Annotated in this window: 57 protein-coding genes and 1 riboswitch (1 of these 58 running past the window's edge); of the genes, 37 read left to right on the forward strand and 20 right to left on the reverse strand. The window is 61.6% G+C overall.

The window, feature by feature from the left end:
* Nucleotides 1–70 precede the first annotated feature (70 nt).
* The 6 genes from ABT23_RS05685 to ABT23_RS05710 all read right to left on the reverse strand — a co-directional run bounded on the left by ABT23_RS05685 (nt 71) and on the right by ABT23_RS05710 (nt 4,469).
* Nucleotides 71–982, reverse strand: coding sequence for a bacteriophage abortive infection AbiH family protein (locus ABT23_RS05685; RefSeq protein ID WP_296632411.1), 912 nt, complete (start codon nt 980–982; stop codon nt 71–73).
* The gene (locus tag ABT23_RS05690) at nt 979–1,794 is read right to left on the reverse strand and encodes a TIGR02391 family protein (protein ID WP_296632413.1); all 816 of its coding nucleotides are present in this window, start codon (nt 1,792–1,794) and stop codon (nt 979–981) included. Before ABT23_RS05690 ends, ABT23_RS05685 begins: the two co-directional genes overlap by 4 nt.
* Before the next feature lie 19 nt (nt 1,795–1,813).
* Nucleotides 1,814–2,563: a DCL family protein gene (locus ABT23_RS05695; RefSeq protein ID WP_296632417.1), complete on the reverse strand. Its 750-nt coding sequence runs from the start codon at nt 2,561–2,563 to the stop codon at nt 1,814–1,816.
* A gap of 13 nt (nt 2,564–2,576) precedes the next feature.
* Nucleotides 2,577–2,909: an XRE family transcriptional regulator gene (locus ABT23_RS05700; protein WP_296632420.1), complete on the reverse strand. Its 333-nt coding sequence runs from the start codon at nt 2,907–2,909 to the stop codon at nt 2,577–2,579.
* Nucleotides 2,906–3,250, reverse strand: coding sequence for a type II toxin-antitoxin system RelE/ParE family toxin (locus tag ABT23_RS05705; RefSeq protein WP_296632422.1), 345 nt, complete (start codon nt 3,248–3,250; stop codon nt 2,906–2,908). Before ABT23_RS05705 ends, ABT23_RS05700 begins: the two co-directional genes overlap by 4 nt.
* Nucleotides 3,251–3,662: 412 nt before the next feature.
* Nucleotides 3,663–4,469, reverse strand: coding sequence for an inositol monophosphatase family protein (locus ABT23_RS05710; protein ID WP_296632425.1), 807 nt, complete (start codon nt 4,467–4,469; stop codon nt 3,663–3,665).
* A 45-nt stretch (nt 4,470–4,514) separates the two neighbouring features.
* On the opposite strand from ABT23_RS05710, the gene ABT23_RS05715 reads away from it, so the two are divergent.
* From ABT23_RS05715 to iscX, 11 genes are all read left to right on the forward strand, one after another.
* Nucleotides 4,515–5,282: an RNA methyltransferase gene (locus ABT23_RS05715; RefSeq protein ID WP_296632772.1), complete on the forward strand. Its 768-nt coding sequence runs from the start codon at nt 4,515–4,517 to the stop codon at nt 5,280–5,282.
* Nucleotides 5,283–5,318: 36 nt separating this feature from the next.
* On the forward strand, nt 5,319–6,077 hold the full coding sequence (gene cysE, locus ABT23_RS05720; protein ID WP_296632427.1) for a serine O-acetyltransferase: 759 nt from the start codon (nt 5,319–5,321) through the stop codon (nt 6,075–6,077).
* Nucleotides 6,078–6,153: 76 nt separating this feature from the next.
* Entirely contained in the window at nt 6,154–6,615 is a 462-nt protein-coding gene (iscR, locus tag ABT23_RS05725) for a Fe-S cluster assembly transcriptional regulator IscR (protein ID WP_296632429.1), read from the forward strand.
* Nucleotides 6,616–6,637: 22 nt separating this feature from the next.
* Complete coding sequence (locus ABT23_RS05730; RefSeq protein ID WP_296632432.1) at nt 6,638–7,846, forward strand: IscS subfamily cysteine desulfurase; 1,209 nt, start codon at nt 6,638–6,640, stop codon at nt 7,844–7,846.
* A 22-nt stretch (nt 7,847–7,868) separates the two neighbouring features.
* Nucleotides 7,869–8,255 (forward strand): Fe-S cluster assembly scaffold IscU, encoded by a 387-nt coding sequence (gene iscU / locus ABT23_RS05735; protein ID WP_018508342.1) that lies wholly within the window; start codon nt 7,869–7,871, stop codon nt 8,253–8,255.
* Between the two features lie 3 nt (nt 8,256–8,258).
* A complete protein-coding gene (iscA, locus tag ABT23_RS05740; RefSeq protein WP_296632435.1) occupies nt 8,259–8,582 on the forward strand; it encodes an iron-sulfur cluster assembly protein IscA in 324 nt (107 codons plus the stop codon).
* Between the two features lie 33 nt (nt 8,583–8,615).
* Nucleotides 8,616–9,194 (forward strand): Fe-S protein assembly co-chaperone HscB, encoded by a 579-nt coding sequence (gene hscB, locus ABT23_RS05745; RefSeq protein ID WP_296632441.1) that lies wholly within the window; start codon nt 8,616–8,618, stop codon nt 9,192–9,194.
* Between the two features lie 3 nt (nt 9,195–9,197).
* Nucleotides 9,198–11,060, forward strand: coding sequence for a Fe-S protein assembly chaperone HscA (gene hscA / locus ABT23_RS05750; RefSeq protein WP_296632456.1), 1,863 nt, complete (start codon nt 9,198–9,200; stop codon nt 11,058–11,060).
* Nucleotides 11,061–11,073: 13 nt separating this feature from the next.
* Nucleotides 11,074–11,847 (forward strand): DUF3050 domain-containing protein, encoded by a 774-nt coding sequence (locus ABT23_RS05755; RefSeq protein WP_296632458.1) that lies wholly within the window; start codon nt 11,074–11,076, stop codon nt 11,845–11,847.
* A 20-nt stretch (nt 11,848–11,867) separates the two neighbouring features.
* On the forward strand, nt 11,868–12,206 hold the full coding sequence (gene fdx / locus ABT23_RS05760; RefSeq protein ID WP_296632460.1) for an ISC system 2Fe-2S type ferredoxin: 339 nt from the start codon (nt 11,868–11,870) through the stop codon (nt 12,204–12,206).
* Nucleotides 12,202–12,402 (forward strand): Fe-S cluster assembly protein IscX, encoded by a 201-nt coding sequence (iscX, locus tag ABT23_RS05765; protein WP_026240815.1) that lies wholly within the window; start codon nt 12,202–12,204, stop codon nt 12,400–12,402. The genes fdx and iscX overlap by 5 nt, the downstream gene beginning before the upstream one ends.
* Nucleotides 12,403–12,519: 117 nt before the next feature.
* On the opposite strand, the gene ABT23_RS05770 is transcribed toward iscX, so the two are convergent.
* The 4 genes from ABT23_RS05770 to ABT23_RS05785 form a co-directional block, all read right to left on the reverse strand.
* Nucleotides 12,520–12,996 (reverse strand): outer membrane beta-barrel protein, encoded by a 477-nt coding sequence (locus tag ABT23_RS05770; RefSeq protein WP_296632462.1) that lies wholly within the window; start codon nt 12,994–12,996, stop codon nt 12,520–12,522.
* 29 nt (nt 12,997–13,025) lie between these two features.
* Entirely contained in the window at nt 13,026–13,529 is a 504-nt protein-coding gene (locus tag ABT23_RS05775) for a hypothetical protein (RefSeq protein WP_296632463.1), read from the reverse strand.
* Nucleotides 13,530–13,802: 273 nt separating this feature from the next.
* The gene (locus ABT23_RS05780) at nt 13,803–14,327 is read right to left on the reverse strand and encodes a DsrE family protein (RefSeq protein WP_296632465.1); all 525 of its coding nucleotides are present in this window, start codon (nt 14,325–14,327) and stop codon (nt 13,803–13,805) included.
* Nucleotides 14,328–14,377: 50 nt separating this feature from the next.
* On the reverse strand, nt 14,378–14,980 hold the full coding sequence (locus tag ABT23_RS05785) for a TetR/AcrR family transcriptional regulator (RefSeq protein ID WP_296632467.1): 603 nt from the start codon (nt 14,978–14,980) through the stop codon (nt 14,378–14,380).
* 318 nt (nt 14,981–15,298) lie between these two features.
* Here ABT23_RS05785 and ABT23_RS05790 point away from each other — a divergent pair, with 318 nt between their 5' ends.
* From ABT23_RS05790 to ABT23_RS05870, 17 genes are all read left to right on the forward strand, one after another.
* Nucleotides 15,299–16,063 (forward strand): EscU/YscU/HrcU family type III secretion system export apparatus switch protein, encoded by a 765-nt coding sequence (locus ABT23_RS05790; RefSeq protein ID WP_296632469.1) that lies wholly within the window; start codon nt 15,299–15,301, stop codon nt 16,061–16,063.
* A 20-nt stretch (nt 16,064–16,083) separates the two neighbouring features.
* On the forward strand, nt 16,084–18,138 hold the full coding sequence (gene flhA / locus ABT23_RS05795) for a flagellar biosynthesis protein FlhA (protein ID WP_296632777.1): 2,055 nt from the start codon (nt 16,084–16,086) through the stop codon (nt 18,136–18,138).
* Nucleotides 18,135–19,289, forward strand: coding sequence for a flagellar biosynthesis protein FlhF (gene flhF / locus ABT23_RS05800; RefSeq protein WP_296632471.1), 1,155 nt, complete (start codon nt 18,135–18,137; stop codon nt 19,287–19,289). The genes flhA and flhF overlap by 4 nt, the downstream gene beginning before the upstream one ends.
* 229 nt (nt 19,290–19,518) lie before the next feature.
* Complete coding sequence (locus ABT23_RS05805; protein ID WP_296632473.1) at nt 19,519–19,929, forward strand: hypothetical protein; 411 nt, start codon at nt 19,519–19,521, stop codon at nt 19,927–19,929.
* 36 nt (nt 19,930–19,965) lie between these two features.
* Complete coding sequence (locus ABT23_RS05810) at nt 19,966–20,676, forward strand: RNA polymerase sigma factor FliA (RefSeq protein WP_296632476.1); 711 nt, start codon at nt 19,966–19,968, stop codon at nt 20,674–20,676.
* A 71-nt stretch (nt 20,677–20,747) separates the two neighbouring features.
* The gene (locus ABT23_RS05815) at nt 20,748–21,971 is read left to right on the forward strand and encodes a malic enzyme-like NAD(P)-binding protein (RefSeq protein ID WP_296632477.1); all 1,224 of its coding nucleotides are present in this window, start codon (nt 20,748–20,750) and stop codon (nt 21,969–21,971) included.
* A gap of 64 nt (nt 21,972–22,035) precedes the next feature.
* A complete protein-coding gene (gene sdhC, locus ABT23_RS05820; RefSeq protein ID WP_296632479.1) occupies nt 22,036–22,350 on the forward strand; it encodes a succinate dehydrogenase, cytochrome b556 subunit in 315 nt (104 codons plus the stop codon).
* Nucleotides 22,347–22,691, forward strand: coding sequence for a succinate dehydrogenase, hydrophobic membrane anchor protein (sdhD, locus tag ABT23_RS05825; protein WP_296632481.1), 345 nt, complete (start codon nt 22,347–22,349; stop codon nt 22,689–22,691). Before sdhC ends, sdhD begins: the two co-directional genes overlap by 4 nt.
* Nucleotides 22,688–24,442 carry a succinate dehydrogenase flavoprotein subunit gene (sdhA, locus tag ABT23_RS05830; protein WP_296632482.1) on the forward strand — a complete coding sequence of 585 codons (1,755 nt, stop codon included), beginning with the start codon at nt 22,688–22,690 and terminating at the stop codon, nt 24,440–24,442. Before sdhD ends, sdhA begins: the two co-directional genes overlap by 4 nt.
* Nucleotides 24,442–25,137 (forward strand): succinate dehydrogenase iron-sulfur subunit, encoded by a 696-nt coding sequence (locus ABT23_RS05835; protein ID WP_296632485.1) that lies wholly within the window; start codon nt 24,442–24,444, stop codon nt 25,135–25,137. The genes sdhA and ABT23_RS05835 overlap by 1 nt, the downstream gene beginning before the upstream one ends.
* A 1-nt stretch (nt 25,138) precedes the next feature.
* Nucleotides 25,139–25,384 carry a succinate dehydrogenase assembly factor 2 gene (locus ABT23_RS05840; protein ID WP_296632780.1) on the forward strand — a complete coding sequence of 82 codons (246 nt, stop codon included), beginning with the start codon at nt 25,139–25,141 and terminating at the stop codon, nt 25,382–25,384.
* Nucleotides 25,381–26,676 carry a citrate synthase gene (gltA, locus tag ABT23_RS05845; RefSeq protein WP_296632488.1) on the forward strand — a complete coding sequence of 432 codons (1,296 nt, stop codon included), beginning with the start codon at nt 25,381–25,383 and terminating at the stop codon, nt 26,674–26,676. The genes ABT23_RS05840 and gltA overlap by 4 nt, the downstream gene beginning before the upstream one ends.
* A 24-nt stretch (nt 26,677–26,700) precedes the next feature.
* A complete protein-coding gene (locus tag ABT23_RS05850; RefSeq protein WP_296632493.1) occupies nt 26,701–29,397 on the forward strand; it encodes a 2-oxoglutarate dehydrogenase E1 component in 2,697 nt (898 codons plus the stop codon).
* Nucleotides 29,387–30,448, forward strand: coding sequence for a dihydrolipoyllysine-residue succinyltransferase (sucB, locus tag ABT23_RS05855; protein WP_296632495.1), 1,062 nt, complete (start codon nt 29,387–29,389; stop codon nt 30,446–30,448). Before ABT23_RS05850 ends, sucB begins: the two co-directional genes overlap by 11 nt.
* 24 nt (nt 30,449–30,472) lie before the next feature.
* Complete coding sequence (locus tag ABT23_RS05860) at nt 30,473–31,336, forward strand: ABC transporter ATP-binding protein (protein WP_296632499.1); 864 nt, start codon at nt 30,473–30,475, stop codon at nt 31,334–31,336.
* Nucleotides 31,337–31,456: 120 nt separating this feature from the next.
* Entirely contained in the window at nt 31,457–33,121 is a 1,665-nt protein-coding gene (locus ABT23_RS05865; protein ID WP_296632500.1) for a tetratricopeptide repeat-containing response regulator, read from the forward strand.
* Nucleotides 33,118–33,771, forward strand: a complete 654-nt coding sequence (locus ABT23_RS05870; protein WP_296632502.1) for an ATP-binding protein — start codon at nt 33,118–33,120, stop codon at nt 33,769–33,771. Before ABT23_RS05865 ends, ABT23_RS05870 begins: the two co-directional genes overlap by 4 nt.
* Before the next feature lie 29 nt (nt 33,772–33,800).
* On the opposite strand, the gene ABT23_RS05875 is transcribed toward ABT23_RS05870, so the two are convergent.
* The 9 genes from ABT23_RS05875 to ABT23_RS05915 all read right to left on the reverse strand — a co-directional run bounded on the left by ABT23_RS05875 (nt 33,801) and on the right by ABT23_RS05915 (nt 43,468).
* Nucleotides 33,801–34,145, reverse strand: a complete 345-nt coding sequence (locus ABT23_RS05875; RefSeq protein ID WP_296632505.1) for a hypothetical protein — start codon at nt 34,143–34,145, stop codon at nt 33,801–33,803.
* Nucleotides 34,146–34,269: 124 nt separating this feature from the next.
* Nucleotides 34,270–36,741: an EAL domain-containing protein gene (locus ABT23_RS05880; RefSeq protein WP_296632507.1), complete on the reverse strand. Its 2,472-nt coding sequence runs from the start codon at nt 36,739–36,741 to the stop codon at nt 34,270–34,272.
* A gap of 50 nt (nt 36,742–36,791) precedes the next feature.
* Nucleotides 36,792–37,238 (reverse strand): response regulator, encoded by a 447-nt coding sequence (locus ABT23_RS05885; protein ID WP_296632782.1) that lies wholly within the window; start codon nt 37,236–37,238, stop codon nt 36,792–36,794.
* A complete protein-coding gene (locus tag ABT23_RS05890) occupies nt 37,232–39,715 on the reverse strand; it encodes a PAS domain S-box protein (protein ID WP_296632784.1) in 2,484 nt (827 codons plus the stop codon). Before ABT23_RS05890 ends, ABT23_RS05885 begins: the two co-directional genes overlap by 7 nt.
* 436 nt (nt 39,716–40,151) lie before the next feature.
* Entirely contained in the window at nt 40,152–40,784 is a 633-nt protein-coding gene (locus ABT23_RS05895; RefSeq protein ID WP_296632511.1) for an alpha/beta hydrolase, read from the reverse strand.
* A 59-nt stretch (nt 40,785–40,843) separates the two neighbouring features.
* Nucleotides 40,844–42,013: an FUSC family protein gene (locus ABT23_RS05900; RefSeq protein WP_296632513.1), complete on the reverse strand. Its 1,170-nt coding sequence runs from the start codon at nt 42,011–42,013 to the stop codon at nt 40,844–40,846.
* A complete protein-coding gene (locus ABT23_RS05905; protein ID WP_296632518.1) occupies nt 41,976–42,500 on the reverse strand; it encodes an O-acetyl-ADP-ribose deacetylase in 525 nt (174 codons plus the stop codon). Before ABT23_RS05905 ends, ABT23_RS05900 begins: the two co-directional genes overlap by 38 nt.
* Before the next feature lie 10 nt (nt 42,501–42,510).
* Complete coding sequence (locus ABT23_RS05910) at nt 42,511–43,041, reverse strand: lipocalin family protein (RefSeq protein ID WP_296632520.1); 531 nt, start codon at nt 43,039–43,041, stop codon at nt 42,511–42,513.
* 187 nt (nt 43,042–43,228) lie between these two features.
* Nucleotides 43,229–43,468, reverse strand: coding sequence for a hypothetical protein (locus ABT23_RS05915; protein ID WP_296632523.1), 240 nt, complete (start codon nt 43,466–43,468; stop codon nt 43,229–43,231).
* Between the two features lie 220 nt (nt 43,469–43,688).
* Here ABT23_RS05915 and ABT23_RS05920 point away from each other — a divergent pair, with 220 nt between their 5' ends.
* Nucleotides 43,689–44,240 (forward strand): FxDxF family PEP-CTERM protein, encoded by a 552-nt coding sequence (locus ABT23_RS05920; protein ID WP_296632526.1) that lies wholly within the window; start codon nt 43,689–43,691, stop codon nt 44,238–44,240.
* A 124-nt stretch (nt 44,241–44,364) separates the two neighbouring features.
* Here the strand turns inward: ABT23_RS05920 and ABT23_RS05925 are convergent, their stop codons facing one another.
* A complete protein-coding gene (locus tag ABT23_RS05925; protein ID WP_296632528.1) occupies nt 44,365–46,206 on the reverse strand; it encodes a GGDEF domain-containing protein in 1,842 nt (613 codons plus the stop codon).
* A 194-nt stretch (nt 46,207–46,400) separates the two neighbouring features.
* Here ABT23_RS05925 and epsA point away from each other — a divergent pair, with 194 nt between their 5' ends.
* From epsA to ABT23_RS05965, 8 genes are all read left to right on the forward strand, one after another.
* Nucleotides 46,401–47,180 carry an XrtB/PEP-CTERM-associated transcriptional regulator EpsA gene (gene epsA, locus ABT23_RS05930; RefSeq protein ID WP_296632533.1) on the forward strand — a complete coding sequence of 260 codons (780 nt, stop codon included), beginning with the start codon at nt 46,401–46,403 and terminating at the stop codon, nt 47,178–47,180.
* 225 nt (nt 47,181–47,405) lie between these two features.
* A complete protein-coding gene (locus tag ABT23_RS05935; RefSeq protein WP_296632536.1) occupies nt 47,406–47,975 on the forward strand; it encodes a YkgJ family cysteine cluster protein in 570 nt (189 codons plus the stop codon).
* A gap of 254 nt (nt 47,976–48,229) precedes the next feature.
* Nucleotides 48,230–48,312: riboswitch (cyclic di-GMP riboswitch) on the forward strand.
* Between the two features lie 79 nt (nt 48,313–48,391).
* Entirely contained in the window at nt 48,392–49,177 is a 786-nt protein-coding gene (locus tag ABT23_RS05940) for a PEP-CTERM sorting domain-containing protein (protein WP_296632539.1), read from the forward strand.
* Nucleotides 49,178–49,237: 60 nt separating this feature from the next.
* Nucleotides 49,238–50,692, forward strand: a complete 1,455-nt coding sequence (locus tag ABT23_RS05945; protein ID WP_296632541.1) for a hypothetical protein — start codon at nt 49,238–49,240, stop codon at nt 50,690–50,692.
* A gap of 262 nt (nt 50,693–50,954) precedes the next feature.
* Entirely contained in the window at nt 50,955–52,253 is a 1,299-nt protein-coding gene (locus ABT23_RS05950; RefSeq protein ID WP_296632544.1) for a POTRA domain-containing protein, read from the forward strand.
* The gene (locus ABT23_RS05955) at nt 52,247–52,513 is read left to right on the forward strand and encodes a hypothetical protein (protein ID WP_296632546.1); all 267 of its coding nucleotides are present in this window, start codon (nt 52,247–52,249) and stop codon (nt 52,511–52,513) included. Before ABT23_RS05950 ends, ABT23_RS05955 begins: the two co-directional genes overlap by 7 nt.
* A gap of 48 nt (nt 52,514–52,561) precedes the next feature.
* On the forward strand, nt 52,562–54,508 hold the full coding sequence (locus ABT23_RS05960) for a filamentous hemagglutinin N-terminal domain-containing protein (protein ID WP_296632549.1): 1,947 nt from the start codon (nt 52,562–52,564) through the stop codon (nt 54,506–54,508).
* A protein-coding gene (locus ABT23_RS05965) for a filamentous haemagglutinin family protein (protein ID WP_296632552.1) crosses the window boundary here: on the forward strand, nt 54,396–57,278 show its 5' end (the start). It continues 6,123 nt past the right edge of the window; only the first 2,883 of its 9,006 coding nucleotides appear in the window; the start codon lies at nt 54,396–54,398; its stop codon lies beyond the right edge, outside the window. The genes ABT23_RS05960 and ABT23_RS05965 overlap by 113 nt, the downstream gene beginning before the upstream one ends.

Below are 57,278 nucleotides of genomic sequence, written 5' to 3' on the forward strand. Positions count from 1 at the left end.
AGGGCGGACCGGTCGCTGCGATGGTGCCTGCAACAGCGGCCACACCATAGGCTGGGCTGGCGTGCACTACCTACATCTCATCCCATGAGGGCGGAACAATGCGTGAGGCATCTACGCCCTGCGCCTGCAGGCGCTCCTGTTTGTCTGATTGGTCCGAATCGGAACGACACGCGATGCTCCAGCGCGCGCTCGAAACGCTGGGTACAGCGAGAAGCGCTTTGAAATACGGCGTGTCGACATCGGACAGCGAGTGCCCCAGTACACACACCTCCTGAATATTGCGCAGGCGATCAAAGAACTGGTGGTTCCTTTGGATTAACTGCTCGGAGGGTTTGAACGTGGCAGAGAAATAGCCATCGAGGATGCGGTTCGCTTCCATCAACCTCGTGTCGATTTCTTCGATGTCCTCTCGATCATTCAACGATCTTCTAGTCTGAGGATTCCATGCATGTCCCAAGATGAGATCACTATCTTCCTGGTCAGCGTGGATGTGCAGTACGTTTGTGTTTGGCACGCCGTATCGCTCACGGAGAGTGGCGGTGTAATTGAACGTCAAGAAGAGGCCGTTGGTGTTGATCGACCGCAATCGCTTCCCTGCACTGAAACGATTCGGAATCGCGAGCTGCCGTATCCATTTGGCAAACAGGCTTCTGAGCGTCGCCGATAGTCGCTGTACGACTCCTTCGACTTCGTACTGGAAGTCGTGGTGGTACGCATCGCTCCAGTCATCGGCGGCATATGAGACCATGAAGTGATCCATGTCCTCAATGACGCTGTCCACATCAATCGAAGCAAGCGCAGATTCCAGATCGCTCCAGTCCTCATCGGCACCCAGATAGGTTTCCACCGCATCGAACAAATCGTGGTCATGCTCTCGCACGAACGATTTGAATTCTCTATAGCTGGACGGGATGCCGTGCCACAGGTCGAACCCGTTCCCGATCACGTACAGCTTTTTCAGCTTGCTGCTGGTATTGGTCATGCGATGGTGCCAGTCGCTTTCTCGGTGCGGTCGAGCTTTCGGTGAATGAGTGACACTAGCGTCAGGATGTCGAGCGCATCCTGTTCGGACATCGGCCAGTTGGTCTTGGGGGCGTGGGCGAGCGGGTTGCGTATGGCGCCGAATAGGCCGACGAGCAGATTGGCAAAGCCTTTCTGTTCGCTTTTCTCCGACTCGGTGGCGAGCGGCCCGAGAACAAGGACTGGGCTCTGGATAGAAAACGCCTTGTTCACCAACTCGGCACCGTCGGCAGTGAGGCCAGACAGCAAGCGGATGCGCTCGGCAACGCCTTTGGTGGACTCGAACACGGCATGGAAGTAGTTTTCGTCGAGCAGTTCGGCGCGGCAATAGTTGAGTACTTCGGCATGCACGCCGCGGCTTTCCAGCGCTGACTTGAGACGCCCGGCACGGGCGCGTGCGGCGTCCAGCGTCGTGGCTTTGTCGGCATGTGCAACTTTGCCGTCCTCGCGTACGTAGAAGCCAGAGAAGGCGAGCACCACGTTCAATTCGTCGCGCCGCCAGGTGAAGGCTCCGGGATCGCGTGTGTAGTTGACCGGGTCCATCGCGCGGTTGATCAGCATGATCAGGTGGTTACCAATTTGGTGTCTGTTCTGCGCTTTTGCCAGTGCATTGAACAAGCGCTTCCACTTGGTCATTCCCGGTGAGGTATCGGCAATCTTGATTTCCTGCAGAAGCCGCTCGATCTGCGTGCCAGTCAGACCGCGCTCGGTATCGGCCAGTACACGGCAGGCCGCTTCCAGATGCTGCGAGTTGAAAGGCACAATGTGCGTCATGCTTAAAGGCTTGGCGTCGTCACAATGTGCTCAACCGAAGCGGCCGTTGCACCGTGGGTCGACGCTGACCGGTAGCCATCGCCAGGTTGATCTTGCGCTGAACAATACGTAGCACTGCCAGATCGTGATGAAACGCCTTGAAGGCATCGGCGACAACCATATCCTGGAACACGCTCTGCGTCTGCGCGTCGGCAGGCAGCGTGACGATTCCGACAGGAATCTCGCGGGTCCAAGTGCGTGCCGCACGGAATGCCGCCACGATCTGGCCGAAGGTTGGCCAGGCGTGATCGAGATGGGCGTTCTCGAAGTCAATGCGAGCGCCGGTGATCTCGCAGGGCACGCTACCTTGCTCGTCACTGTGCTCATCGAAGAAACGACGCTTGGCAGTTATTAGGTCATCCTGCACAGCAGCGCGGCAGGCATCGTAAAACTCACACGAAAGTCCCTTGGGCTGGCCGTTCACCCCTGAGATATAGCTGAAGTCGGTGGCGGTGCCGTCCGTGCGATGGACCCAGAATGAAGGTGTCGAATACCCGTTGAAGTTGTTGCGCGTGCGAGTGAAGTGATCGATACCCACTCCTGTCTTACTCGGCCCATCGGTGATGGCTTCGTCGTAGCGTTCGAGCAGCGCCACGAGGTCGTCATGGTCGCAGCGATCCTCGACTACTGCGCCATCGGCGTAACGGGCCAGCATGGCCTTGTAGTGAGTTAGCGCGGCTGCTTTCGTTTTCCAGATGCGACCGTTGGATAGAGCAATTGCTATCGCCATGCACGGCGCGGCCTCAGCCGATGGCTAGCTTGACTGGCTTGCCAACGCGGCTGAGCATTTCCACCAGCGTGTCGATGGTGAACTTGGCCGTCTTCTTGTTCACTACATCGGACACGCGCGGACGCGAAACCATCAGAATCTCGGCCGCTTCGGCTTGCTTCAGGTGATGCTCGGCAATCCAGGTCGACAGCTCTTCCATCAGTTGTTGCTTCAGCAATTGGGTGTCGTTGATCTGTTTGCGAGAGGCTGCCTGCAACCGCTTGGCTTCAGCGGGCGCGAAGCCAAGCTCTAGGAAGATATTCGCTCCCGATTTCGTTACATGGCGGATTTCGGTGTCGATCTTCATTTCTGTGCCTTTCTCGCGTTGACCACGGCACGGTATCGCGCCTCGGCAATGCCCTTGTCCTGCTTGCTGGTCGCCTGAGTCTTCTTCTGGAAGCAGTGCAGGATATACACGGCTTCCTCGAACTTGGCGACGTACATCACCCGGTAGATGCCGCTGGTTTCCCGAATGCGGATTTCCTTGGTGCCCGCCCCGACATCATCGAACGGCTTCCAGTCGTCCGGGTCCAAACCAACTTGAACCTTGCCCAACTGGAACCCGGCAGAGCGACGTGGCTCGTCCGGGAATGCCAACAAGTCGTCATAGGTGGAGCCTACCCAGCGAATCTCTTTTTCGTCACTCATCACTCCACCATGTACAAAATTTTATACGCATCAAGGGCACAAGTCAAGCTCTTCAAGAGGGGCGTGCGTTGAGCCGGTGCTCCCGCCGAGTGAATCAATTGCGCAGTCCGTCGGGCACCGTCATGGTCCAGCGCAGTGTCGCGCGGCCTCCTGAAAACGACGTTCGCACACGACTGGCTATGCCCCAGTATGCGGTCCGATTTCGTGGGGCAAATTTGGGGCAATTTGAGCGCCAAACCATGCCCATCTATGCCAATTCGACCTCTGCGATGCGATGGCCGTCCTCCGCCTAACTTGTTGCTGGGAAAGAGAAAAGTCGATCTCTGGCAGCGCATTGAGTCAGTGTCCCAACACAATCGGCGTGTGGGCAGAAGGCTCCTTGGCGATGGACATGGACGGACTGGTGCGTGGATCAGGCCTTGAGTTCGGGCGGCAGGTGCGGGGCGATGACCTGCAGCATCTGGCCGAAGACTTTCGGACTGGCGGCGACGATGTTGCCGGATTCCAGAAAGCCTTCGTTACCCATGAAATTGCCGACCAGTGCCCCGGCTTCCTGTGCGATCAGGCTGCCGGCGGCCAGGTCCCAGGGTTTCAGGTGCATTTCCCAGAAGCCGTCGTAGCGGCCGCATGCCACGTAGGCGAGATCGAGTGCGGCGGAGCCGGGACGGCGCAGGCCGGATGTGGCACGCATCATGTCGCGAAACATGTTGATGTAGGCTTCGGCGAAACTGAAGTCGCGGAAGGGGAAACCGGTACCGATCAGGCATTCGGAGAGTTTGCTGCGCTTGCTGGCGCGAATGCGGCGGTCGTTGAGCATGGCGCCGCGACCACGGGTGGCGGTGAAGAGCTCGTTGCGTGCAGGGTCGTAGACCACGGCCTGGGTGATCTGGCCTTTGTGTCTGAGGGCAATCGAGACGGAATATTGCTGCAGGCCGTGCAGGAAGTTGGTGGTGCCGTCCAGCGGATCGATGATCCACTCGTAGTCCTCGCCATTCTTGGCTTCGGCGGCGCCGGACTCCTCTGCTAAAATTCCATGATTTGGGTAGGCGTCGAGCAGCGTTTCGATGATGGCGCGCTCGGCCATCTGGTCGACCTCGCTGACGTAATCGCGGTCCTGTTTGCTCCGTACGGTGAGCTGGTCGAGGTCGAGTGAGGCGCGATTGATGATCGCCCCGGCTTTGCGAGCGGCTTTCACCGCCGTATTGAGCATGGGATGCATGATGTCTGGCTAGGGATTCAAAGAACGAGCCGCTTATTTTACTTGATGACCACAGCCGATCCTCAACTTCTCGCCAATATTCGTATCGTGCTGACGCGTACCAGCCATCCCGGCAATATCGGCGCGGCAGCCCGGGCGATGAAGACGATGGGCTTGTCCCGGCTGGTGCTGGTCGATCCTGCCGTTTTCCCCAATAGCCAGGCCGATGCCATGGCGTCTGGCGCGGCCGACCTGCTGACACAGGCAAGGGTATGCGCCACGCTGGCCGAAGCACTCGCCGATACCACGCTGGCACTGGGTGTGTCGGCCCGCCGTCGCGACATCGTGTCCGAGGTGTTGACCCCGCCTGAAGCCTCGATTCGCCTGTTGACCGAAGCGCAGGCCGGCCCGGTGGCACTGGTATTCGGCAACGAAACCAGCGGGCTGTCGAACGAGGAGTTGAGCCTGTGCCAAGGACTGGTCACTATCGCGGCCAACCCGGAATACAGCTCGCTCAACCTGGCGGCGGCGGTTCAGGTGCTGAGTTATGAAATCCGTCAGGCCTGGCTGGCGCATGCGAGCTGGCCCCAGCCGGAGTTGGATGCAGCGACGGGCGACGAAATGGAACGTTTCTATGGGCATCTGGAGACCGCATTGGCTGAACTGGCGTTCCTCAATCCCGGTTCGCCCGGCAAGCTGATGTTGAAACTGCGGCGGTTGTTTGCACGGACCCGGCTGGCGAAGGAGGAGGTGAACATCCTGCGCGGCATCCTGACGGCGGCGCAGGAAGCCAAGCAGGGAACAAACGGCGCGCGGAACCACGGCGCTGAATAGTTGACTAAATTACTAGGATAAAGCATTCTCAAGCGCATGAACCTGTTCAGCCAATTCAAGGAAGACATCGCCGTCGTGTTCGACCGGGACCCGGCGGCGCGCACGACCTTCGAAGTCGTCACCACCTACCCGGGTTTCCATGCCATGGTGATCCATCGCCTGGCGAACAAGCTGTGGCGCATGGAGTGGAAATGGCTGGCGCGCTTCACCTCGCACATCGGCCGCTGGCTCACCGGGATCGAGATCCACCCCGGCGCCACCATCGGCCGTCGCGTCTTCATCGACCACGGCATGGGCGTGGTGGTGGGGGAGACGGCGGAAATCGGCGACGACTGCACCCTTTATCACGGTGTGACGCTTGGCGGCACCTCATGGAACAAGGGCAAGCGCCATCCCACCCTGATGCCCGGCGTGGTGGTGGGGGCGGGGGCCAAGATTCTCGGCCCGATCACCATCGGCGCCGGGGCGCGGGTCGGTTCCAACGCCGTGGTGGTGAAAGATGTGCCGGACAATGCGACGGCGGTGGGCATCCCCGCGCGCATTCTGGACAGCGCGGCGGAGAAGCAGCGCAACCAGCAGGCGGAAAAACTCGGGTTTTCCGCCTACGCCATCTCGGCCGACATGAACGACCCGGTGGTGAAGGCGATCCATGGACTGATCGACCATTCGGCCCATATCGATCACCGGCTCGAGCTCATTCTGACGCAGTTGCAGAAGCTCGGCGCCGAAATGCCGCTGGGGCAGGACAAGCCCGACGATTTCGATCCGAATTATTTGAATAAAATAGTTGACTAAATTGCTAAGGTAAGGAATAGTTGACTGAAATGCTCGGGAATTTTATAGTTCGGGCGAAATTTCAGGAGAACGAGTCATGAGATTGACCACCAAGGGCCGTTTCGCCGTCACCGCCATGCTGGATCTGGCCTTGCGCGGCGGCAAGAATCCGGTGACGCTGGCCGGCATCAGCGAACGCCAGGACATATCCCTGTCGTATCTGGAACAGCTTTTCAGCCGTCTGCGCCGGCACGAACTGGTCGAAAGCGTACGTGGCCCAGGCGGAGGCTATTATCTTGCCCGCGCACTCGACGACGTCAGCGTGGCCGACATTATTCGCGCGGTGGATGAACCCATCGACGCGACCCAATGCGGTGGCAAGGAAAACTGCCACGACGAGCACCGCTGTCTGACGCACGACTTGTGGACCGGGCTCAACGCCCATATCTACGATTACCTGGACAACGTGACACTGGCCACGCTGGTGGCCAAGCAGGACGAATGCAAGGACAAGGTCTTGCAGGACCGCCGCACATCGAAGATGACGCTGGCAGCTTGAACGATTCAATCAGGGCAAAACGATGAAGACACTGTATTTCGATTACTCCGCCACCACCCCGGTCGATCCTCGTGTGGCTGAAAAAATGATCCCCTATCTGACCGAACATTTCGGCAATCCGGCATCGCGCTCCCATCCGTTTGGCTGGGAGGCCGAGAAGGCGGTGGAAGACGCGCGTGGACACATCGCCGCGCTGGTGGGTGCCGACCCCAAGGAAATCGTTTTCACATCTGGCGCTACCGAATCGAACAACCTCGCGATCAAGGGTGCCGGCCACTTTTACTCGGCCACCAAGGGCAAGCACATCATTACTGTGCGTACCGAGCACAAGGCCGTGCTCGATACCGTGCGTGAGATGGAACGCCAAGGCTTCGAGGCGACCTACCTGAACGTGAAGGAAAATGGCCTGCTCGATCTGGACGAATTCCGCGCCGCAATCCGCCCGGATACCGTGCTGGCTTCAGTGATGGCGGTCAACAACGAAATCGGTGTAATCCAGGACATCGAAGCGCTCGGCAAGATCTGCCGCGAGAAAGGTGTGGTCTTCCACGTCGATGCCGCACAGGCCACCGGCAAGATGCCGATCGATCTCAGCAAGTTGCCGGTCGACCTGATGTCGTTTTCGGCTCACAAGACCTACGGTCCCAAGGGCATCGGCGCACTATACGTACGTCGCAAGCCGCGGATCCGCCTGGAAGCGCAGATGCATGGCGGCGGCCACGAGCGCGGCATGCGTTCTGGCACGCTGGCGACACACCAGATCGTCGGCATGGGCGAAGCCTTCCGCATCGCTCGCGAAGAGATGGCGACCGAGAACGAGCGCATCCGCATGCTGCGCGACCGCCTGTATGCGGGTCTGAAGGACATCGAGGAAGTGCACCTCAACGGCGACATGGACCAGCGCGTGCCGCACAACCTCAACGTCAGCTTCAACTTCGTCGAAGGCGAGTCGCTGATCATGGCGATCAAGGATCTGGCGGTGTCGTCCGGTTCCGCCTGCACCTCGGCCAGCCTCGAGCCGTCCTATGTGCTGCGCGCCCTGGGCCGCAGCGACGAACTGGCGCACAGCTCGATCCGTTTCTCGATCGGCCGTTTCACCACCGAGGAAGAAGTCGACTACGCCATCAAGCTTCTGCATGAAAAAATCGGCAAGCTGCGCGAACTTTCCCCGCTGTGGGAGATGTTCAAGGAAGGCGTCGATTTGAATTCCGTGCAGTGGGCTGCACATTGATTTGAAGTAAAGGAGAACTACCATGTCCTACAGCGATAAAGTACTCGACCACTATGAAAATCCCCGTAATGTCGGCTCCTTCGGCAAGGAAGACGACGGTGTCGGTACCGGCATGGTCGGCGCGCCCGCCTGCGGCGACGTGATGAAGCTGCAGATCAAGGTCGGCGCCGATGGCCGTATCGAAGACGCCAAGTTCAAGACCTATGGCTGCGGTTCGGCGATCGCCTCATCCTCACTGGTGACCGAGTGGGTCAAGGGCAAGACGCTCGACCAGGCGATGGAAATCAAGAACACGGCCATCGCCGAGGAACTCGCATTGCCGCCAGTCAAGATCCACTGCTCGATCCTGGCCGAGGATGCGATCAAGGCCGCCGTGGCCGACTACAAGCAGAAAAAAGGTCTGGAGTAAGCCATGGCGGTGACCTTGTCCGAGCGCGCAGCGCAACACGTCACCAGTTATCTTGCCAAGCGTGGCAAAGGCGTCGGCATCCGCCTCGGCGTGCGCACCACCGGCTGTTCCGGTATGGCCTACAAGCTGGAATTCGCCGATGAGGTGCCGGAAGGCGACGAGGTGTTCACCAGCCATGGTGTGACCGTGTTCGTCGACCCCAAGAGTCTGGCCTACATCGACGGTACCGAGCTCGACTATGCCCGTGAAGGCCTCAACGAAGGCTTCAAGTTCAACAACCCGAACGTGAAGAACGAGTGCGGCTGCGGCGAATCGTTTAACGTTTGACGTGTAGGTGAGGGGTAAAGGGTGAAGGGTGAGATGGAACGTCAACCCTGCGTCTCACCCCTCACGCCTAACGCCTCGCCTGTCATGGATTTCACCCAGACCCATTTCGAACTGTTCGGCCTGCCAGCGACATATATGCTGGATCGCGCGAAACTTGATGCGGCTTACCGCGAGCTGCAGAACACGGTTCACCCGGACCGGTTCGCCTCACAGCCGGAAGCCGAACAACGGGTGGCGATGCAGTGGGCGACGCAAGTGAACGAGGCGTATCAGACCCTTCGGCACCCAGTGAATCGCGGCGTGTACCTGCTGAAATTACAGGGGATTGATGCGCTCGACGCCAACAACACCAAAATGGCGCCGGCTTTCCTGATGCAGCAGATGGAATGGCGCGAAGCGATCGATGATGTACGTGCCGGGAAAAGCATGGACGTGCTGGATGCCCTGTCAGACGACCTGCATGCAGCGCATCGCCGCATCGAAGCGCAACTGGTCGAATTGATCGACACTGCACACGATTACGCCGGCGCTTCCGAAGCCGTGCGCCAGTTGCGCTTCATGGACAAGCTCATCGCCGAAGTCGGCGACGTGTACGAAGAACTCGAAAGTTAAGACATGGCCCTTTTACAGATTTCCGAACCCGGCATGTCCACCGCCCCACATCAGCACCGGCTGGCGGTCGGTATCGACCTGGGCACGACCAATTCGCTGGTGGCTACGGTGCGTTCGGGGCTGTCTGTCGTGCTGGACGATGAAGCCGGGCATTCGCTGTTGCCTTCGGTTGTGCGCTACCACGCCGATTGCAGCGTGGATGTGGGATATGCCGCTTTGTCCGCGCAGAACCTCGACCCCCACAATACGATCGTGTCGGTCAAGCGCTTCATGGGGCGCGGCCTCGTCGACATCGAGGACATCTCCAGCCTGCCGTATCGCTTTGTCGATGCGCCCGGCATGGTGCAGTTGAAAACGGTCGCTGGTGTGAAAAGTCCGGTCGAAGTGTCGGCCGAAATTCTCAAGGTATTGCGCCAGCGCGCCGAAGCCGTCATGGGCGGCGAGCTCTTGGGCGCGGTGATCACCGTGCCGGCGTATTTCGACGATGCCCAGCGCCAGGCTACCAAGGATGCCGCGCAGCTGGCGGGAATCAATGTCCTGCGTTTGCTGAATGAGCCGACGGCAGCTGCGATCGCCTATGGCCTCGACAATGCATCGGAGGGGGTCTATGCGGTATACGACCTCGGCGGCGGCACGTTCGATATCTCGATTCTGAGGCTCTCCAAAGGTGTGTTCGAGGTGCTGTCCACCAACGGCGACTCGGCACTCGGCGGCGACGATTTCGATCAGCGCGTGTTCTGCTGGATGCTCGAACAGGGCCGTTTTTCACCGTTGTCTGCGGGTGATGCCCGGTTGCTGCTGACCAAGGCGCGCGACGCCAAGGAGGCACTGACGGAACACACCGAGGTACGCGTCACTGCAGTGCTGTCGACTGGCGAGATGATGGATGCGACGTTGACCCAGGCCGAATTCAATGCCATGACAGCCAGCCTCGTCAGCAAGACGCTGGCGCCCACCCGCAAGGCGCTGCGCGACGCAGGACTGACGGCAAGCGAGGTCAAGGGCGTAGTGATGGTCGGCGGGTCGACGCGAACACCGTGCGTGCGTCAGGCCGTGGCCGATTTCTTCAAGCAGACGCCGCTCACCAATCTCGACCCCGACAAGGTCGTCGCGTTGGGCGCCGCCATGCAGGCAGACGTGCTGGCAGGCAACCGTGTCGGCGACGACTGGCTGCTGCTCGATGTCATCCCGCTGTCGCTGGGGCTCGAAACCATGGGCGGGCTGACCGAGAAGGTCATTCCGCGCAACACCACGATTCCGACTGCCCGCGCACAGGATTTCACCACCTTCAAGGATGGCCAGACAGCGATGAGCGTGCATGTCCTGCAAGGCGAACGCGAACTGGCGTCCGACTGCCGCTCGCTGGCGCGCTTCGAACTGCGCGGCATTCCACCGATGGTGGCGGGTGCGGCGCGTATCCGCGTCACCTTCCAGGTCGACGCAGACGGCCTCCTGTCGGTGGCGGCGCGCGAACAGAGCAGCGGGGTGGAAGCCAGCGTGCAGGTCAAGCCGTCGTATGGCCTCGGCGACGAGGACATCACCCGCATGTTGAAGGACGCATTCACCCACGCCAAGGATGATATGTACGCGCGTGCGCTGAACGAACAGATCGTCGATGCGCAGGGCCTGATCGCCGCCACCCGCGCCGCCATGGCAGAAGACGGCGCACTGTTGAATGAAACCGAGACTGCAGCAATAGAAACCAGCATCACCGCCCTTGAAAAACTGATGGCGGGTCCCGACCATCAGGCTATCAAGCGTGGCATCGAAGCGCTGAATGCGGTGACCACAGAATTCGCCCAGCGCCGCATGGACCAGAACGTGCGCCGGGCGATGGCCGGGCAAAAACTGGAAACCTTCGGCTGATCGCCAGACGACTATGTTGAATGCAGATTTTATCGATTCCCTGCGGGTGAGGCTCGAAGCGCATCCGATCTATGCGGCCGTACAGACGCTCGACGACCTGCGTGCGTTCATGCAGCACCACGTCTATTCGGTTTGGGACTTCATGTCGCTGATCAAGTACCTGCAACATCAGGTTGCGCCTGCGCGCTGGCCATGGACGCCGAGCGGTGACGCATCGGTGCAGCGCTTCATCAACGAGCTGGTTCTGGAAGAGGAAACCGATATTGCGATTCCGGGGCAGGAAGGGTTTACCAGCCACTTCATGCTGTATCTCGCCGCCATGCGCGAAATCGGCGCCGACGCCGAGACACCTGGCCGTTTCGTGCAACGGGCCGGTGAGCAGGGTATCGATGCCGCGCTCGCTTCCGGCCTTGCGCCTGCACCATCCGCCGCATTCACCCGTACCACCTTTGACTTCATCGACAGCGGCAAGCCGCATGCCGTCGCTGCCGCGCTGGCGCTGGGGCGCGAACATGTCATCCCTTCGATGTTCCGTGCATTCCTGTCGCGGATGGCCGTAACCGAAACGCAGGCGCCGAGCTTCCATTATTACCTCAACCGCCACGTCCATTTGGATGAGGATTTCCATGCACCGCTGTCGCTGCGCCTGCTTGCCGCCCTATGCGACGGTAAGGCCGACAAATGGCGCGAGGCCGAAATCGCCGCCGAAGCTGCTGTCGCCGCACGCCTGCAATTTTGGGACGGCGTGCTCGCCGCCCTGCCTAGCCAACACTCCAAAGCTGCCTGACCGAGCCCCAGAACCTCACCATGCCCCAACTCATCGTATTGCCCCACGTCGAACTCTGCCCCGAAGGTGCCGTGATCGAAGCCAAACCCGGCGACACCATCTGCGACACGCTGCTTGCAAATGGTGTCGAGATCGAACATGCGTGCGAAAAATCCTGCGCCTGTACCACCTGCCACGTCATCGTGCGCGAAGGCTTCAATTCGCTGGAGGCTTCCTCCGAAGAAGAGGATGATCTGCTCGATAAAGCCTGGGGACTCGAACCACAGTCCCGGCTATCCTGCCAGGCGCGCGTGAGTGGCAGCGACCTGGTGATCGAAATTCCCAAATACACCATCAATATGGTCAAGGAAGGACATTGATATGAAGTGGACGGACTCCCTCGACATTGCCATCGAACTCGCCGAGGCCCACCCCGAAATCGACCCGCGCACCATCCGCTTTACCGACCTGCATAACTGGGTGATGGAGCTGCCGGATTTCGACGACGATCCCAATCATTCCGGCGAAAAGATCCTCGAAGCGATCCAGATGGCATGGATTGACGAAGTGAGTTGAGGGAAGTCCAAAGATGGCCAGCTGGAATGCGCAATGAAAAGGGGGCTTGATGCCCCTTTTCATTGGGCTGGATTGTTTCGGAAAGGCATCAGAACTTGAAGACCAGCCCGGCGGAAATCAGGTCAACGTCGGCTTCACCTGTGCCACCATTAAAGGCCGGACTCCCCGCTTCAAAGTAGGTTCACATTCCATGCGGAGCCCTACCGACTGGGTGAAGTTGTACTGTGCATCCAGCCCGAGAGACCAAACGACGTCAGTGTCTTCTGCATTGCCGCTGGCGCCGGCAACAGCGCCACTGACATCGGTCTTCAGAAAATTCATGCCGCCACGGGCGAGCAGGGTGAAGCTCGGGTTCAACGCATACGTTCCGAGCAGTTGCATGGTCACGCCGTGGGTTTCTCGTGTGCCAGTCGGCGCGCTGTAGTCGACTGTTCCCAAATCGACATAGCCAACTTCCATGGAAATGTATTCATTCACTTCCAGACCACCGTATGCTTTCCAGCCGATGTCTGATTTATCGCATGTACCCGTGATGCAGGAATCCGTAGTGGATTGTCCTGCGCTTGCGCCGACATAGTCGGTCCCTGCGCGCATTCGGGAATTGACTTAAACGTACGGGATAACTACTGGAGTTTTTGGTCTTCCCGTTTGGCTTCCGCCATGGCTTCGGGCTCCAGTTCTTCGGCAGAACGATTCAGCCGGATGAAGACTCCCCAGCCAGCCAGAATGACGCCGACGGAAAACAGGATGCTTGCTGCATAAGGCAACTGTGCAGGATCCTCGTGCAGGGCCTTGAAGGTTGCGACCAGTCCTTCGATAGCGAGTGCGACCACGACGACGACAAAGAATCGGGATAGGAAACGCCTGACGCGGGTCGGGGCGCTGATATGGGCCGCGCGAATGACTTCTTCTTCGGCAATGGTCTGAGCGATTTGCAGGGCGACCACGGCGGCGGCAAGCAGGCCGACTGCTTCAATGATTTCCTGGGCTGCCGCCTGATCCAGTCCCGAGGTGAACGCGGCCCACCCCATGTGCGCTGCGACCACGACGAGCATGAGGGCTGCGCAGGCAAAAAGGACGGCCATGAGTCCGTGGATGATTGCAAATGCCCGCATGATGGCCTTCATCAAAATATCATGGCACATAAACCGGTAGGACGCGAAGCCTGATTGCGGCATTCCAGTTCAGGAAGCGCGGACGGGGTGCGGGATGTCTAAAGCCTGATGGCGGATTGCGGGTGTGGCTAGCCGGATGCCGTGCTTTTCTAGCGCATCGGGAACAGGCGTGATCATGCGGAACATGATCCGGAGAGGACCTGCCGGTAGTGTGATCACTGCCGGCAGGTTGCATCGGTTCGGGGCGCAGGGGCAGAACGGCCTCACCTCTGCGCAGTGAGCGCGTTATTTTTTAAGCTGTGGCTGATCCAGATAACGTACATCCTTTACCGAAAGCGGAAGGGGGTTGATGTATTTGTATCCCTTGCCTTGGTAATAGGCGATTTCCGGGAAGCCTGCCGGAACCACCGTGACGAATCCGTGCATGTCCTCTGCACTGAAGCCAGCAGCCTTCATCGCGTTGTTACACATCTTGAATTCGACACCATCCTTTGCCAGTTCCGCCATCTTGTCCATGATCCCCTGGTATTTCGGGTAATTTTCCTTGGCGAAGGCGCGTAACTCAGGTCCGTGGGTAACCACCACGACTTTGCCCTGGGTGATCTTCTGCGTATTCTTGATGAAGTTGTAAAGAATGTTCAACTTCTGCGGGTCTTCATAGTTCACGTCAAATACCACGTCCGTGACCGGCATCGTGTGCATGTCGACTTTGGCGGTGCCGTACGGTGCGAATTCCTCCGCGTGCGCCATATAGGCAGCGGGTAAAGCGAGGAACAAGGCTAAGGCCGCAATCTTGGGGGTGAATTTCATACTCGTGTCTCCTTGAATTGTTAGTTGAACAAGCCGGGGCAAGGGGTGAATTACCTGGCTCCGTTTGGCCGTTTTGTACGGCTTTCCATTTCGCGCAGCCACCGCTTCAGATACGCGGCTTCACGCAAAATCTGCTCCGATTCGCCGAGCGAGTTGGCGATCAGACTGATTCCCTGCAAGGCTGCAATCAGGTGCAGCGCCAGTGTCTTGGCATCGCGACTGCATCCCATCAGACGGAATTGGGCTTCGCACCAGGCGAGCAGGAGCTGGAAGGGCCGCGCCGCCTCCGCGCTCATGGGACCGCGTCCTTTGGCAAGTTCGTAGCACAGGCTGCCCACCGGGCAGCCGAACTCCGTATCACTTTCCCGCTCGTCGACCCAGACGCCCACCAGCGCCTCAAGGCGTAACCGGGGGTTTGGCTGCTCGGCCTGTTTCTCCAGAAAGCCATTCAATTCGGTTACCCGGCGTTCCACGACGGCACGCGCGATGTCTTCGCGTGCCTGAAAGTAGTAATAAATGCTTCCAAGCGGGATGCCGGCCTCGGCCGAGATGTCCGCAAGCGTGGTTTTGACGAAACCGTTGCGATAGACCAGTTCAGCGGCCGTCTTGATCAGATGCTGGCGCTTGTCATGTGTGCGTGTCTGCTGGTTCATGGCTCAAATAGTAAGTTATCTAACTTACAAAATATAACCTACTTTCCTACCATGAGGCTCGCGTGGTGGATGGCTTGCCGGGTACGACTCCCCCTGTCGTAAGCCCGATCGGCCGGAGGGATGAGCGGGCACGTGACTCCGGAAATGGGAGAAGGGCGATAATGCAATCCGAACGCCTCCTGCCCGTTAGCACACCATCACCTGGCAGGGACTGGAAGCGATAGGGAGAAGGAGCGTGTCCCGTACGAAAAGCCGCCGGCCCATGGGCTAAAAACCCGTTTCGCTTCGTGCTAGACTGCCCCAAAATTTGAGGCAAGCATGGCTGAGGAGACAGACCTTTCCCGTACCGAACCAGCAAGTCCGCGACGCCTGCAACAGGCGCGCAGCGCGGGCGACGTGCCGCGTTCCGCCGAACTCACGGCGTGGGCCGTGTTGTTGTCGGCGCTGGGCATGCTGGGCTGGTTGGCACCGCGTCTGCTCAATGCCTTGCAGGTGTTGACCGAAGTGGCATTCATTCATGCCGCGCAGCCGCTTTCCCCAATATTCATCCAGGCTGCCTGGGCGGCGCTCTGGGCCGTACTGCCGGTACTGGGCGTCATCTTTGCCGCTGCCTTGGTGGCCCCCATCCTGCTCTCGGGCTGGGTGTTCGCCCCGCAGGCCGCCCAGGCCGATCTCACACGCGCCAATCCTTTCAAACCGTTCGCTCGCCTGTTTTCCGTTGAATCCCTGTTCGACGGATCGTTGGTGTTGTTGAAGCTGGCGCTCGCCGCTGCAGCGGTGGGCTGGGTGCTGACGAGCGGTTGGTCGGGATTGCACAGCCTGACCCGTAGCGAAATGAGCGTCGCGCTCGATGCGACGGCCGCCTGGGTGGGCCGCGGGGTACTGATGTTGGCGGCGACGCTGACACTGGCGGCGGCGGCAGATGCCGGCTGGCGCTGGTGGCGCTATCTGCGTCGCCATGCGATGACCTGGCAGGAAGTATTGGCCGAGGCCCGTGAATCCGAGGTGAACCCCGAAGTACGGGCACGCGTGCGCGGCCGTCAGCAGCAGGCCGGCCAGCGCGTTGACGAGGTGATTGGGTGAGCGCACAGGGTGTGATGGTGATGGGTCTGCCGGCCAACCGGCTGGCGGTGCCGGCGCTGGTACTGCTGATTCTGGCGATGATGGTGCTGCCGTTGCCCACTTTCATGCTGGACGTGCTGTTCACGCTCAACATCGCGCTGGCAATGATCGTGCTGCTGGTGAGCCTGAACGCACGACGCCCCCTGGATTTCTCGGTGTTTCCCACGGTGCTGCTGCTGACCACGCTGCTGCGTCTGTCGCTCAACGTGGCGTCTACCCGCATCATCCTGATGCAGGGCCACACTGGGCCAGAGGCGGCGGGCAAGGTGATCGAGTCGTTCGGTAATTTCCTGGTCGGCGGAAACATCGCGGTCGGTTTCGTGGTGTTCATCATCCTGGTCATCATCAACTTTGTCGTCATTACCAAGGGTGCCGGGCGCATCGCCGAGGTGGCGGCACGCTTCACGCTCGATTCGATGCCGGGCAAGCAGCTGGCGGTCGACGCCGACCTGAATGCAGGCTTCATCAACGAGGTCGAGGCGCGCGCGCGCCGCAGCGACATTGGCCGCGAATCCGACTTCTATGGTGCGATGGATGGTGCCTCAAAATTCGTGCGCGGCGATGCCATCGCCGGCATGATCATCCTCGTGGTCAACCTGATCGGCGGCATCGCGGTGGGCCTGCTGCAGCACAACCTGGGGGTCTCCGAAGCACTCGGGCGCTATGCGCTACTGACCGTGGGCGACGGGCTGGTGACACAGATCCCCGCCCTGGTCATTTCCACCGCGGCGGGCATCGTCGTGAGCCGCGCGTCGAGCGAGCAGGATCTGTCGCGCGAGTTTTCCACCCAGATTTTCGGCCGCCCGCAGACCTTGTATGTGGCTGCAGCCGTGCTGGGCGCGCTGGGAGTGATTCCAGGGACACCGCATCTGGCGTTCCTGACCATCGCCACGGTACTGGGTGGACTGGGGTTCTGGTTGATGCACCGTCAACGTACGGCCGCGTTTGACGTCGAACCGCTGGAACTGGTCGAAGCGGATACTGCGCCGATCGACGTTACCTGGGACGATATCCCACCGGTCGACGTACTGGCGCTCGAAGTCGGCTACCGGCTGATCCCGCTGGTCGATCGCAATCAGGGTGGCGCGGCGCTGAGCAGGATCACCGAGGCGCGGCGCCGTTTCGCCACCGACATGGGGCTGGTCGTGCCGCTCATCCGTGTGCGCGACAACCTCGATCTCAAGCCGAATACCTATCGCATCACGCTCAAGGGCGTCGATGTGGCGCACGGCGAGATGTCCCCGGGCCAGGTGCTGGCGGTCGACATGGGTGACGTGCTCGGACGTATCGATGGCGCACCCGGATGGGATCCGTTGACCGGACTGGCCGGGGTATGGCTGGATGCCAGCCGGGTCGAGGAGGCCGAATTGCGCGGTTTTGTCGTGCTGGAACCTGCCGAACTGATCGCGCGCCAGGTCGAGGCCGTATTCCGCCAGCATGCCCCGGAACTGCTGGGGCGCACCGAGGTGCAACAGCTGCTTGATACGCTGGCGCGCAGTCATCCGGGGCTGGTCGAGGACGTGACGCCGCGCCATCTGCCGCTGACCAGCGTGCAGGCCGTGCTGCAGCAGTTGATTGCGGAAAACATCTCGATCCGCGATACACGCACCCTGTTCGAAACGCTGGCGGCACGCGCGCCGAAAAACCAGGCCATCGACGAACTGGTGGAAACCGTGCGCGCCGCGTTGGGGCGCAGCATCGTCGACCGTCTGTTCGAGGGCAGCGACACGCTGCACGTGATCGGTCTGGCTGCAGCGACTGAAACCCGCCTGCTGAACGAGATGGGCGACGAAGGCGAAGCGCTGTTGTCTCCTTCCACGCTGGATGCATTGAACGAGGCAGCGGAGCGCGCGCTGTCCGAACAGGAGCGCGAAGGCTATCCGCCCGTGCTGCTGACCTCGCCTGGTCTGCGCGCGATCCTGTCGCGCTTGCTGCGGCGCAACCTGCCGCGACTTGCGGTGATTGCCTATGCGGAGGTGCCCGCCGATAAAATGGTCCAGATGAGCACTGAACTGGCGATTGGAGCGCATGAATGAGCGTACGGGTATTTGTCGCAGCGAATGCGCGCGAAGGTCTGGCGCGCGTGCGAAAGGAACTGGGCGATGACGCCGTGGTGCTGTCCACCCGGCCGCACCCGCAAGGTATCGAACTGCTGGCCAGCGCCTACGGCGACCTGACGGTTCCGGCGGTCAGCGAGGCCGCCGACACGGCCGGCAGCTCGCGCATTCTGGCTGAGCTTTCGCGACTGCGCGGCCTGCTGCAAAACCAGTTGGCCGGATTTGCATGGGGCGCGGCACGGCGACGCGATCCGGCGCGAGTGGCCGTGATGCAGATCCTGTTTGCGGCCGGATTCGGCAGTTCGCTTGCTCGTACCCTGGCGGCACGCCTGCCGCGCGGACTCGATACCGAAGCCGCCCAGCGCTGGCTGCGCCAGGTCTTGATACGCAATTTGCCGGTACAAGGGCGTGAAGCCGATCTGATGACGACGGGCGGGCGCTATGCGCTGGTCGGCTCGACCGGGGCGGGCAAGACCACGACGCTCGCCAAGCTTGCCGCACGCGGCGTCGATGTCCATGGAGTCGATCAGGTGGCATTGGTGGCGGCGGATGCCTACCGCATCGGCGCAACGGCGCAATTGCAAGTGTATGCCGATCTGCTGGGCGTATCGCTGCATGTATGCGAAGACCAGGCCGGACTGGCGCAGCTTCTGCCGCAGCTTGCCACCAGGAAACTGCTGTTGATCGACACCGCAGGTTTTGCGCCCTCCGATCCGCGCACCCGCGAAGGGCAGGCACTTGGCGCATTGGGGATAAGCCGTCTGGCAGTGGTCGCCGCAAACCAGCAGGGGGCGGCGATCGAGCAGGCGATGCTGCGTTTTGGCGAGGGGGCGGTCGCCTGCATTCTGACCAAGCTCGATGAAACACCGCAGCCGGGCGCGGCGCTGGACAGCCTGATCCGTCATCGCCTGCCGCTGGCCTATATCGCGGGCGGGCAGCGCGTGCCGGAAGATCTCCACGCACCCAATACCACTTATCTCGTCGACCGCGCACTGAAAGGCGGCCAGCTTGCCACGCCATATGCACTCGAGGCCGAGGATTGGCCCCTGTTTGCCGGCGTCGAAGCCGAACGTGCGGAACGGCGCAGCCAAGAAGGCATAAGCGCCCTAAAGGGCACCCGTGCCGGCTGACCAGGCTGCCGGGCTACGACGGCGTGTATGCCCTGCCGGGCAGGGTACGCGTCAGCCGCTGCGATATATCCACAGTATTTCAGACTCGCCCAACCCAGGCGTTCGCCTGGCGCATGCGTTGTATAGGCTTGGCCGGATACCGCTCCTAATCGACACGCAAGGCCGCCTGTTTGCCTCCTCCTCACCCCGCAGCCTGTTCGACTGGAGGCATCAACTCGAGCGCAGGCAGTTGCATACACTGCCGCAAACCTATTGTGAAGCTTGGTATGCGCCCGGCGTGCGGGCGGATGAGCCTGCCCTGTCCGGCATGGTGGGCGGCTATGACGATGTGATTTTCGATTCGGAATGGGATTGTGCCGATCTTGCTTTGCTGCCGGATGTGGCGCATACGGTCGTCATGGAGATACGCCCTACCGACGAATCGATGCGGAAAGCCTATGCTGTATTCAAAACGCTGGCGCGTTCGGGCGTGGCATTCCAGGCGGGCCTACTGGGCGATCGACTGGCCTGCGATCATGTCCAGGCCGCAGGCCGCCACTTTCTCGGGCGCGAGGTTGTACATGCCATTTTCAACGTGGCAAACGAGAATGATGCATTTGCTGCGCTAGCCGTTAGAATGGCGGACGAGGAGCGAGCCTGACGGCTTGGCAGTTATAAAGACAGGGAAACCCTGAACATGGTAGGTAAACCATCGTCGCAAGACGAGCAGATCACCAAGTATGCGCCGCTGGTCAAGCGCATTGCATATCATATGATGGCGCGCCTGCCCGCCAGCGTAGAAGTCGACGATCTCATCCAGGTCGGGCTGATCGGCCTGATGGATGCGGTAGGGCGCTTCGACGGCACCCAGGGCGCGCAGTTCGAATCCTATGCGACCCAGCGCATCCGTGGCGCCATGCTTGACGAGTTGCGCGAGGCGGATTGGCTGCCGCGCCATGTACGGCAGAAATCCCGGCAGATCGAAGCCGCCATCCACCGGCTGGAGCAGCGCAACGGCAAGTCGCCGTCCGAGCAGGAAATCTCCGCCGAGCTGGGCATGCCGATCGATCAGTATCAATCCATGCTGGGCGACGTGAAATGTTCCCAGCTGCTCTATTACGAAGACTTCTCGGATGAGGACAGCGCCAGCTTTCTGGAGCGCTATCTGGTCGACGGCAGCAATGACCCGTTGGCAGTACTCGAGGATGAGGGTTTCCGCGATAGCCTGATCGCCGCGATCCACCACCTGCCGGAGCGCGAGCGCAGCATGATGGGCATGTACTACGAACAGGACATGAATCTGAAGGAAATCGGGGCAGTGCTCGGCGTGTCGGAGTCACGCGTGTGCCAGCTGCATTCTCAGGCGGTCGCGCGTCTGCGTGCCCAACTCAAGATCTGGAAAGACTGACTCCAGGGGACGGAACGCTGGTAAATCCGCGATAATGACGGCTTGTTTATCCAACCAGCATTTTTTGCCTCATGAGCCAAGCCGCCCTCAAGAAAAAAGCCCTCGATTACCATCGCCTGCCCAAGCCCGGCAAGCTCTCCGTCGAATCGTCCAAACCCTGTTCCACGCAGGCGGACCTGTCGCTCGCCTATACGCCGGGCGTGGCCCAGCCGGTGCTGGAGATCGCAAAAAACCCCGCCAGAGCCTACGATTACACGAACAAGGGCAATCTGGTCGCGGTGATCACCGACGGCACCGCGATTCTCGGTCTGGGTAATCGCGGCCCGCTCGCCGCGAAGCCGGTGATGGAGGGCAAGGCTGTGCTATTCAAGCAGTTCGCCGGGATCGACGTCTACGACATCGAAGTCAACGCAAAGACGCCGCAGGATTTCATCAAGGTGGTGGAGGCGATCGCCCCTACCTTCGGTGGAATCAACCTCGAAGACATCGCAGCGCCGCACTGTTTCGAAATCGAAGCGGCGCTGAAGAAGAAGCTCGACATCCCGGTATTCCACGATGACCAGCATGGCACTGCCACCATCATCTGCGCGGGCCTCATCAACGCCCTGCATGTGCAGGGCAAGACGCTGGAAACCGCCAAGATCGTGTGCCTCGGCGCAGGCGCGGCCGGCATCGCCTCGCTGAACCTGCTGGTCGCGATGGGCGCGCAGAAGCGCAACATCCTGCTGGTCGATTCCAAGGGCGTGGTGCACAAAGGGCGAACCGATCTCAACAGTTTCAAGAAAGCCTACGCGCGTCAGACCAAGCTGCGTACGTTGGACGAAGCGATGGTGGGCGCCGATGTGTTCGTCGGCGTGTCGGGTGCCAACCTGGTCAGCCCCACCATGGTCAAAAGCATGGCGGACAAGCCTGTGGTGTTCGCGCTGGCCAACCCCAATCCGGAAATCCTGCCGGAAAAGGCCAAGGCGGCGCGCAGCGATCTCATCATGGCGACCGGCCGTTCCGACTTCCCCAATCAAGTGAACAATGTCCTGGGTTTCCCGTTCATTTTCCGCGGTGCGCTCGATGCGCGGGCAAAGCAGATCACCGAATCCATGCTGATCGCTGCGGTGAACGCGCTGGCCGAGCTGGCACGCGAACCGGTGCCGGCATCGGTGTTGAAGGCCTATAAACTGAAGAAGCTCAAATTCGGCCCGGACTACATCCTGCCGAAACCATTCGACCCGCGCCTTGCCCAGCGCGTCCCCCAGGCCGTGGCCAAGGCGGCGAAGAAGGCGCCGGGCAAGCGCCGCTGAGTCGCCGACCTGGCGAGAGCCGAATCGATGAAGCCGATCGCGCGCCCCGTTTACCTGGACCTGTGTGTCGATCCTGCATCGGGTGTCGGGTGCGCTGCTGTTTCTGGCACTGCCGCTTGGCGTGTGGGCGCTGTCGCTGTCGCTCTCGAGTGAGGCCGGTTTCCTGCGTATGGCCGGATGGGTGACGCATCCGCTGAGCAAACTGCTGCTGTTGCTTGGCGTATGGGCGTTCACGCATCATCTGTTTGCCGGTTTGCGGCATCTGGCGCTCGATGTCCATTGGGGGACGGGCCTGTCGCATGCGCGGCAAAGCAGCCGCGCGGTGATGTTGGCCACAGGGCTGGTGACGCTGCTCGCCGCCTGGAGACTATTCACATGAAGCCGGCTACCGGCGCGCATGCGGGCACCGGCATCTGGCTGGTGCAGCGTGCCACGGCGGTGGTACTGGCCGTGGCCTTGCCTGGCTTGATGGCCCATTTCCTCCTGGCTTTGCCGGTCGATTTTTCCGGATGGCAGGGATTGTTCGCACCGCTTTGGGTGCGCGTGCTGCTGCTGCTGACGGCGCTGGCACTGGCGCTGCACGCCTGGGTGGGCGTGCGTGACATTTTCATGGACTACATCCATTTCACCAGTCTGCGGCTGGCACTGTATCTGGCGGTGATCGTCATCCTGACGGGCTGCGTCGTCTGGCTGGCCGCCGTCCTATGGGGGCCGGCATGAACACGCGCCGCTTCGACGCCCTCATCGTCGGCGGCGGCGGCGCCGGACTGCGCGCGGCGCTGCAACTCGCGCGTTCGGATTACAAGGTCGCGGTGGTGTCGAAGGTTTTCCCGACGCGTTCGCACACCGTGTCGGCGCAGGGTGGCATCACCGCCGCGCTCGCCAACGTCGACGACGACCGCTGGGAATGGCATATGTACGACACGGTCAAGGGCGGCGACTGGCTCGGCGACCAGGATGCGATCGAGTTCATGTGCCGCGAGGCGGCCACGGCCGTCTACGAACTCGAACACATGGGCCTGCCATTCTCGCGCCTCGACAACGGCAAGATCTATCAGCGCCCCTTCGGCGGGCAGTCCAAGCACTTCGGCGGCGATCAGGCCACGCGCACCTGCGCCGCTGCCGATCGCACCGGCCATGCGTTGCTGCATACGCTGTACCAGCAGAACATCCAGCACCGCACGCAGTTCTTCGACGAGTACTTTGCGCTCGACCTGCTGCGCGACGCCGACGGCTATTGCCTCGGCGTCACCGCGATGAGCATCGAGACCGGTGAACCATTGCTGATCGAGGCACGCACGACCCTGCTCGCCACCGGCGGGGCAGGGCGGGTGTTCTGGAACAGCAGCAACGCCATGATCAATACCGGCGATGGCCTTGGCATGGTGCTGCGCGCCGGCCTGCCGCTGCAGGACATGGAATTCTGGCAGTTCCACCCCACCGGGATTGCCGGCGTCGGCTGCCTCATCACCGAGGGCGTGCGCGGCGAGGGCGGCTATCTGCTGAACCGGCACGGCGAGCGCTTCATGGAACGCTATGCGCCGCATGCGAAGGACCTCGCCGGGCGCGACGTGGTGGCGCGTGCGATCGCCATCGAAATCGCCGAGGGACGCGGTTGTGGCCCGCGTGGTGATTACGTCGATATCAAGCTCGATCATCTGGGCGAAAAAACCATTGCCGAGAAGCTGCCCGGCATCCGCGATCTGGCGATCCGCTTCGCCGGCGTCGACCCGGTCGAGAAACCCATACCCGTCGCGCCGACTGCGCACTACATGATGGGTGGCATTCCCACCAACCTGCATGGCCAGGTCGTTGCGCCGGCGCGCTACGGCCCGGAAGAGCCGGTGCCGGGTCTGTATGCCGTCGGCGAGTGTGCCTGCGTGTCGGTGCATGGCGCCAATCGTCTGGGCGGTAATTCGCTGCTCGATCTCATCGTCTTCGGCCGCGCCGCCGGCAAGCACATGCTGGAATACCTGCGCGACAATCCCTATCCGCGTCCCATGCCCGAGTCTGCGGCTGACGCCAGCCTGGCGCGTCTGGCCCGCTGGGACCAGTCCGGCAGCGAACGCGTGGCGGCGATCAGCGATGACCTGCGGCGCCTGATGCAGACGCATGCGGGCGTATTCCGGACGGATGCGGTGTTGCGCGAGGGGCTGGAAAAACTGAATGAACTGGAAGGCCGTCTGGCGCATGCCGGCCTCACGGATACCAGCCGCGTGTTCAACACGGCACGCATCGAGGCGCTGGAACTGGAGAACCTGATGGGCGTGGCGCGGGCGACGCTGGTATCGGCCATCAGCCGGACCGAAAGCCGCGGCGCGCATACGCGCGAAGACTTCCCCGCGCGCGACGACGAACACTGGCTGAAGCACACCCTGTATTCGCGAACGGGGGATCAGGTGGATGCCAAGCCGGTGCGGCTGAAGCCGCTGACGGTGGAGTCGATACGGCCGAAGGAGAGAGTGTACTGATGAAATTCCGCCTCTACCGCTACTCTCCCGAATCCGACGCCAAGCCCCGCATGCAGGATGTCGATCTCGACATCGACCCCGCCGGCAAGATGCTGCTCGACGCGCTCATCGCGATCAAGGCGCAGGACGAAACGCTGTCCCTGCGCCGTTCCTGCCGCGAAGGCGTATGCGGATCGGACGCGATGAACGTGAACGGGAAAAATCGGCTGGCGTGCATCACGCCGCTGGGCGAGCTCAAGGAACCCATCGAGGTCAGGCCGCTGCCGGGGTTGCCGGTGATCCGCGACCTCATCGTCGACATGGAACCGTTCTACAGGCAATACCGCTCGATCAAACCCTGGTTGATCAATGACGAACCCGAACCCGAGGTGGAGCGTCTGCAAAGCCCCGAAGACCGCGCGCTGCTCGACGGCGCCTATGAGTGCATCCTGTGCGCCTGCTGCACGACGGCATGCCCGTCGTTCTGGTGGAATCCCGATAAATTCGTCGGCCCGGCAGGATTGCTGCAGGCCTATCGCTTCATCGCGGATTCGCGCGACGAGGCGACGTCTGCGCGGCTCGACAATGTGGAGGATCCGTATCGTCTGTATCGCTGCCACGGCATCATGAACTGCGTCGATGCCTGTCCAAAAGGCCTGAACCCGACCGAGGCTATCGGGCGCATCAAATCACTCTTGGTGAAACGCCGTGTCTGACGTGTTGGCCTGGCGTTGCAGGCGGGGGTTGCTTGAACTCGATCTCTGGCTGAGTGGCTTTCTGGCGGCGCACCGCGCTACACTTCAGCCTTGCGAGGCCGCCGCACTGGAACGGCTGCTGGATCTGCCGGACATGGAGATCATCGACCGGCTGCAAGGCCGGTCGCCAGCGGGCGATGCCGGACTGGAAGCGCTTGTACAACGCCTGCGACATTTTCAGGCAGCAACACTTTTGGAATCACGATGAAAAAAACCGTCACCCTCACCTTCAGCGACGGCAGCCCTTCGATCGAATTGCCGATCGAGCAAGGCACCTATGGCAAGCCGGTTATCGACATCCGCGCACTGGGTGCGCACGGCTATTTCACCCATGACCCCGGCTTCACTGCCACGTCGAGCTGTACGTCGGCCATCACCTACATCGACGGCGACGAAGGCCTGCTGTATTACCGCGGCTATCCGATCGAGGAACTGGCCTACAAGTCCGACTACATGGAAGTCAGCTATCTGCTGCTTCACGGCGAACTGCCGACGGCCGAGCAGAAAATGGCGTTCGAGCAATCGATCCGCCACCATACCCTGCTGCACGACCAGATGGAAAATGTGTTCCGCGGTTTCCGCCGCAGCGCGCACCCGATGGCGGTGATGATCGGCGTGACCGGCGCGATGTCGGCCTTCTATCACAGCGGCCTCGACAACTTCAATCCGGCGCATCGCGAGATCGTTGCGCACCGCCTCATCGCGAAAGTGCCGACGGTCGCGGCCTGGGCCTACAAGTTCAACGAAGGCCAGCCTTTCGTCTATCCGCAGAACCGCCTGAGCTATGCCGAGAATTTCATGCACATGATGTTCTCCAGCCCGTGCGAGGAGTATGTGCCGAACCCGGTTCTGGCGCGTGCGCTCGACCGCATCTTCATTTTGCATGCCGACCACGAGCAGAACGCCTCGACCTCGACCGTGCGGCTGGCCGGTTCGAGCGGCGCCAACCCCTATGCCTGCATCGCCAGCGGCATGGCCTCGCTGTGGGGGCCGCTGCATGGGGGCGCCAACGAGGCCGTGCTGCGCATGCTGGAGGAGATGGACGATGTCTCCAAGATTCCGGAATTCATCAAGCGCGCCAAGGACAAGTCCGATCCGTTCCGCCTGATGGGCTTCGGCCATCGCATCTACAAGAACATGGATCCGCGGGCGGCGATCATCCGCCAGACCTGCTACGAGGTGCTGGACGAACTCGACCTGCGCGACGATCCGCAGTTCAAGATCGCGCTCGAACTCGAACGCATCGCGCTGGAAGACGAGTATTTCATTGCCAAGAAGCTCTACCCCAACGTCGATTTCTACTCGGGCATCATCTTCCGTGCCATGGGCATTCCCACCAGCATGTTCACCGCGTTGTTCGCCATGGCCCGCACCGCAGGCTGGGTCGCGCAATGGCATGAGATGCTGTCCGATCCGGCGCACAAGATCGGGCGGCCGCGCCAGCTCTACATCGGCGCGGCCCGGCGTGAATTTGTCCCGATCGACCAGCGCAAGGCCTAGCGGCATACCCGGGATCGATCGGCCATGAATGTGCCCGACTGGCATCCGACCTCGCCGCTATATGCCGGCAATGCCGCGTACCTGGAGCAGTTCGGCGACGACGCGCTGACGCCCTGGCTGAACCAGCCGCTGCCGGGTGCGGCAGCCGGATCGGATGCCGCGCAGGTCGCGGTGCTGCGCCTGATCAATGCCTATCGTTACCTGGGCGTGCGGCAGGCCGATCTCGATCCCCTGCGCCGTTTCGAACCTCCGCCGACGCCTGAGCTCGACCCTGCGCACTACGGCCTGACCGAGGCCGATCTGACACGCGAATTCGAGACCGGCTCGCTGTTCGGGGTGGAGCGCACCACGCTGGCCGATATCCTGCAACGCCTGAACAACGCCTATTGCGGCCATGTCGGCGTCGAGTACATGCACATCACCGACGTGGCGCGCAAACGCTGGCTGCAGGAGCGCATCGAGTCGGCGCAGGGGCGCTTCGGGGTGTCGATCGACCTGAAGAAGCAGCTGCTCAAGCGGCTGACCGACGCCGAGACGCTGGAGAAATTCCTGCACACCCGTCATGTCGGGCAGAAGCGCTTTTCGCTCGAGGGCGGCGAGAGCCTGATCCCGCTACTCGACCAGGTGATCGCGCGCTGTGCACGCCATGGGGCCAAGGAAATCGTGATGGGCATGGCGCACCGCGGGCGCATCAACGTGCTGGCCAACATCATGGGATGTTCGCTGGAAAGTCTGTACGAAGAGCCGCTCAACGGTTATCCGGATTCGCCACTGTCGGGCGACGTCAAATACCACAAGGGATTCTCTTCCGACATCGCCACGCCATATGGTCCGGTACACCTGGCGCTGGCGTTCAATCCCTCACACCTCGAAATCGTGCATCCGGTCGTACGCGGCTCGGTACGTGCGCGCCAGGACCGGCGCGGCGACGTGCTCGGCTACGAGGTGGTGCCGGTGATCCTGCACGGCGACGCCGCGCTGTCGGGGCAGGGCGTAGTGATGGAAAGCCTCAATATGTCGCAGACACGCGGCTTCCGGAACGGCGGCGCGATTCATATCGTCATCAACAACCAGATCGGTTTCACCACCTCCGATCCGCGCGACGTGCGCTCGACCCTGTATTGCACCGACGTCGCCAAGATGGTCGAGGCGCCGGTGCTGCACGTCAATGGCGACGATCCCGAGGCCGTGGCCTTTGCCGTGCAGACGGCGGTGGATTTCCGCTATACCTTCCACAAGAACTGTTTCATTGACCTGGTGTGCTATCGCCGTCACGGCCACAACGAACAGGACGAACCGCTCGCCACCCAGCCGTTGATGTACCGCCGCATCCAGGCGCACCCCAGCACGCGTGTCTTGTATGCCCAGCGGCTGGTCGACGAAAGCGTGCTGTCCCAGTCGCAGGTGGACGATCTGGTGGACGTCTGTCGCGAACGGCTGGAGCATGGCGAATCGTTGAGTTCGCCGATCCTGTCCGATTTCAAGGCGACCTATGGCATGGACTGGGGCCGTTTCAAGCATGGCGACCCTGGCGAGGTGCCGACTGCGATATCGGCCAGCCGGCTGGATTTTCTGGGCGAGCGCATCACCACGCTGCAGCATGAAATCGAACTGCATTCGCGGGTGCAAAAGGTGCTGGATGACCGTCGCAGGATGCGTGCAGGCGAGCTGCCGGTGGACTGGGGCTATGCCGAGAACCTGGCCTATGCCAGCCTGCTGGACGTCGGTTACAACGTTCGGGTGTCGGGCCAGGATTCGGCGCGCGGCACTTTCTTCCACCGCCATGCCGTGTGGCACGACCAGAAACGCGAACGCCGCCAGAGCGGCGTCTATGTGCCGCTCGAGCACATCCACGGCAGGCAGGGCGATTTCACCATCATCGATTCCTTGCTGTCGGAAGAGGCCGTGCTGGCGTTCGAATACGGCTATGCCACCGCCGATCCCGACACGCTGGTGGTGTGGGAGGCGCAGTTCGGCGATTTCGCCAACGGCGCACAGGTGGTGATCGACCAGTTCATCACCAGTGGCGAAGCCAAGTGGGGGCGCCTGTGCGGCCTGACGCTGATGCTGCCGCACGGTCTGGAAGGGCAGGGGCCGGAGCATTCCTCCGCCCGCCTCGAACGCTATCTGCAACTATGCGCGCAGGAGAACATCCAGGTCTGCGTGCCGACCCTGCCGGCGCAGATGTTTCATCTGCTGCGGCGGCAGCTCGTGCGTCCGGTCAGGAAACCGCTGGTGATCATGAGTCCCAAGAGCCTGCTGCGCCATCCCGCCGCCACCTCGTCGCTGGCGGACCTGAGCAGCGGGTCGTTCCTGCCAGTCATCGACGATCCGCGCGCGCCACGGGATGCCAAACGCGTGGTGGCGTGCAGCGGCCGCGTGTGGTTCGATCTCGAAGCGGCCCGGGCGGCGCGCGGGCTGGACGAGGTCGCGCTGGTGCGGGTGGAGCAGCTCTATCCCTTCCCGGAGACGGCGTTCAGGGCCGTCCTGGCTGCCTATCCGCAGGCCGGGACATTCGTCTGGGCACAGGAAGAACCGATGAACCAGGGTGCGTGGTACCAGACCCTGCACCATCTCAATCACTGCGCACCCGGTGGGCACCGTTTCCATTATGCCGGCCGGCCCGCGGCGGCCGCGCCGGCGTCGGGCTACGTATCCCGCCATCGGGCGGAACTGGAAGCGCTGTTGAACGATGCGTTGGAGAATCCCTGTGAAGCTTGAGGTGCGCGTACCCACCCTGTCCGATTCGGTTGCGAGCGGCACCCTGCTGCCGTGGCGCAAGCAGGTTGGCGAGACCGTGGCGCGGGATGAAACCCTGGTCGACCTGGAAACCGACAAGGTGATCCTGGAAATCCCCGCGCCGGCATCCGGCACCCTGGTTGAACTGCGCCAGCCCGAGGGCGCCGTGGTCAAGGCCGACGAGGTGGTGGCGGTGATCGAAACCGGCGAGGCCATCGTTGTCCCAGGGCCGGCCGAGAAACCCGTCCAGCCAGCCACGCCTGCGGTCGCCGCGGTGCCTGCGCCGGCCATGCCGTTGCCCGTTACGACACCGGCAGCAGCGTCAGAGACGCCGGGCGCAAGCCGCCGCGAGCCCATGTCGCGCCTGCGCAGCCGGGTGGCCGAACGTCTGGTCGCGGCACAGCACACCGCCGCCATGCTGACCACCTTCAACGAAGTGAACATGCAGCCGGTGAACGAGCTGCGCCAGCGCTTCAAGGCCGAGTTCGAGGTCAAGCACGGCATCAAACTCGGCTACATGTCGTTCTTCGTGCGCGCGGTATGCCAGGCGCTGCAGCAGTTTCCCATCGTCAATGCCGCCATCGAGGGCACCGACATCGTGTGGCAGGGCGACGCCGACATCGGCATCGCGATCTCCAGTCCGCGCGGGCTGGTGGTGCCGATTTTGCGCCGTGCCCAGGCGCTGTCATCCGCCGAAATCGAAGCGGCCATCGCCGACTTCGCCCGCCGCGCGCGCGAGGCGAAGCTCACCCTGGAGGAACTCAGTGGCGGCACGTTCTCCATCACCAACGGCGGGGTGTTCGGTTCACTGCTCTCCACCCCCATCCTCAACCCGCCGCAGTCGGCGATTCTGGGCATGCATACGATCCAGGAGCGTCCCGTCGCGGAAAACGGCCAGGTCGTGATCCGCCCCATGATGTACCTGGCGCTGACCTATGACCATCGCCTGATCGATGGACGCGACGCCGTGCAGTTCCTGGTGGCGGTGAAAGCCGCACTGGAAGCGCCCGATGCGCTGTTGCCCGCGGTCTGATGCTTAATTCCGGGATTGGATGACATGGCAGCCGCTTTTGAACACGATGCGTCGGCTCCGCCGGCCCGTGCACTGGTCGAGGTGCGCGACCTGCATTTCTCGTACGACGACAATGCCGTGCTGAAGGGGATCAACCTTGCGATACCGCGCGGCAAGGTCGTCGCCATCCTGGGCGTCAGCGGCTGCGGCAAGACCACGCTGCTGCGCCATCTCGGCGGCCAGCTCAGGCCGTCGCGCGGCAGTGTGATGTTCGACGGCCAGGTGGTCCACGAACTCGACAACGCAGGCCTGTATGCTATGCGGCGGAAGATGGGGATGATGTTCCAGGTCAGCGGCTTGTTCAGCGATCTGTCCGTGTTCGACAACATCGCCTATCCGATGCGCGAGCACACCGACCTTCCGGAGGATGTCATCTGCGACCTGGTGCTGATGAAGCTGCACGCCGTCGGCCTGCGGGGCGCCCACGATCTGCGCACCAGCGAACTGTCGGGTGGCATGGAACGGCGGGTGGCCCTCGCCCGGGCGATTGCGCTCGATCCCCGGCTGATCATGTACGACGAGCCTTTCGCCGGTCTCGACCCGATTTCGCTCAATACCATCGCCAACCTGATCCGCCGGCTCAACGATGCCCTCGGTCTGACTTCGATCGTGGTGACCTACGACGTGTCGGAATCGCTGAAGGTGGCCGACTATGTCTATTTCATCCATCACGGCGTGGTGGTGGCCGAAGGGGAGGCTTCCGCAATGGAAGACTCGAGCGATCCTTTCGTGCACCAATTCGTCCATGCGGAACCCGACGGACCGGTGGCGTTCCAGTACCCGAGCCGGCCGTATGGGGAGGAACTGGCGCTTGCCGCCCAACCGGCCAGGGTAAAATCCGCTTCCTAGCGCGTTTTCGGGCTGCCCGAGGTTCAGTTGGGCGGAAAATCGTCGTTATTCCACTCAATAAACCCATTCAATGGAAACCCAGGTGGAAAACGCTGATTGTTTATGCGAAGGGGCTCGGGAGTGAGCCAGCCGCCAGCAGCGGACAGCGATAGCTTCATCGACTATGGTGCCCTGCGCGCACTGGTGGTGGACGATTCGCCCGGCATGCGCAATGCCCTGCGGCTGACCCTGTCCAACTTCGGGATCACCAAGATCCAGATGGTGGCCAATGCCGCCGAGGCCATCTTCCAGATCAAGAATCGCTCCTATGATTTCATCCTGTGCGACTTCAACCTGGGCGTGGGACGCGATGGCCAGCAACTGCTGGAGGAATTGCGTCACGGCAACCTGATCGCGCTGGAGACCGTCTTCATGATGGTCACGGCGGAATCCTATTATGAAAAAGTGGTCGCCACGGCCGAGCTGGCGCCGGATGACTACATGATCAAGCCCTTCAGCGCAGAGTTGCTGTGCAGCCGGCTCACGGGCATCCTGTTGCGCAAGCGGGCATTCCGTGACGTCTACTGGCATTTCCAGGCACAGGACCTGGAGGCCTCGATCGCGGCCTGCGATGCGCTCATTCACAACAAGCCGAAATATGCCGTGGATGCCTTGCGCTTCAAAGGCGAACTGTTGGTCGCGCTCGGACGCTTCGAGGAAGCCGAGGCCTTGTATCAGCAAGTGGTGTCGATGCGTGCCATTCCCTGGGCTCGCCTGGGACTTGCCCGAGCGCTGCATCTGCAGAAAAAAAACGAAGCGGCCGAGGAAGAACTGCGTGACGTCCTTGAGCATGCGCCTGAAATGGTCGCCGCCTATGACCTGCTCTCCGACGTCTGCCTGGAAAAGAAGGATGTGGCCGCAGCGCAGGAAGCCCTGGAAAAAGGCGTGGCCATCTCGGCCAAGACAGTCCGCCGGCAGCAGAAACTCGGAGAAGTCGCCTATGGCAACGGCGATCTCGATACCGCTCGTACGGCATTCGACAATGTGCTGGAGAAGGGGCGCCACTCCATTTTCGTGACGCCCGCCGACTTCGGCAATCTGTGTCGGGTGCAACTGGAGCAGGGCGATCTGGAGGCAGTGGCCGATACGCTGAAGAAGAACAAAAGCACGCTGCAGGCGAATCCGGAAGGGCAGCTTGTGATGGCGGTCACGCAGAGCATCGCGCATACCCGGACCGGTAATCTGTCGGAAGCCGCCAAGGCGCTGGATGCGGTGGCAAGCCTGCGGGCCGACGGTACGCGCGGGGATGCCCAACTGATGCTGGATCTGGCCGGTGCCTGCATGGCCAACGGCCGCCATGAGGAAGCGGATGCCGTGGTTGCCGAGGTGGCGCGCAACGCACACGACAGCGAGGCGCTGCTGGCGAAGGCGAAGCGTCTCTATGATGAGGCCGGACGGACGGATGCCGGCGCCAGCGTCCTGGCCTCGGCGACGGGCGATGTGCGCAAGCTCAACAACGAAGGTGTGGTGCTGGCGCAGCGCGGCGACTACAAAACCGCCGTGGAAAAATTGCTGACCGCCTGCAGCGAAGCGCCCTACAACCCCCGCATCCTCATGAACGCCGTGTGGGTGATCCTCAAGTACATCGACCAGGTGGGGATGGACGAGGCCATGATCGAGACCGCACGGACCCAGCTCAGGGAGGCGGAGCGCCAGGCGCCCGGCCACCCGCGTCTGGCCGGGCTGCGCCTGCAGATGAAGGATGTGGAAACCCGTTTCGGCATCCAGCGGAAAGCTGCCCGATGAAATTCGACGGCACCGATTTTTACGCGGCGCTGATCCATGAACTGAAGAACAATCTGGGCGTGCTGTCGATGACGCTCGAGCGCATCCCGCGGCTGGGTGAAGCGGAGCACGACGCCTCGGTCGATTCGGCCCGGCTGTTGTGCCAGAACGTGGTCGATCGGCTGCATCAGGCGCTGCTGATCTACAAGGCGGCCAATCAGCCGATCCATCCCGTGCTCGATGCCTATTCGCCGCATGATCTGGTTCAGGAAATTGCGGCCAGCGCGAAGGCCCTGGCGCACGGCCGCCTGCGTGTCGAGACGGCGATCGCCGGGGATACGCCCGTACTTTGGTTCTTCGATCGCGACCTGGTCGAAATGGCCCTGGTCAACGCCATTCACAATGCGCTGGCCCATGCGCGATCGACCATCCGGATCGAGGCGGAAATGGACGCGGACTGTTTGGCCCTGCGCGTGCGCGACGACTCGCCGGGCTATCCCGAACATATTCTCGAGGGTGTGGCCGAAGGCCGGTCGTATGCCGCCACAGGGACCGGGCTGGGCCTGCAGTTTGCCCGGTTGATCGCACAAAGCCATGACAACCGGGGGCGCCAGGGCGAACTGCGGCTCGGCAATGATCCCGGTGCGGTTTTCAGCCTGCTTTTGCCTTGAGACGGCGAGGGCAGTTCCACACCTGGGCGCTATTCTTCCAGTAGGGTCACTGTGGCTTCGGCAGTCGTACTGTCGATGTCGAGCCGCACCACACAGTATTCGGTCTGCTCGTCGATAGGTGTCGGGTCGTCCGCGCAGCTGCAGCCGGCAATGATCCCCGTGTAGAAAATGCCCGCCTTGGCCCGGATCAGACCGGCCTCCTCGTTCACGCTGATGATCATCGCCTGGAAGGGACGGTCAGTCACGTAGCTGCTGGACGACAAGCCCCGTTGCAGTGGGAGACACGCGGCATCCAGCTGTTCGATTTCCTGCTTGAGGACAGCCTGGAACGCGGGGGTGTTCCAGGCACGCAAGGATTGAGGGAACTGGTTCATGGGCTTTGCCTTCTTCAAATAAGGGGCGTGTGGCACGTCGCGGGCGGTCGGTCATGCATCACATCCGGTGCACAAATAGAACGCAATCGTGCCGGGTGTGGGAACGGGCATTGTCCACCCAGGACTAGTCTCCCGGCAACTGCTGCGGGTTATGGCTCGCGATGAACGCCGCCGTCTTGTCCACCGATATGGGGCGGCTGAAGCAATATCCCTGGATGATGTCGCATTCGTGCGATCGCAGAAAGCCGATCTGCTCATGGGTTTCGACGCCTTCCGCTACGACCTCGAGTCCCAGTTTGTGGCCGAGCGAAATGCTGGCTTCGGCAATTGCCGACACGTTGTCGTCTTCCAGGGAATCCGGAATGAAGGTACGGTCGATTTTCAGGACGTCGAGCGGAAAACGTTTCAAATAGGCGAGCGAGGAATAGCCCGTTCCAAAATCGTCGATGGCGAGACGCACGCCCAAGGCGTCGAGTGCGGCCAGGATTTCGCTCGTGGCCTGCACATCCTGCATGGCGGTGCTTTCGGTGATCTCGAGTTCGAGGTGATGCGGAGGGACACCTTCGTCGCGGAGAGCCTGCCGCACACGGTCCAGCAAGGTCTGTTCCCTGAATTGCCGGGCCGAGACGTTGACCGATATCCGCATGGGCGTGAGGGCCGCCTCGTGGAATTTCCGGTATTGCTCGCACGCATTGCGCAGCACCCATTCGCCAACGGGAACGATCAGTCCCGTTTCTTCCAGCAAAGGGATGAAGTCGTCGGGCGACACGAGTCCGTGTTCGGGATGTTGCCAGCGCAACAGCGCTTCCGCTCCGGCAATCCCCCCGCTGCGCAGGTCCAGCTGGGGCTGGTAGTAGAGCACAAACTCCTTGCGATCGAGTGCGCGCCTCAGGTCCGTTTCCAGTGCCAGTAATTCCTCTCCACGCGCATTCATTTCCGGCGCATAGAATTGATACTGGTTTCGGCCGTTTGCCTTGGCGCGGTACATCGCCGCATCGGCATTCTTCAGCAGCGTTTCCGGATCGCTGCCATCATGGGGATAGATGGAAATCCCCATGCTGAAGGCAGCATAGACATCCTGCCCGGTGATGAGGACTGCCGTCTCGAATGCCTCGCGCACTTTATGCAGGATGGCCAATATGCTGTCCAGGCCCGTCAACTCACCGATCAGAATCGTGAATTCGTCACCCCCATAACGGGCCACGACATCGTTCGGGCGTACACACTTCCGCAACCGCTGTGCCACATTGCGTAGCAGCGCATCGCCGGCGGCATGACCCAGACTGTCGTTGATGCGCTTGAAATTGTCGATGTCGAGAAACAGCACTGCGGTCAGAAAACGGCCGCGTCGGGCGCGTGCCAGTTCAGTCGCAAGGTGTTCTTCAAGCAGCAGGCGGTTGGGGAGTTCGGTCAGGGCGTCGTGGGTCGCCTGGCGTTTCAGCTCGCGTTCGAAATGCTTGCGTTCGCTGATGTCGCGCGCAATGGTGGAGAAAAATCCCGCTGCACCGTTCGAACCGCCGTGGGCGAGCACGACCTGGGAAACAGCGATCTCCCGACCATCCGCGTCCTTGATCACACTTTCTCCGTGCCATGCGCCCTCGCGCAGTGCCGTGGGAAACGCTTCCATCAGAATCCGCTGGGTGGCCCATTCTGGATGGCAGTCCGCAATGTATCGCCCACTGATATCCGTGTCAGCCGGCAGCCCCAGCATGGTCCGCCCGGCCCGGTTTAGATAACGCAGGCGTCCCTCGTCGTCCATGATCGCGACAAAATCCGTCGTGGCTTCCAATATTTCCAGAAGTTGGGCCCGCTTCTCTTCCAATCGTATCCTGTCTGTGACATCTCGACCCGTCGAGACGAAACTCGAGATCTGCATGGCGCTGTCGAACAAGGGAGCGATGGTCTTTTCTTCGTAGAAGAGCGCACCATCCTTGCGGCGGTTGACGAGCGTTTCCTGGAATACGCCGCCCGCAAGAATGGTGTCCCACAGGTTCCGGAAAAATGCCTCGTCGTGGTGACCCGACTTGATCAGGGATGGTGAGGTACCGAGTGCTTCTTCCGCGGTGAAGCCCGTGAGCCGTTCGAAGGCTGGGTTGACATACTGGATTTTGCCTTGCGGGTCGGTGATGAATACGCTGTCGGCGGCCTGTTCCACGACCCGCGAAAGCCGGCGCACGGCCTGTTCGGCAATGCGCCGCTCGCGCCGGACCCTGGCATCGGAAAGCTCCCGGTATATCGCAGGCACCAGGCGGGCCAGATTGCCCTTCATGACATAGTCCTGCGCACCTGCCCGCATGCCGATGACCGCGGTGTCTTCGCCGATGGTGCCGGAAACGAAAATGAAGGGAATGTCGGGATCGTGGCGCTTGACGACCTCGAGCGCGCGCGCTCCGCTGAAATGGGGCATGGAGTAATCCGAGAACACGATGTCCCATTTCTGCTCGAGTGCCTTCAGCAGTTCGGCCTCGGTGTCCAGGCGCTGCCATTCAAGGCAGAAGTTCGCGCGCTGCAGATATCCGACCAACAGCAGGGCATCGTCCTCTGAATCCTCAACGATCAGGGCGCGTATCGCGACATCGCCGCTTACTTCATTCATGATGGCTTCCCGCAGGCCGGGTTTTCGTTCGCTGTTTCATGCTGACTGGTCTAGTTTCCTTGAGGCGGTGTCTGATTGAGCAATAGCCAATAAAGTCCCAGTTGGCCAGCCGCTCTTACAAAATCGTCGAAATCGACCGGCTTGCGCACATAGCTGTTGGCGCCCAGGGCATACCCTTTTATCCGGTCTTCCTCTTCGTTCGATGAGGTCAGGATTACCACGGGCTGCAGGCGCGTGGATTCGGTCGCACGCACGCGGCGCAGCACTTCCAGGCCGTCGATTTTTGGAAGCTTGAGGTCCAGCAGCACCACGGACGGATGATCGTCCGGGTCACGGCCAGCGTAGGGTCCGGTGCAAAAAAGGTAATCGAGTGCCTCCACGCCGTCGCGTGCGAGGACCAGCCTGTTGCCGATGTTGTTGGTTTCCAGGGCATGGACGGTCAGGGCTGCATCGTCCGGGTTATCTTCCACTAAAAGTATGCTCTTGTCGCTCACGATGACATCTCCGGTTCCAGGGTGAAATAGAATCGCGTCCCTTTTCCGACCTCACTTTCGGCCCATATCCGGCCGCCGTGCTTGTGAATGATTCGCTGCACGGTGGCGAGACCGATGCCTGTCCCAGGGAATTCGCTTGTATCGTGCAGGCGCTGGAATACACCAAACAGTTTGTCGGCATAAGCCATGTCGAAGCCCGCACCGTTGTCGCTGACGATATAGGTCGGCATGCCCGGGCCGGCTGCGCGCTCCAGTACGATCTGGGCGTCGACCCGGGATCCGGTGAATTTCCAGGCGTTGCCGAGCAGGTTGTCAAGCACGATGCGCAGCAGCCCCTTGTCGCCTTGCGCCAGCAGATTGGGGGCGATGGTGAACTGCACCGTGCGATCCGGTGCCTGTTTGCACAAATCCGCAACGATCTCGTTGGCGAGGGCGCTCATATCCACCTGCTCGCGCTTGAGTTCGGTACGGGTGACGCGTGACAGTTTGAGCAGGTCGTCGATCAGGGTACCCATGTGCTGGGCGGCGCGGCGCACCCGGCCGAGGCGGTCGCGTCCCGTCTCGTCGAGTTTGTCGGCATAGTCGTTGAGCAGGATATGGCTGAAGCCGTCGATCGCGCGAAGCGGCGCACGCAAGTCGTGGGAGACCGAATAGCTGAAGGCTTCGAGTTCCTGATTGATGGTTTCCAATTCGATCGATCGGCTTTTCAGTTGCTGCTCGATTTCCTTGCGCCGGGTGATGTCCTCGACGATGCCGTCGTAATAGGCTTGACCGTTGGCGTCGCGTTTCAGGGTGGCCGTAACGGCACCATAGAACGGTCGTCCCTTGAGCGTGTGCAGTTCGATTTCCTCGTTGACGATCGTATTCGGCTGTCCTGCGCTTTCACTGAACAGCGGCTGGCCGGAAGCGGTCTGGAAAATGGCAACCGGATGCGCCAGCAAGGCCTCGGCGGAATCGGCTTCCAGCATGTTGACCAGGGCCGGGTTCACCTCGAGGAACCGTCTCTCCGGTCCGGTGGTCTTGCGGAACACCCCGACCGGCAGGTTGTTCATCAGATCCTGATAGCGTGCCTGCGCTTCGAGGCGTTGACGCTCGGCATGCTTGCGCGCGCTGATATCCCGGATGATGGCCGTCACGACCTTTCCTTGTGGCGTGTCCAGCGGGCTCAGGCTGATTTCCAGCGGAAATGCACTGCCGTCCTTGCGCCGGCCGAACAACTCCATGCCTTCGCCCATGGGGCGCGTGTAGGGATTGGATGCAAAGCTCGCTCGGTGGCTTTCATGGCGGTGGCGCAGGGATTCCGGAACCAGGATCTCTATCGGTTGCTGCAGCAGCTCGTCGCGCGCATAGCCGAAATATTTTTCCGCCTGCGCATTGACCAGGACGATGCGCCCTTCACGGTTGACGATCACAATGGCGTCCGGCGCCGACTCGAGCAGGGCGCGAAACCGCGCTTCGCTTGCCCCGACCGAGGCTTCGGCCGTGCGTCGCCGCATACTGTAAAAAGCGATTGCCCAGGCCGCGAAAGTGAAAATCAGCAGCAGCGCGGCAAAAACAACCCAGAGATGCTTCGACAACACGAGATTCTGTGCGGCAAGCGTGGAGGCAGGCTGGTAGGCCACGAGGATCCAGCGCTCACGCTTGGATGTCTCCGATGCGCCATCCGGACCGGGGAGCGGGGTGGTCGAGGCGTAGGTGTACAAACCCTGATCGGTAAGAAACTGGCCTTCGCGGGCGGTGCCATGGATCATTTTCCAGGCTTGAGGGTCGCGTATGGCCAGACGCTTGTCGGTCCGGCCCGGCAGCATGAATCCCCATTCGTCTTTGGCATCGGGCCCCAGCATCCAGTATCCGGCGGCGTTCAGCAGCCAGAGTTGGCTGGCAGCATGCTCAGCGCTCGAGATCTTTCGCAGGTGGCCGAGGAAATTGCCGCCCAGGTAATTCAGCATGATGATGCCGCGCCTGTGCCCCTGCCGATCGAAAATCGGTGTGCCAAAACGCAACATGGGCTTGAGGGGTTGTTCGAGGGCACCGTGCTCGATATTGAGGTCCAGGGGCGACACATAGATTTCGCCTTGCGTCAGTGCGAGCGTTTCGCGTACGTAATAACGACTGGATTTGCCCTGCAGTTTCTCAGGCGCGACGTTTTCGGGATGGCCGTTGTTCCAGTTGACACGGACGATCTCCCGTCCATTTTCATCCAGGAACCGGATCTGGTCGTATAGCGCCTTGCGTGAGGCAAACGCCAGATAGCGCGCGGCAAGCGGCGCATATGCGGGAGGGGTGGCATGCGTTCCGTCGTTCAGGAGCGCGTATTGGTCCGCCAGATAGAGCAGATCGGAACGGATGCTCGCGAATTCGACCAGGTTCGTCTGGATCGCAAGTCGGATGGCTTCACGTTCGGCGGCTTTCTGCAAAGCCAAGGCACTTTTCGCCTGGACGGCATAAAACGCCCAGATAACGATCGCCAGCACCAGCACGGCGGGCAACCAGATGGCCAGGAACCGACGTAAAAACGGTATACCCCCTGTATGTCCGGGGTTATCCGGTGAGGCATCGACGGCTTTCATTGAATGCTCAGTCCTTTATCCAAAGAAAGGAAACTGCGCGAAGGGGATCTCTCCCTTCCGCTATGCCAAACAATCAAATTCGCCGCACTGATGAAACCGTGTCTGTATTCTTCCTTAGGGCACCCTTGGGGGAGGAATTTTTTTCTCGATGCAGATGGCAGGCAGCACCACGGTATCGCCCGCGGCACCTGCATCACGCCCTATTGCCGCGAAAGATAGCCTACTTTGCATCACGTTGCATCACGAAGCAAAAATAAAACCGTTTGCCATGCAAGAAATTCGACTCTTACAAGAGTTCTTGGCATGGGTTAAATTAAGATTCTCTTGAAATATATCTTAAAAGCGTTCAATGCCGAGGTGCCATTCCGGTAATCGCTTCGAGAGTCTTCGCCATGTCGTTGAAAACCAGCTTCGAGTTCATGATGTAGGTATGGCTGGACGGTACTTTGAGTGCCTCCGCTTCGAAGCGGCCCGTGGCTTCAGATACGCTGAGAATGAAATCGTTGGCTTCCGTGCCGAAGGGCAGCCATGAATGGCGCAGGCCGCCGATACCGGCATAGATCCGGGTGGGAACCGGAGGCATGGGCAGGCTCGACATGAATGCGTCGACTGCCAGCAATTGGCCCATTTCACCCGTCAGAAGCTTGTAGAGCCAGATCCGGGAAAAGAATTTGGCGGCCTTGCAGGCAACCATCGGTGGTGCCAGGAAAAAGCAGGCGGATGGTGACCGGTTTTCCAGATGGCCAAGCGCTGACCTGATGATGACGGTTCCGAGAGAGTGGCCGACCAGTGCGTAGTGCCGGGTGTCGACCTGTCGGTCGATCAGTTTCACCAGACGGGCGATGGCATGCTGCAGGCCTTCAAAAGTCGGGTAATAGCCAAACAGAATCGGGTTGTGCCCGGCCTGCCTCAAGCGTCGGCGCAATAGCATCATGGAAACCGGTGTCGTCCCCATTCCATGAATTAAAACGAGATCCATCGAACCCTCTTGTACGGTATAAGCTAAATCCGGCTGGGTATTGGAGCGACGGCTCAGGCCTATTGCTTCTCTTGCGGATAGGCTCGCGCTTTCCTCGCTTTCCTTGCTTCGAAATGGGCCAGAATTTCCGGATGGTGAAGGATGCCACCACCGATAAAGCCGATGAAACTGCCCAGAACGATATCGAACATGCGCGCCTGTACAAGCTGGTCGGGCGCTAGTGCGACCGTCGAGGCCTCGGCAAGCAGCACGGTCAAGGGCGTAATGAAGATGACCGCGAGACCATAATTGCGTACCACGAGCAATTCGACCATGAAGTTGAGCGCCATGATCACCCCTACCAGTTCCCATGAGTTGAACGGCAGTGAAAAAATGATCCATACCAGTCCCATCCCGATTGCAGTACCGATGATGCGGTGGATTTTTCTGCGCCATACTGCGCGAAAGGTCGCACCCTGTAGGATGGCCGCGCAGGAAATCGGCACCCAGTAAGGATTGTGCAGGTTCAAAAACTGGGCCAGAAGCAGCGAGCCGCCGACGAACAGACCGATCACGATGGCGTCCGGAAGGATCCATTCGAGGCGCGGCTCGCGTGCCGGACGTTCGGGCATGGGTGCTGCCTTGCGCGCAACCAGAAGGCTGTACAGGAAGGCCAGCAGGCAGGACTGGATGCCGCCCAGCACGAAGAGCCCCACATGCGTCGGGATCAATGACTGATTGAAGGGCAGAGTGCCCGCCACTGCCACCACCAGAATGAAAAAGAAGCTACCAGGCGGCGGAAGCGCATAGAAACGGGTGATGAGCGTTACCAGTGTGGTGGTCAGTCCCAAAATGGTGGCAGACACATACGGATTGAAACTCGTGCTGACCCCCAGCGCGAAGCAGATGGTGAGCCCAAGGGAACATACGGCTAGCGTCACCATCCGGTGCGGGATGGACGTGTGCGGCATGTACAGGACGACCATGGCGCCGATGCTGGCCAGGATGCCGGCGTCGAAGTGGCCGAAATGGACCCCCAGTAGGGCTGGAATCCCTACGCAGAGCGAGGCGAGGAGGGGAATGTGCCAGGGGCGGCCAGACGTTTTCCAGGCCAGCAGCGACGTGAAATCCTGCAGCAGTCTGCGGCCGAATGAAGGATCACTTGGGTTCGCGTGCATGAGGCCTGAGCATAACGCTATTTGACCGGGCCATTCAGGAACCAGCGCCCATCTGACCGAGCAGCCTTGCATAGACGCTCCGATCCGCACCGGAATGACAGCAAAAGACTATGTCTCGCATGTCGGTGAACACGTGCGTGGCCGCGCGGACCGTGGCAATGGCGATTCGTGCGGCGGGCTCGACCGGATAGCCATAGGCACCTGTGCTGATACAGGGAAATGCGAGTGTACGGATGCCATGCTGCGCCGCGACCTTGATGGTGCGCCGGTAGCACGATGCCAGGAGATCGGGCTCTCCCTGGTCGCCACCGTGCCACACCGGGCCGACGGTGTGGATCACGAAGCGGGCTGGCAGGCGATAGCCTTTTGTGAGCTTGGCATCACCGGTCGGGCAGGTGCCGAGCAAGCGGCATTCCGCCAGCAATTCCGGCCCGGCCGCACGATGGATCGCCCCGTCGACGCCGCCACCGCCGAGCAGCGACGGATTGGCGGCGTTGACGATGGCATCCAGCACGAGCGTGGTGATGTCGGCCTGGACGACGTGCAGGGTGGCGGGCATGGTCCTGGCGTCAGCGCATCGCGCGGGTGTGCGGGGTCATGATGAAGGCCTGCCGGTCGAAGCCGAGTTCGGCTGCCCGCGCCAGCAGGGCCGCCTGCGTCGCCGCGTCGAGCTTCGGCTCGCGCGCCAGGATCCATGCGTATTGACGGCCCGGTTCGCCCACCAGCACCCACCGATAGTCCGGATCGAGATCCAGAATCCAGTAATCGCCATAGAAGGGGCGGAAGAAGCTCACCTTCAGCCGGGCGCCCCGGCTGCCTGCCACGACCTTGGCGATGCCGTCGGCCTGCTCGATCCTGCCGGTCGCGGTGCGGCACTGGTTTACAACGGCGACGGCCGACCCCTCCGCGCGGTAGGTGGCCTGGGTATCCGACACGCACATGGCCTGAAACCGGTTTGGAAGCCGTGCGATCTCATACCATCTGCCGTAATAGCGATCGAGATCAACCGACGGTACGGTCGCGAGCGGACGCGGAGTGGACGTGCATGCAGCCAGCCAGACGGTTGCAGCGGCGATGGAAAGGAAAAGGGAATAGGGCATGGTTCGGCTCCCGCACTTGATCGAGGCGATAGACAAACGACACGCGCAGGATGACATATCCCGCCCCGTTTTGGCCAGATGTGCCCGGCTGCCGGTTTGAACACTTCATTTCGGAACATCCGGGGTTGCTTGCCTCGTCCGCCCGCTACCAAGATGAAGCATCTTTGTTGGCCGGGCAAGCGGTGCGCTACCAGGCAGGAAACTCGAATCCCTCGTCCGCCGCCTGTAGGCCGCGTAAAGCGGTACGGATCGTGCCGTCGTAGGGATGCGCATCGATGACATCCGGCAGCCAGGGATAGCATCCGGCGTAATCACACTGCCGGCCGTAGTCGTCCGCGTCGTCGAGCAGTACATCGCCAAGTTCGTGCAGGGCTTCCTCGGCCAGCCGGTCGGCCTGCCTGTCCAGTCTCTCGTCTTGCGTGTTCATGGCACTCCCCTTGTTGTCCGGAATGCCCATCCTTGCCCGGCAAGGTGATCCCTTGATGACAGTCGATCCGTGGCCCGATGGTCCGAATCCCCAGGAGCCGATGCCATTGGCCCGAACGTGCCATGCCGGAAGCAACGCGGACGTCTGCGCCTGCAACATGCATGCGTGAAACTGCATGCAGGTTGGAAAGCCGCATTATTTTCGCGATTGGGGAGTTTTCATGAAACGCATGCAATTCATGCTGGCGCTTGCGCTGGCGGGCTCGATGGGATCGGCCGCTGCATCGACCGTCGGCCCGGGCTATCTCGGTGACCTGGTCGGCCAGAACGTCTCGATCGCCCAAACCATTTCCGGACTGGGCACGCCCATCGTCGACGTGTACAGCTTCGATATCGGTTCCTTCGCGTCGGAGGCCATCGCCACGAGCGTGAAGGTGAAGCTGCAATTCGGGTCTGGCAGCGCGCCCGTTTACGACATCAGCAATTTCGCGATCACCCTGCAGGACATGAACGGCACGATTTATGGAACCGACAGTACGTTCGATTCCAGCGGCGCGCTGGATCTCGGCGCCATCCTGTCGCCCTCCGTAATCGGGGCGCCCGGCTTCTATCAGTTCGTCGTGACCGGCACCACGGCCGGCACTGCTGGGGGCATCTATGCAGGTGCCCTGAGCGCTGCGCCCGTACCGGAGCCCAAGGCATGGATGACGCTGCTGGCGGGACTGGGTCTGATCGGCATGATGGTGGAGCGCACCAAGCATCGACCCGGATAGCGTGCCGTCGTGGCCGGAGCCCCCCTGTTTATCTTTCTCCAACCGGGTGTTCCCAATGTTCTCCTGTAGTACCTGGCGGGCCTGATGGCCCGCATTTTTTTGAAGGGTGGCCGTCGTTCCCGGCTCAGGCGGACGTCAATTCTTCCGATGCCGTGCTGGTTCCGGCAGCAGGCGTTTGCGTCACCAGCCGCCGGCCGAAGGGCATGCGACGCTGATCGATGAACAGGCTGCTGCCGTCGATACGCTTGGCCATGCGCTTGGCTTCGGAAGCGGCACGCGCCACTTCCTGGTAATGGTGGTAATTGCTCGGATCGACCAGCACGGCGCCGATGGACAGGGTCACCAGGGCATGAAAAGCCATGACGCCGCGCCGGTCTTCGCTGCGGTAGCCGCCCGCCTCCACATGCTCGGGATTGAACAGCGCCCGACATTCGCGATCGAAGCGGGCCAGCATGCCATGGCAGCGGATCTCCCAGTCGAGGCTCTGGAACAGTACGACAAAATCGTCACCTCCGATGTGGCCGACGAAATCGAGTTCAGGGTTGCAACTGTCGCGCAGGATGCGTGCCAGCAACTGGATGATGTCGTCCCCGCGGCGGAAACCATAGACGTCGTTGTAGGGCTTGAACTGGTCGAGATCGAAATAGGCCGTGACGAAGGTCTGTTCGTTGACGAGCAGGCGCTCGAGATGTTCCTGGATCGGCACGTTGCCAGGCAACCCGGAGAGCGGATTGGCATAACGCGCGGCAACGATCTGCATTTCGGTGACTTCGCGCATCAGGTCGAAGCCGGATCCCAGCCCCAGGTAGCGTCCTTCTGTCGTGATGATGAAGCCCTGGGTAAAGGCGGCCTTGCCTTTCTTGACGACCAGTTCGGACAGTTCGGTCATGCGTGTGGCCTTGTCGACGATGAGGGGGTCGGTGTCCATCATGTCGCGGCACGGCTTGCGGCCATGGAGCTCGCGGCCGTAAAGGCCGATGAAGCGGTCGAGCAGGGCGGGGCGGTGAATGATGCCGACGGGGATATCCTCGTCCACTACGGCCACCGCATGCAATTCGGGGTATTGCATCATCAGCTCGAGCACGTCTTCGCTGGATGTTTTGGGACTGACGGACGGAGCGGAAACCACGAGCCGGTCGGCCGATACGTGCAGCCCGTCGCGTGCCTGGAGCATGGGAAAGACGCTGACGATGCCGGATTGCAGGCAGGCTTCCACCTCGCGTGACAACAACCGGATCGGTACCGGAGAAGGGCGTCCGATCAGGTAGCCCTGGGCGTAGCGGATGCCGAGATCCTTCAATACGGCCAGTTCGGACGGACTTTCCACGCCCTCGGCAATCACGCAGGAATGCGCGCCTTCGGCCAGCATCCGGATCGATCGCACGAACTGGATCTTGTGGGGGTCCTGGTGGATCCCGGCGATGAAATGTTTGTCGATCTTGACGAAGGCAGGCTTCAGTTCGGACCACAGCCGCAGGCTGGAAAAACCTTCTCCGAGATCGTCCATGGCCACCTCGATGCCGATCGCGCGTAAGCCGGCGACCGCTTTGCGCAGAAAGGCGTAATCCAGCGCGGTCGCATTCTCGGTGATTTCGATCACTACCTGGCTGCTGGACAGGCCGACATCCGACAACGCCGCCAGCACCGATTCCGGTGCGAAGGTCGCATCCAGGAGGCTACCGGGCGACAGGTTCACGAACAATCGTCCCGGCAGCTTCAATTGCGCAAACGTCTTGAGGGACGTGTGGACGCAGGCCCAGTCCAGCGCAGTCAGCAGGCCATGCTGTTCGGCCACGCGGAACATCGCCTGCGGCGCGTGCAGCGGGCTGTTCGACGGCCCTCGCGAGAGGGCTTCGTATCCCATCACGCGCCCGTTGGCGAGGTCGAGCACCGGTTGCAGCAGGGTCATCAGGCGTGCGTTGTCCAGGATGTGGTCCAGATGCACGCGTAATTCGTCGTGGCTCATAGGGGGACATAAGGGGGAAGTAGGCCCTCGACGATAGGTGGCCTGCGTTACGGGCGTGTGAAGCCAGGGCAGGGTGGGGCTGAAGTCACGGGGTGCGCAAGAGTGCGCGGGGCGGCGTAAGGTTCCTGGCGTCAAAAAAACTTCATGCCCTTGTCATGGCGTGTGCCTATTCTCTGCTCGCAACAGGGGAGTCCATGCACAATACCAACGAACTGACCGACGAAGAGTGCGGCCATCTGGCGCGCATCCTGCTCGCCTCGCGGCGGGTCACGTTGCGCCATCATTTTTTCAGCTGGATCCATGGCCCGGTGCAGTCGCTCATCCCGCACGAAATCCTGCTGTGCGGCGTGGCGGACGAGAGCGGTTACCTGCTGCACCAGCGCTTTACCGCCTGCCGCTATTTCAAGGACGACCACTATCACCGCGTGATTCACCCGGGCGATGGTCTGATCAGCCAGCTGGCACAGGAATGGCAGGCCTGCGGCGAACCGCGCCTGATCGCCGGGCAGCACGAAGACAGTAGCAACTGGACGGCTCGCCTGACCGACCTCGAACTGAAGAATGTCGCCTTTCACGGCATGGGCTGGACCAATGGCCAGATCAAGGGCTACGCCAGTTTCTCGCGCGTGCGGGTGCCGTTCGACAGCCGGCTCGAACTGTATCTCGACATCCTGCTGCCGCACCTGCTCGCCACCCTGGCCCGCATGCTGTCACATGAATCGCGCACCGGCACGCTCAGCCGACGGCCTGCCGGGCTCATCACCGCGCGCGAGGTCGAGGTGCTGACCTGGGTACGCGACGGCAAGACCAACGACGAAATCGCCGATATCCTCGGCCTGTCCATGCTCACCGTCAAAAACCACCTGCGCCACGCGATGAAAAAATTGGTCGTCCGCACCCGCGGCCAGGCCGTCGCCAAAGCCATTGCGCTGGGATTGCTGCATGCGCATGGCTCGCGTGGCGACATGCAATAGCGTGTGTAACGCGTTTGTGCGTGAGCCGAACGGCTCATATTAGTCTTTGTAATACATCATGGCGTGTCATCGAAACGCCTTACAGTCATTCGGTAAACCTATCCGATAAGGACCGCAGGATATGCCGCATATCGGAGATATCGGTTATCTCTCGTGAAAGAAAGTTTCCCATGCGCGTACCCAATACCAAGGTGTGGCTGAAAACGGAATTTGCCCAGCGTCCCCGTGTCACCAGGTTTCGCCGACCGCTACCGCGAACTGCTGCGCGTGGCCGATGCCGAGATCGACGAGATGGCTGCCAGGGCCGGCGATATTCCTTGCCGGGCGGGCTGCAATTACTGTTGCAAGGACGAACGCATCGTCCTGACTGAAAAGGAAGCCGTGCTCGTCGTCCAGTACATGGAGGAACAACTGGACGCAGGGCAGAAGGACCGGGTCATTGAATCCATCCGTGCCGCCGCACCGACCAGCGACCAGGCCAGCGTGCCCTGCGCGTTCCTGATCGACGAGCGTTGCGCCATCTATGAGAATCGGCCCTTGGCCTGCCGCTCCTATTTTTCCCGCTCGGTGTCCTCGTGCCACGACTTCTTTCTGGACAAATCCAAAATGCCGCAGCGCTTTTCGGCGCCGAAGATGGTCGAGATCGCGGTGCGCGAAGTGACCCGCGCGGCGAAGCACTCGAAGCTGTATGAAATCAATTCCCTGATGCAGCGGATCTACGCCGATCCCGACAAGCCCGCGCGATGGACTGCCGAACGTATGAGCGACGAAAGCGACCTGGCCGACCCGGAGTAGTGCCTTCGCCCCGGTCAATGGGTCGGTTACGTCTTGAGCCAGACAGTCACCAATGCTCTGGGGGTCGCTTCATGAAGTCCTGAAACCGGGTTTTTATCCAGCATTCGGATCAGCGAACGCACGATCCATGAACGACTTCCGAACAGGAAAACCAGCCTGCGACATGAGCCGAAAGGATTAGTTCAGCGGCCGGTCCTCCCTGCATACATGTAACACGCCCCCCCTATTGTTTCGCACAGCGGGATCAGAAGATTTTCTCGTTACGCCAACCCCGTCGCGAGGCGGGTCCGGAAAGCCACGGGTCTTCAGCAAGTTCGAAGAAAGCCGGGTTGCAGGCAGGGCGGCCTCTTGGGCCGACCGCGCAAACGTGGGGGCTGCCCCGACCAATGATTTCTCACCAAAAAGGAGCTTGTTTAATGAACCGCACTCTGAAATTCGCGATGGCCGCCGCCATCGCTTCGATGGGCATCGCCGGCCAGGCCCACGCTTTGACCTCTTCGACCACCAGCACCAGCGGCAGCCTGTTCCTGTATGTTTTTGAAGACCGCGTGGGCAACGAGCCTGAAGCCAACCCGCTGGCCACCAACAGCGCCGTGTTCGATCTGGGTCTGGCCTCGGGCTTCAATACCACTGCCAACAACAGTTGGGACCTCAGCAGCAACAGCGCCTGGACGACCTATGTTTCGACTATCGCTAACACCGCCAATATCCATTGGGGCGTGTTTGGAACGTCTGTTGGGGTGAGCGGTACGGGCACCACTGTTCTGACGACCAAGTCGGTTGACAACGCCATTAACGGCCAGAACGTGAGCAACTTCGCAAGCAATGCCAATAAGTTGACCGGTATTGTTTATGGCGCTGCTTGTTCGAGCTGCGGTTTTAGCGAAATTACTACGGGAGACGCAGCTTCCGCGTCGTGGGATGACAACGGAGGCGTTTTGTCATTGACCTCGGTTCTGACTACTGGCCTGGGGCAGTCGATGAACTTCTATCAGTATGTTTCCACTGGGACTAAGGCAACCAACACTCCTACCGCGACGGCATTCGCCTTCGGCGGTGACGCTGACACCTTCACGCTCGCCAGCAACGGCGTGCTGACGTACACCGCTGTTGCAGCGGTGCCCGAAGCAGAGACCTACGCCATGATGCTCGCCGGCCTGGGTCTGGTCGGCTTCATGGTTCGACGCCGCAAGTTCGTTTAAGCATATTTCCATTCCTGGCGGAACCCCGGTTCCGCCAACCCAATCACTGAAAGGTTAGACATGAAATTCAATACCCTCACCCTGGCCGTGTCCGGCGCCCTGGTCGCGTTGTCCGGCTCCGCGTTCGCCTACAATTTTGCGGACGGTGGCTACACCGCCGCCAACACCGCAGCGATTTATATCTCCGGATCGTCGGCCACCAACAACCAGCTCAAGGCCTGGGCCAAGGGCGTGTTCTGCGATTCGACCAAGCAGGTTTCCTACGACGACGTCGGCACCGACACCAACCAGTTCGCCGTCGTCTGCCAACCCAAGACCGCTTTCGCCGGCTCGTTCGGCAAGACCAACGTCGCCATCATCAAGAACAGCAACGGTGGTTCCGGTAACGGCATCAGCAAGCTGACCGGCACGGGCCTGCAGTTTACGAACGTGTTCCAGGCAAATCCCGTCACCGGCGCACTGACTGCTTCCCGCGTCGCCGACATTGGCGTCTCCGACGAAGAGCCGGCGATCCTGAAGAAGGCACTTGCCTTCACGGGCGCTATTCCTGCCGGTCTCGTGGCTGCGCCGCTGAACGTCACCACCTTTGGCACCCCGGTGACCCTGGGTCTGCGTAACGCACTGCAGGACGCACAAATCGCCTCCGGCGCGCTGCCCGCCAGCTGCTTCGTGGGCAGCGAAACCGAGGCCTGCATGCCCTCGCTCAGCAAGTCGCAGATCGCCTCCATCTTCTCCGGCAACCTGGTGGGCTGGGGTGAACTTGGCCTGACCAACCCGGCCGGCGACGACAACGTCTATATCGCCCGCCGCGTCATCAGCTCGGGCACGCAAACCGCCTCGCGCATGCAGTTCCTGAACGACCCCTGTACCGACGGTGTGGCTGGATTCGTGCCTGGCGACAACGGCGAGGTGAACAACAAGGCCAACGCCTGTAACGCCGCCAGCTACAGCGGCCGCGTGTTTGAAGGCAGCGGTGGCGGCAACGTCGAAACCTGCCTGACCAACCACGACCGCAATGGCCGCTGGGCGATCGGCATCAACTCGCTGGAACTGCCCAGCACGACCGACACCTCCGACGAGTATGTCATCGCCGGCGGTGCGAAGACGGGCAACAAGATCCTGAACAAGGACTATCAGCGTCACATCAAGATCGACGGCATCGCCCCGACTGCCTTCAACACGGCAACGGGTCGCTACACGTTCTGGTACGAGGCCACGATGAACACGATCGGCACTCCTGGCGGCGACGTCGGCGCCCTGCGCACCGCCATGATCACCGGCTTCAACGATCCGGCCGTCCTGATCCCGTTGAACAACACCTTCAACACCACCGCGCTGCTCGGCAAGCCCGCCGGCATCCTGGCCCCGTCCGCTTCCGGCGCGCCGACCGCCACCGAGGCGTCCGAAGCGTCGGTCGCAGCTCAGCCCCTGATGTACTACACCCGCAGCATTTCGGGTGGCCCCAACAGCTGCCAGCCGGCCATGAGCTACTACTCCACCAACATCAACCCCTGATCGGGTTGTAGTCTGAACGACCCGGGGGCGGTGCAATGCCGCGCCTGCCAGTCATGGCAAAACCTGCCCCTCGGGGCAGGTTTTTTTATGGGCTAGGAGTGGCTATCTGAATTGACGAAAGCCTTTCCCGTGGAGGGATTGGCTTGCGTGATGAGCCGTATGGCTCATGGTCGCCGTGCCGTACTGAAACAGCCTTTACCTACACTCATGTCCCTTTGGATTGCTCGCGGACATGTCCGAAATGCACGGAGGAAAAGTGACGATGAGGGCTAGCCTGAGGGGCTTGCTGCTGATGCTGGCGTGTGTGTCCGGCATGGCCCTAGGCGCGCCCGAGACCGCCACCTCGCCCAAGCTGGATCTGCTTGAGTTTCAGGTCGAGGGCAATACGGTGCTCTCCCAGATGGCCATCGAGGAGGCGGTGTATCCGCTCCTTGGGCCGGGTAAAAGTGTGGCCGACGTCGAGAAGGCGCGCGCCGCGCTTGAGCAGGCCTATCACGATGCGGGCTATCTGACGGTCTATGTCAGCGTGCCGGAGCAAAAGGTGAACAACGGCGTGGTGGTGCTGAAGGTAACCGAGGGCGTGATCGAGCGTACTCGCGTGACCGGCGCGCAATACACCTTGCCTTCGCGCATCCGCAGCGAGGCACCCTCCACCGCGGAAGGGGCCGTTCCCAATTTCAACGATATGCAGCGCGAACTGGCAGCGGTCAGCCGCGCGCCCGGCGTGCATGTGACGCCCACGCTGGAGCCCGGGCGCAGGCCAGGCACCACAGTGCTCGAACTGAAGGTGAGCGACACCCCGCCGGTGTCGGCCTGGCTCGACTACAACAATGCCCATAGCGCCAATACATCCGACACGCGGCTGGCCGGCGGCATCAGCTACAGCAATCTGTTCCAGCGCGCCCGGACCTTGTCCCTGACGTACCAGACCGCGCCCACCAATCCGTCCGAAGGGAGCGCCGTGTCGGCATCCTACGTGGTGCCGCTGGCGGATTACCAGCGCTATCTGTCGGTGTACGCCGTGCATTCCACCAGCGACGTCACCAGCTCGGCCGTCAACGTGGGCGACCAGATCCTGTTCGGCAACAACGACATCGTCGGCGCGCGCTACATCATGCCGCTGCGTCCTCGGGGCAGCCTGACGCACCAATTGACCCTGGGGCTGGACTACAAGAACTCCAGGCAGGACGCCAATGGCATCAGCACACCTCTGCGTTACTGGACGCTGGATGCGAACTACGACGTGGAGCTGAACGACGCCAGCGGCAACTGGCAGCTGGGGGCCGGCACGGTGCTGGGCCTGCGTGGTCTAGGCACGGGAGAGGTGTCCTTCGGCAACCGGCGCTATCTCGCCCACAACAGCTTTGCCGTCCTCAAGCTCAACGCCCAACGATTGCAGAAGCTGCCGGCCGGCTGGTCGCTGGCGGGCAGCGCGGATCTGCAGCTTGCCGACCAGGCCCTGATCAACAACGAGCAGTTCTCTGCCGGCGGGGTAGGCAGCGTGCGGCCAGCCTGGAATTGCGCGCGCCGGCCTGGACGCCCAGCCAGTGGCCGTTGCTGAAAAGCGTGCAGCCGTATGCGTTCTACGACGCGGCGTATCTGCGCGTGAACGATGCGCTGCCGGCCGAGATCGCGTCCTACACCCTGGATTCGATGGGACTGGGGATCAACCTGCGTGCCGGACGTGCCTTCTCCCTCAGCCTGAGCCTGGCCCAGGCCATGACGGACGGACCGAAGAACGACCTGAGCAGTTCTCCCCCCAAGCCCTTTACCCGGGCCCACGATGTGCGCGTGCATTTCGATACGCGCCTGGATTTCTGAATCGCGAGGATGCGCCGCCGAGCCAGACAGAAGACTGTATCCACGGTCATGCCGACGCATCCACAGTTCAGGATGCGGCTGCTGACGATGGCCGTCCTGTCGGCCTGCGCATCGCTTTCACTGGCGGCTCAGAATCATGTCGCCGCACCGGTCAATCCGCTGCCCACCGGCGGGGTGGTGTCGGACCCAAGTACGGCAAGGATCGTCAATAGCGCGCCCAACCTGATGCAGATCAACCAGACAGCGGCGAAGACGACGATCCGCTGGAACAGCTTCGACATCGGCCAGGGCTACACGGTGCGCTTCAATCAGCCCAGCAGCTCGGCCGAGGCCATGAACTACATCGGCGGCGCCAATCCCTCGGTGATTCAGGGCACGCTGTCGGCCAACGGCAAGGTCTATCTGGTCAATTCCAACGGCATCCTGTTCGACGGCTCCGCGCAGGTCAACGTCAATACCCTGATCGCCTCGTCGCTCAACATTTCGCAGAGCACCTTCGACAACGGCATCACCTCCAGCCTGGTCGGCAAGGCGGATCCGACCCTGGTGGCGACCATGGCGCTGAACACGGCCGGGCAGGTGATCAACTACGGCACGATCAAGAGCGTGAAGGTGGATGGCGCCAGCGGCCAGGTGGCAACCAACCCGACGACCGGCAAGCCGGTGGAGGAAGGTGGCGCCATCATGCTGTTCGCGCCCCAGGTGGAGAACCACGGCGTCATCACCGCCAACAACGGCCAGGTCGTTCTGGCCGCAGGCAAGTCCGTGTACCTGCAGCTCTACAACGACCCCACCGGCGCAGATTACAATCCCAACGACTTGTCCATGCGCGGTTTCCTGGTGAAGGTGACGGCGGCCCCCGAAGGCTCGCTGAACCTGAGCCAGCTCATCGCTGCACAAAAGCTCAACAGCGCGGCCAACCTCGGTGGCGCGATTCATACCGATCGCGGCAACACCACGCTGACGGGTCTGGTCGTCAACCAGTCGGGCCTGGTCTCGGCCAACACGGCCACCACGGTGAACGGCTCGATCTGGTTGAAGGCGGAGAATTACGATGCCGCCGGCAAGCAGACCATCTATGCCAACAGCGTCCTGACCACCAGCAAGGACAGCGTGACCCAGACCCTGCCCGAGAACGACGGCACCACGCTGGCCGAATCGGATCCGTATGCCGACAACACGGTGTACAACACAGGCAGCTTTCCGCACTACCAGGCCGTGATCAAGATGACCGGCGAGACCGTCGTGCACCAGGGTCAGACTGTGGCGCCGGGGGGGCGCATCGTCATCGGCAAGGAAAACGTCAACAACGACCCCACGAGCCGTCCCTCGCAGACCGGTCGGGTCTATCTCGGCACCGACAGCGTGTTGAGCACAGCCGGACTGTGGGTCGATCTGCCGTATGAGTCGAACTACCTGACGTTCAAGCTCGGTAGTCTCGATCTCGCCGATTCGCCGCTGCAAAAGGACGGCTTCCTGATCAACCAGACAGTGACGGTCGATACGCGCAAGGGCTCGCCCCTGCTGTTCAGCATTGCCGACAAGGTGGCCGCGATACCGCGCTCGGTGAGCGAGAAAGCCACCGCCGGCGGCACCATCACGGTGAACACCGGCGAATTCATTTCGGCGGGCAACGCCAGCGTCGATGTGTCGGGCGGCGGCTATCGCTATGGCGACGGCACGCGCACCACGACATATCTGGTGTCGCATGGGCGTCTGTATGACGTCGCGACGGCGCCGACCACACTGCAATACGACGGCGTGGTCAACAAGACCGCATTGGTCAAGGGCTATGTCGAGGGCAAAAGCGCGGGCCTGCTGACCATCGACGCGCAACAGATGGCCCTCGGCGGACACTTTGCCGGCGGGGTGACAGCGCGCCATGAACGCGATGCCCGAGGCGGGCAGGCTGGTACTCGGCACGCAGTCCGTGCTTGCCGGCAGCGCGCTCGATTTCAGTTCGGTCAAGGATGGCACCACGGCCAACAACCTTGACAGCCTGGGTTCTGACTATGCCCTGCACGACGTCACGTTCGGCGAGGGTACGGCCGCGCGCCAACAGATCGCGGATGCCCTGGCCGGGGTCAACGCCGATCCGCTGAACGCGGCTTTTCCGACCGATCTGGCGGACACGCTGCTGCTGCCGGCGAATCTGTTTGGCGGCATGGCATCCGGCAATGCTCAATCGAACGCCAGCACAGGATTCGGCACGCTTGCCCTGCGTGCAAGCGGCACCATCACGGTGCCGCAGGACGTCACGCTCGACCTGGGCGCCGGCGGCTCGCTGATGTGGCTGGCACCGCAGATCGACGTGGCAGGAACGGTCAGGGCCGCCGCCGGCGTCCTGGCGTTCAACCGCACCGTGGACAATTCGCTCTACGGCACTACGCACCTGGGCGCACACGGCGTCCTGTCGGTGGCAGGCAACTGGGTCAACGACAGCGCGTCCACAGGCAGTGTCGTGGTGCCGAACGCCGTCGATGGCGGCACGGTGACGATCAAGGGATACGCCACGCTGGCCGCCGGCAGCGCGATCGATGCCTCGGGCGGCGCGCGTCTCGATCAGGCAGTTAAGCTGAGCTACGGCAACGGCGGCACGATCGCCTTGCCGACGACCGAGCTGGACGGCGTCAATCTGCAGGCCTACGGCGGCACGCATGGGGGTACGCTGGCCCTGACCGCCGATGCGATCGACGTCGGCGGGCCTTCCGCCGACGCATTGTTGCCCGGGTTCTTCACCCAGGGCGGATTCACCCAGTACACGCTGGAAGGACTCAACGCGGTCCACTTCAGGGAGAGTCTCCATCCTGTTGCATACCAGCGCATCGCTCGCGCCAATGCGCAACTCGCGCCCACGGGCACGCCTTTCTCCACGCTCAGTTCGGTGCAAACCACGATGTCGGACTATCTGCGGTCGCCCGTTAGCCTAAACGCGAGTACCGGCGCATCGTCTTCTGGCACGTTCCAGCTTGGTGTCAACGAAACCGGCATCACGGTCGATCCGGGCGTGACCCTGCGCATGGACCCACGGGGCAGTATCGGTTTGTCGTCGGCCACGCGCATGGATATCGGAGGCACACTGATCGCGCCGGGCGGAGCGATCAGCCTGACGCTCGATTCGGGAAGCAAGTTCTACTACGACACCGCCACCGGCCGTTTCAATGCGCTGAACATCGGCGATCAGGCGGTGCTGTCCACCGCCGGCGTTTTCCTGGCGGATAGTGGACCGCGCGGACTGGTCACGGGCCAGGTGCTGCACGGCGGCACGATCGACATCACTGCCCGCAAGAACGATCTCGTTATGGGGAAGGGCGCGGTTATCGACGTGAGCGGCGCGAAGCATGCCGCCGATATGCGATCAGGTACCGGTAACGCGATCTATACGCGCGCCACGGTGGCGAGCGAGGGCGGCCGCGTTGCGATCAATGCAACCGAGAATGCCTATCTGGACGCCACGTTCCTGGGTGCCGGCGGCGATGCGTCGGTTGCCGGCGGCAGCTTCGCGCTCGACCTGTCTTATCACGGTGCGCTCACGAGCAATGCGATCTACGGCAATCTGCTGGCCGGAGAGGCCAACAACGATGCCAAGGTGGCGACAGCACTGGCCTACTGGGACGCCGATGTGCATCATCTCGAGCACACGATCGTCGTCAGTCAGACGGCCACATCGCTGTTGCACGATGGCTCGTCGGCCGACAGCAGCGTGATCGGCAATCTGTCCGATGGCAACGGCCGCTTCGTGTCTGCGCTGCGCGCGAACATCAGCGCCGATCAGTTGGTGAACGGCGTAGAGAAAGACGGCGTGCGCGTCGGCGGCGGTTTTGACACGGTGTCGCTGAAGGCAGACAGCCAGATCCAGCTCATCGCCGGGCTGAACAACTTTGCGCCGCGCGCGCAGTTGCGCCTGGACACGCCCGAACTGAGGGTGCAGGGCGCTGGGGCCGTCAGCATCGGCAACGGCACGCGAGGGGGGAACGTCTGGCAGACAGGTCAGATCGATGTCTACAACACGCAGAATGCCTTCCGTCTGTCGACCAATCTGCCAGCGGACGTGGTTGCGCAATATCCGACACTTTCGAATCTGCTGCCGCAGGTTCCGGTCGCCACGCAGCCCGGTCGTGGCGAACTCAGCCTGAACGCAGGACAGATATCCCTTGCCGGCAATATCGCGGCCAATGGCGTTGCCAACCTTAAGCTGATCAGCAGCGGCGACATCCGGTTCGAGGGCTTCCCGCTGGGTTATCTCGACCAGAACGATCAATCCGATTCCACGCCGTTGTTGAAGACCCTGCTGGCGCTGACCGGCCGTCTGTCTTCCGCAGGCAACATCACGCTGCAGGCCGATCAGATTTACCCGGCCACCGCCGTCGATTACAGCGTGGCCGTCGAGCAGGCGTCGGTGGATTCGATCACGCAGGATGCGCAAGGCAACATCGCGGTCAGTACCAGCCGCAACCCGGTTGCCGACGGACTCATCACCGTGAAAGGAAATGACACACACCAGCCGGCGCCGGTGCTTTCCGCGGGGGGCAGGCTCACCCTCAAGGCTGACCAGATCCTCCAGGGGGGGACGATCAAGGCACCGCTCGGCCAGATCGCGCTCGAGGGTGGAAAATCCCTGACCCTGCAGGACGGCAGTGTGACCTCGGTGTCTGCCTTGTGGCAGCATGATGGTGGCGAGACCGAACTGGTCATTCCCTATGGTGCCACCCGCAACGTCGGACAGTCGCTCTGGTACGGCAGCCGGCAGACCGAAACGGCACCC

The organism is Thiobacillus sp. SCN 63-57 (assembly GCF_001725555.1).
In the GTDB taxonomy this organism is placed as follows: Bacteria; Pseudomonadota; Gammaproteobacteria; order Burkholderiales; family Thiobacillaceae; genus Thiobacillus.

Bases quoted from the DNA above. Each gene is read 5' to 3' on its own strand.
- ABT23_RS05685 (WP_296632411.1), bottom strand. From the start codon at position 982: ATGACCAATACCAGCAGCAAGCTGAAAAAGCTGTACGTGATCGGGAAC.
- ABT23_RS05690 (WP_296632413.1), bottom strand. From the start codon at position 1,794: ATGACGCACATTGTGCCTTTCAACTCGCAGCATCTGGAAGCGGCCTGC.
- ABT23_RS05695 (WP_296632417.1), bottom strand. From the start codon at position 2,563: ATGGCGATAGCAATTGCTCTATCCAACGGTCGCATCTGGAAAACGAAA.
- ABT23_RS05700 (WP_296632420.1), bottom strand. From the start codon at position 2,909: ATGAAGATCGACACCGAAATCCGCCATGTAACGAAATCGGGAGCGAAT.
- ABT23_RS05705 (WP_296632422.1), bottom strand. From the start codon at position 3,250: ATGAGTGACGAAAAAGAGATTCGCTGGGTAGGCTCCACCTATGACGAC.
- ABT23_RS05710 (WP_296632425.1), bottom strand. From the start codon at position 4,469: ATGCATCCCATGCTCAATACGGCGGTGAAAGCCGCTCGCAAAGCCGGG.
- ABT23_RS05715 (WP_296632772.1), top strand. From the start codon at position 4,515: ATGACCACAGCCGATCCTCAACTTCTCGCCAATATTCGTATCGTGCTG.
- cysE (WP_296632427.1), top strand. From the start codon at position 5,319: ATGAACCTGTTCAGCCAATTCAAGGAAGACATCGCCGTCGTGTTCGAC.
- iscR (WP_296632429.1), top strand. From the start codon at position 6,154: ATGAGATTGACCACCAAGGGCCGTTTCGCCGTCACCGCCATGCTGGAT.
- ABT23_RS05730 (WP_296632432.1), top strand. From the start codon at position 6,638: ATGAAGACACTGTATTTCGATTACTCCGCCACCACCCCGGTCGATCCT.
- iscU (WP_018508342.1), top strand. From the start codon at position 7,869: ATGTCCTACAGCGATAAAGTACTCGACCACTATGAAAATCCCCGTAAT.
- iscA (WP_296632435.1), top strand. From the start codon at position 8,259: ATGGCGGTGACCTTGTCCGAGCGCGCAGCGCAACACGTCACCAGTTAT.
- hscB (WP_296632441.1), top strand. From the start codon at position 8,616: ATGGAACGTCAACCCTGCGTCTCACCCCTCACGCCTAACGCCTCGCCT.
- hscA (WP_296632456.1), top strand. From the start codon at position 9,198: ATGGCCCTTTTACAGATTTCCGAACCCGGCATGTCCACCGCCCCACAT.
- ABT23_RS05755 (WP_296632458.1), top strand. From the start codon at position 11,074: ATGTTGAATGCAGATTTTATCGATTCCCTGCGGGTGAGGCTCGAAGCG.
- fdx (WP_296632460.1), top strand. From the start codon at position 11,868: ATGCCCCAACTCATCGTATTGCCCCACGTCGAACTCTGCCCCGAAGGT.
- ABT23_RS05770 (WP_296632462.1), bottom strand. From the start codon at position 12,996: ATGCGCGCAGGGACCGACTATGTCGGCGCAAGCGCAGGACAATCCACT.
- ABT23_RS05775 (WP_296632463.1), bottom strand. From the start codon at position 13,529: ATGAAGGCCATCATGCGGGCATTTGCAATCATCCACGGACTCATGGCC.
- ABT23_RS05780 (WP_296632465.1), bottom strand. From the start codon at position 14,327: ATGAAATTCACCCCCAAGATTGCGGCCTTAGCCTTGTTCCTCGCTTTA.
- ABT23_RS05785 (WP_296632467.1), bottom strand. From the start codon at position 14,980: ATGAACCAGCAGACACGCACACATGACAAGCGCCAGCATCTGATCAAG.
- ABT23_RS05790 (WP_296632469.1), top strand. From the start codon at position 15,299: ATGGCTGAGGAGACAGACCTTTCCCGTACCGAACCAGCAAGTCCGCGA.
- flhA (WP_296632777.1), top strand. From the start codon at position 16,084: ATGGGTCTGCCGGCCAACCGGCTGGCGGTGCCGGCGCTGGTACTGCTG.
- flhF (WP_296632471.1), top strand. From the start codon at position 18,135: ATGAGCGTACGGGTATTTGTCGCAGCGAATGCGCGCGAAGGTCTGGCG.
- ABT23_RS05810 (WP_296632476.1), top strand. From the start codon at position 19,966: ATGGTAGGTAAACCATCGTCGCAAGACGAGCAGATCACCAAGTATGCG.
- ABT23_RS05815 (WP_296632477.1), top strand. From the start codon at position 20,748: ATGAGCCAAGCCGCCCTCAAGAAAAAAGCCCTCGATTACCATCGCCTG.
- sdhD (WP_296632481.1), top strand. From the start codon at position 22,347: ATGAAGCCGGCTACCGGCGCGCATGCGGGCACCGGCATCTGGCTGGTG.
- sdhA (WP_296632482.1), top strand. From the start codon at position 22,688: ATGAACACGCGCCGCTTCGACGCCCTCATCGTCGGCGGCGGCGGCGCC.
- ABT23_RS05835 (WP_296632485.1), top strand. From the start codon at position 24,442: ATGAAATTCCGCCTCTACCGCTACTCTCCCGAATCCGACGCCAAGCCC.
- gltA (WP_296632488.1), top strand. From the start codon at position 25,381: ATGAAAAAAACCGTCACCCTCACCTTCAGCGACGGCAGCCCTTCGATC.
- ABT23_RS05850 (WP_296632493.1), top strand. From the start codon at position 26,701: ATGAATGTGCCCGACTGGCATCCGACCTCGCCGCTATATGCCGGCAAT.
- ABT23_RS05860 (WP_296632499.1), top strand. From the start codon at position 30,473: ATGGCAGCCGCTTTTGAACACGATGCGTCGGCTCCGCCGGCCCGTGCA.
- ABT23_RS05870 (WP_296632502.1), top strand. From the start codon at position 33,118: ATGAAATTCGACGGCACCGATTTTTACGCGGCGCTGATCCATGAACTG.
- ABT23_RS05875 (WP_296632505.1), bottom strand. From the start codon at position 34,145: ATGAACCAGTTCCCTCAATCCTTGCGTGCCTGGAACACCCCCGCGTTC.
- ABT23_RS05880 (WP_296632507.1), bottom strand. From the start codon at position 36,741: ATGAATGAAGTAAGCGGCGATGTCGCGATACGCGCCCTGATCGTTGAG.
- ABT23_RS05895 (WP_296632511.1), bottom strand. From the start codon at position 40,784: ATGGATCTCGTTTTAATTCATGGAATGGGGACGACACCGGTTTCCATG.
- ABT23_RS05900 (WP_296632513.1), bottom strand. From the start codon at position 42,013: ATGCAAGGCTGCTCGGTCAGATGGGCGCTGGTTCCTGAATGGCCCGGT.
- ABT23_RS05905 (WP_296632518.1), bottom strand. From the start codon at position 42,500: ATGCCCGCCACCCTGCACGTCGTCCAGGCCGACATCACCACGCTCGTG.
- ABT23_RS05910 (WP_296632520.1), bottom strand. From the start codon at position 43,041: ATGCCCTATTCCCTTTTCCTTTCCATCGCCGCTGCAACCGTCTGGCTG.
- ABT23_RS05915 (WP_296632523.1), bottom strand. From the start codon at position 43,468: ATGAACACGCAAGACGAGAGACTGGACAGGCAGGCCGACCGGCTGGCC.
- ABT23_RS05920 (WP_296632526.1), top strand. From the start codon at position 43,689: ATGAAACGCATGCAATTCATGCTGGCGCTTGCGCTGGCGGGCTCGATG.
- ABT23_RS05925 (WP_296632528.1), bottom strand. From the start codon at position 46,206: ATGAGCCACGACGAATTACGCGTGCATCTGGACCACATCCTGGACAAC.
- epsA (WP_296632533.1), top strand. From the start codon at position 46,401: ATGCACAATACCAACGAACTGACCGACGAAGAGTGCGGCCATCTGGCG.
- ABT23_RS05940 (WP_296632539.1), top strand. From the start codon at position 48,392: ATGAACCGCACTCTGAAATTCGCGATGGCCGCCGCCATCGCTTCGATG.
- ABT23_RS05945 (WP_296632541.1), top strand. From the start codon at position 49,238: ATGAAATTCAATACCCTCACCCTGGCCGTGTCCGGCGCCCTGGTCGCG.
- ABT23_RS05950 (WP_296632544.1), top strand. From the start codon at position 50,955: ATGAGGGCTAGCCTGAGGGGCTTGCTGCTGATGCTGGCGTGTGTGTCC.
- ABT23_RS05960 (WP_296632549.1), top strand. From the start codon at position 52,562: ATGCCGACGCATCCACAGTTCAGGATGCGGCTGCTGACGATGGCCGTC.